The 57671-nt window shown below is 36.3% G+C and carries 50 protein-coding genes, 3 tRNA genes, 1 other RNA gene and 1 pseudogene (2 of these 55 cut by a window edge); 27 read left to right on the forward strand and 28 right to left on the reverse strand.

Annotated features, from left to right (window positions below; all coding sequences use genetic code 11):
- A protein-coding gene (locus ACY2RT_RS00300; RefSeq protein ID WP_490153871.1) for a MiaE family protein crosses the window boundary here: on the reverse strand, positions 1–497 show its 5' portion. It extends 85 nt beyond the left edge of the window; only the first 497 of its 582 coding nucleotides appear in the window; the start codon lies at positions 495–497; its stop codon lies beyond the left edge, outside the window.
- A gap of 15 nt (positions 498–512) precedes the next feature.
- The gene (locus ACY2RT_RS00305; protein WP_490153872.1) at positions 513–2282 is read right to left on the reverse strand and encodes a DNA polymerase III subunit gamma/tau; all 1770 of its coding nucleotides are present in this window, start codon (positions 2280–2282) and stop codon (positions 513–515) included.
- Positions 2283–2374: 92 nt separating this feature from the next.
- Here ACY2RT_RS00305 and rnpB point away from each other — a divergent pair.
- Positions 2375–2692, forward strand: an RNA gene (gene rnpB / locus ACY2RT_RS00310) — RNase P RNA component class A.
- A 13-nt stretch (positions 2693–2705) separates the two neighbouring features.
- Here the strand turns inward: rnpB and ACY2RT_RS00315 are convergent.
- Genes ACY2RT_RS00315 through ACY2RT_RS00325 form a run of 3 tightly spaced genes read right to left on the reverse strand, consistent with a single transcriptional unit; the run spans position 2706 to position 4700 of the window.
- Positions 2706–3239 (reverse strand): RsmD family RNA methyltransferase, encoded by a 534-nt coding sequence (locus ACY2RT_RS00315; RefSeq protein ID WP_490153873.1) that lies wholly within the window; start codon positions 3237–3239, stop codon positions 2706–2708.
- Positions 3239–4060, reverse strand: a complete 822-nt coding sequence (locus ACY2RT_RS00320) for a DUF3822 family protein (RefSeq protein WP_490153874.1) — start codon at positions 4058–4060, stop codon at positions 3239–3241. Before ACY2RT_RS00320 ends, ACY2RT_RS00315 begins: the two co-directional genes overlap by 1 nt.
- Positions 4041–4700, reverse strand: coding sequence for a hypothetical protein (locus tag ACY2RT_RS00325; protein ID WP_490153875.1), 660 nt, complete (start codon positions 4698–4700; stop codon positions 4041–4043). Before ACY2RT_RS00325 ends, ACY2RT_RS00320 begins: the two co-directional genes overlap by 20 nt.
- Positions 4701–4827: 127 nt before the next feature.
- Between ACY2RT_RS00325 and ACY2RT_RS00330 the strand changes: the two genes are divergently transcribed.
- From ACY2RT_RS00330 to ACY2RT_RS00350, 5 genes and pseudogenes are all read left to right on the forward strand, one after another.
- The gene (locus tag ACY2RT_RS00330; protein ID WP_490153876.1) at positions 4828–6255 is read left to right on the forward strand and encodes an ATP-dependent DNA helicase; all 1428 of its coding nucleotides are present in this window, start codon (positions 4828–4830) and stop codon (positions 6253–6255) included.
- Positions 6256–6257: 2 nt separating this feature from the next.
- A complete protein-coding gene (locus ACY2RT_RS00335) occupies positions 6258–6836 on the forward strand; it encodes a DUF4126 domain-containing protein (RefSeq protein ID WP_490153877.1) in 579 nt (192 codons plus the stop codon).
- A gap of 55 nt (positions 6837–6891) precedes the next feature.
- Positions 6892–7602 (forward strand): annotated as a pseudogene (gene kdsB / locus ACY2RT_RS00340) (3-deoxy-manno-octulosonate cytidylyltransferase); the annotation flags it as partial.
- 45 nt (positions 7603–7647) lie between these two features.
- Entirely contained in the window at positions 7648–8706 is a 1059-nt protein-coding gene (locus tag ACY2RT_RS00345) for an iron-containing alcohol dehydrogenase family protein (RefSeq protein WP_490154915.1), read from the forward strand.
- Between the two features lie 19 nt (positions 8707–8725).
- Positions 8726–9262 carry a 1-acyl-sn-glycerol-3-phosphate acyltransferase gene (locus ACY2RT_RS00350; RefSeq protein ID WP_490153878.1) on the forward strand — a complete coding sequence of 179 codons (537 nt, stop codon included), beginning with the start codon at positions 8726–8728 and terminating at the stop codon, positions 9260–9262.
- Between the two features lie 10 nt (positions 9263–9272).
- Here ACY2RT_RS00350 and ACY2RT_RS00355 read toward each other — a convergent pair whose 3' ends face one another.
- The 5 genes from ACY2RT_RS00355 to gcvT are packed head-to-tail and all read right to left on the reverse strand — an operon-like array spanning position 9273 to position 13226.
- A complete protein-coding gene (locus ACY2RT_RS00355) occupies positions 9273–9995 on the reverse strand; it encodes a YebC/PmpR family DNA-binding transcriptional regulator (protein ID WP_490153879.1) in 723 nt (240 codons plus the stop codon).
- Positions 9996–10045: 50 nt separating this feature from the next.
- Positions 10046–10327: a 4a-hydroxytetrahydrobiopterin dehydratase gene (locus tag ACY2RT_RS00360; RefSeq protein WP_490153880.1), complete on the reverse strand. Its 282-nt coding sequence runs from the start codon at positions 10325–10327 to the stop codon at positions 10046–10048.
- Between the two features lie 12 nt (positions 10328–10339).
- Positions 10340–11197 carry a sugar nucleotide-binding protein gene (locus tag ACY2RT_RS00365; protein ID WP_490153881.1) on the reverse strand — a complete coding sequence of 286 codons (858 nt, stop codon included), beginning with the start codon at positions 11195–11197 and terminating at the stop codon, positions 10340–10342.
- Positions 11198–11227: 30 nt separating this feature from the next.
- Positions 11228–12142, reverse strand: a complete 915-nt coding sequence (locus ACY2RT_RS00370) for a glutaminase (protein ID WP_490153882.1) — start codon at positions 12140–12142, stop codon at positions 11228–11230.
- Between the two features lies 1 nt (position 12143).
- Complete coding sequence (gene gcvT / locus ACY2RT_RS00375; RefSeq protein ID WP_490153883.1) at positions 12144–13226, reverse strand: glycine cleavage system aminomethyltransferase GcvT; 1083 nt, start codon at positions 13224–13226, stop codon at positions 12144–12146.
- Between the two features lie 104 nt (positions 13227–13330).
- Here gcvT and ACY2RT_RS00380 point away from each other — a divergent pair, with 104 nt between their 5' ends.
- Positions 13331–14887 carry an NAD(P)H-hydrate dehydratase gene (locus ACY2RT_RS00380; RefSeq protein WP_490153884.1) on the forward strand — a complete coding sequence of 519 codons (1557 nt, stop codon included), beginning with the start codon at positions 13331–13333 and terminating at the stop codon, positions 14885–14887.
- Between the two features lie 34 nt (positions 14888–14921).
- Here the strand turns inward: ACY2RT_RS00380 and ACY2RT_RS00385 are convergent, their stop codons facing one another.
- Positions 14922–16292, reverse strand: a complete 1371-nt coding sequence (locus ACY2RT_RS00385) for a redoxin family protein (protein ID WP_490153885.1) — start codon at positions 16290–16292, stop codon at positions 14922–14924.
- 108 nt (positions 16293–16400) lie between these two features.
- Here ACY2RT_RS00385 and hutH point away from each other — a divergent pair, with 108 nt between their 5' ends.
- Both hutH and ACY2RT_RS00395 read left to right on the forward strand, forming a co-directional pair.
- Positions 16401–17909, forward strand: a complete 1509-nt coding sequence (gene hutH, locus ACY2RT_RS00390; protein ID WP_490153886.1) for a histidine ammonia-lyase — start codon at positions 16401–16403, stop codon at positions 17907–17909.
- Positions 17910–17958: 49 nt separating this feature from the next.
- Positions 17959–18849: a T9SS type A sorting domain-containing protein gene (locus ACY2RT_RS00395; RefSeq protein ID WP_490153887.1), complete on the forward strand. Its 891-nt coding sequence runs from the start codon at positions 17959–17961 to the stop codon at positions 18847–18849.
- A 22-nt stretch (positions 18850–18871) separates the two neighbouring features.
- Here the strand turns inward: ACY2RT_RS00395 and ACY2RT_RS00400 are convergent, their stop codons facing one another.
- Both ACY2RT_RS00400 and ACY2RT_RS00405 read right to left on the reverse strand, forming a co-directional pair.
- Positions 18872–19198: a TraR/DksA family transcriptional regulator gene (locus ACY2RT_RS00400; protein ID WP_490153888.1), complete on the reverse strand. Its 327-nt coding sequence runs from the start codon at positions 19196–19198 to the stop codon at positions 18872–18874.
- A gap of 80 nt (positions 19199–19278) precedes the next feature.
- Positions 19279–21831, reverse strand: coding sequence for an ATP-dependent Clp protease ATP-binding subunit (locus ACY2RT_RS00405; protein ID WP_490153889.1), 2553 nt, complete (start codon positions 21829–21831; stop codon positions 19279–19281).
- Between the two features lie 262 nt (positions 21832–22093).
- On the opposite strand from ACY2RT_RS00405, the gene gyrA reads away from it, so the two are divergent.
- Both gyrA and ACY2RT_RS00415 read left to right on the forward strand, forming a co-directional pair.
- Positions 22094–24652 carry a DNA gyrase subunit A gene (gene gyrA / locus ACY2RT_RS00410; protein WP_490153890.1) on the forward strand — a complete coding sequence of 853 codons (2559 nt, stop codon included), beginning with the start codon at positions 22094–22096 and terminating at the stop codon, positions 24650–24652.
- Between the two features lie 17 nt (positions 24653–24669).
- Positions 24670–25938 (forward strand): tetratricopeptide repeat protein, encoded by a 1269-nt coding sequence (locus ACY2RT_RS00415; RefSeq protein WP_490153891.1) that lies wholly within the window; start codon positions 24670–24672, stop codon positions 25936–25938.
- Between the two features lie 54 nt (positions 25939–25992).
- On the opposite strand, the gene ACY2RT_RS00420 is transcribed toward ACY2RT_RS00415, so the two are convergent.
- Both ACY2RT_RS00420 and ACY2RT_RS00425 read right to left on the reverse strand, forming a co-directional pair.
- The gene (locus tag ACY2RT_RS00420; protein WP_490153892.1) at positions 25993–26742 is read right to left on the reverse strand and encodes a C40 family peptidase; all 750 of its coding nucleotides are present in this window, start codon (positions 26740–26742) and stop codon (positions 25993–25995) included.
- A 24-nt stretch (positions 26743–26766) separates the two neighbouring features.
- Positions 26767–27945, reverse strand: a complete 1179-nt coding sequence (locus tag ACY2RT_RS00425) for an acetyl-CoA C-acyltransferase (RefSeq protein WP_490153893.1) — start codon at positions 27943–27945, stop codon at positions 26767–26769.
- Positions 27946–28114: 169 nt separating this feature from the next.
- Here ACY2RT_RS00425 and ACY2RT_RS00430 point away from each other — a divergent pair, with 169 nt between their 5' ends.
- The 4 genes from ACY2RT_RS00430 (at position 28115) to ACY2RT_RS00445 (ending at position 30579) form a co-directional block, all read left to right on the forward strand.
- Positions 28115–30160 carry an HD family phosphohydrolase gene (locus ACY2RT_RS00430; protein WP_490153894.1) on the forward strand — a complete coding sequence of 682 codons (2046 nt, stop codon included), beginning with the start codon at positions 28115–28117 and terminating at the stop codon, positions 30158–30160.
- Positions 30161–30266: 106 nt separating this feature from the next.
- Positions 30267–30350: transfer RNA gene (locus tag ACY2RT_RS00435), tRNA-Ser, on the forward strand.
- Positions 30351–30385: 35 nt separating this feature from the next.
- Positions 30386–30460 (forward strand) — tRNA-Pro (locus ACY2RT_RS00440).
- Positions 30461–30505: 45 nt separating this feature from the next.
- Positions 30506–30579, forward strand: a tRNA-Arg gene (locus tag ACY2RT_RS00445).
- Between the two features lie 136 nt (positions 30580–30715).
- Here ACY2RT_RS00445 and ACY2RT_RS00450 read toward each other — a convergent pair.
- The 6 genes from ACY2RT_RS00450 to ACY2RT_RS00475 form a co-directional block, all read right to left on the reverse strand.
- Complete coding sequence (locus ACY2RT_RS00450) at positions 30716–31039, reverse strand: hypothetical protein (protein ID WP_490153895.1); 324 nt, start codon at positions 31037–31039, stop codon at positions 30716–30718.
- Between the two features lie 128 nt (positions 31040–31167).
- Positions 31168–32685 carry a tetratricopeptide repeat protein gene (locus ACY2RT_RS00455; protein ID WP_490153896.1) on the reverse strand — a complete coding sequence of 506 codons (1518 nt, stop codon included), beginning with the start codon at positions 32683–32685 and terminating at the stop codon, positions 31168–31170.
- Positions 32686–32835: 150 nt separating this feature from the next.
- Positions 32836–34002, reverse strand: a complete 1167-nt coding sequence (locus ACY2RT_RS00460) for a THUMP-like domain-containing protein (protein WP_490153897.1) — start codon at positions 34000–34002, stop codon at positions 32836–32838.
- A complete protein-coding gene (locus ACY2RT_RS00465) occupies positions 33995–34510 on the reverse strand; it encodes a TrmH family RNA methyltransferase (RefSeq protein WP_490153898.1) in 516 nt (171 codons plus the stop codon). The genes ACY2RT_RS00460 and ACY2RT_RS00465 overlap by 8 nt, the downstream gene beginning before the upstream one ends.
- Positions 34510–35154, reverse strand: coding sequence for a DUF4159 domain-containing protein (locus ACY2RT_RS00470; RefSeq protein ID WP_490154916.1), 645 nt, complete (start codon positions 35152–35154; stop codon positions 34510–34512). Before ACY2RT_RS00470 ends, ACY2RT_RS00465 begins: the two co-directional genes overlap by 1 nt.
- A 49-nt stretch (positions 35155–35203) precedes the next feature.
- Positions 35204–35428 carry a hypothetical protein gene (locus ACY2RT_RS00475; protein ID WP_490153899.1) on the reverse strand — a complete coding sequence of 75 codons (225 nt, stop codon included), beginning with the start codon at positions 35426–35428 and terminating at the stop codon, positions 35204–35206.
- 237 nt (positions 35429–35665) lie between these two features.
- Here ACY2RT_RS00475 and ACY2RT_RS00480 point away from each other — a divergent pair, with 237 nt between their 5' ends.
- Both ACY2RT_RS00480 and ACY2RT_RS00485 read left to right on the forward strand, forming a co-directional pair.
- Positions 35666–36049, forward strand: a complete 384-nt coding sequence (locus tag ACY2RT_RS00480; RefSeq protein WP_490153900.1) for a DUF1223 domain-containing protein — start codon at positions 35666–35668, stop codon at positions 36047–36049.
- Positions 35967–36431 carry a DUF1223 domain-containing protein gene (locus ACY2RT_RS00485; RefSeq protein ID WP_490153901.1) on the forward strand — a complete coding sequence of 155 codons (465 nt, stop codon included), beginning with the start codon at positions 35967–35969 and terminating at the stop codon, positions 36429–36431. The genes ACY2RT_RS00480 and ACY2RT_RS00485 overlap by 83 nt, the downstream gene beginning before the upstream one ends.
- Positions 36432–36433: 2 nt before the next feature.
- Here the strand turns inward: ACY2RT_RS00485 and ACY2RT_RS00490 are convergent, their stop codons facing one another.
- Genes ACY2RT_RS00490 through tsaD form a run of 3 tightly spaced genes read right to left on the reverse strand, consistent with a single transcriptional unit; the run spans position 36434 to position 38520 of the window.
- Complete coding sequence (locus ACY2RT_RS00490; protein WP_490153902.1) at positions 36434–37147, reverse strand: 16S rRNA (uracil(1498)-N(3))-methyltransferase; 714 nt, start codon at positions 37145–37147, stop codon at positions 36434–36436.
- On the reverse strand, positions 37148–37483 hold the full coding sequence (locus ACY2RT_RS00495) for a TfoX/Sxy family protein (RefSeq protein WP_490153903.1): 336 nt from the start codon (positions 37481–37483) through the stop codon (positions 37148–37150).
- A complete protein-coding gene (gene tsaD, locus ACY2RT_RS00500) occupies positions 37483–38520 on the reverse strand; it encodes a tRNA (adenosine(37)-N6)-threonylcarbamoyltransferase complex transferase subunit TsaD (protein ID WP_490153904.1) in 1038 nt (345 codons plus the stop codon). Before tsaD ends, ACY2RT_RS00495 begins: the two co-directional genes overlap by 1 nt.
- 92 nt (positions 38521–38612) lie before the next feature.
- Between tsaD and ACY2RT_RS00505 the strand changes: the two genes are divergently transcribed.
- The gene (locus ACY2RT_RS00505; RefSeq protein WP_490153905.1) at positions 38613–42995 is read left to right on the forward strand and encodes a translocation/assembly module TamB domain-containing protein; all 4383 of its coding nucleotides are present in this window, start codon (positions 38613–38615) and stop codon (positions 42993–42995) included.
- Positions 42996–42999: 4 nt separating this feature from the next.
- Here the strand turns inward: ACY2RT_RS00505 and ACY2RT_RS00510 are convergent, their stop codons facing one another.
- Both ACY2RT_RS00510 and ACY2RT_RS00515 read right to left on the reverse strand, forming a co-directional pair.
- Positions 43000–43380: a RidA family protein gene (locus tag ACY2RT_RS00510; RefSeq protein ID WP_490153906.1), complete on the reverse strand. Its 381-nt coding sequence runs from the start codon at positions 43378–43380 to the stop codon at positions 43000–43002.
- 14 nt (positions 43381–43394) lie between these two features.
- Entirely contained in the window at positions 43395–46037 is a 2643-nt protein-coding gene (locus ACY2RT_RS00515; RefSeq protein WP_490153907.1) for a putative LPS assembly protein LptD, read from the reverse strand.
- Positions 46038–46229: 192 nt separating this feature from the next.
- Here ACY2RT_RS00515 and ACY2RT_RS00520 point away from each other — a divergent pair, with 192 nt between their 5' ends.
- The 9 genes from ACY2RT_RS00520 (at position 46230) to ACY2RT_RS00560 (ending at position 55937) form a co-directional block, all read left to right on the forward strand.
- Complete coding sequence (locus tag ACY2RT_RS00520; RefSeq protein ID WP_490153908.1) at positions 46230–47351, forward strand: N-acetylmuramoyl-L-alanine amidase family protein; 1122 nt, start codon at positions 46230–46232, stop codon at positions 47349–47351.
- Between the two features lie 52 nt (positions 47352–47403).
- Entirely contained in the window at positions 47404–48354 is a 951-nt protein-coding gene (locus ACY2RT_RS00525) for an MlaD family protein (protein WP_490153909.1), read from the forward strand.
- Positions 48355–48357: 3 nt separating this feature from the next.
- Positions 48358–49680, forward strand: a complete 1323-nt coding sequence (locus ACY2RT_RS00530) for a 4Fe-4S dicluster domain-containing protein (protein ID WP_490153910.1) — start codon at positions 48358–48360, stop codon at positions 49678–49680.
- The gene (locus tag ACY2RT_RS00535) at positions 49681–50115 is read left to right on the forward strand and encodes an LNS2 domain-containing protein (protein ID WP_490153911.1); all 435 of its coding nucleotides are present in this window, start codon (positions 49681–49683) and stop codon (positions 50113–50115) included. It abuts the gene before it with no gap.
- A gap of 8 nt (positions 50116–50123) precedes the next feature.
- A complete protein-coding gene (locus tag ACY2RT_RS00540) occupies positions 50124–50915 on the forward strand; it encodes a (Fe-S)-binding protein (RefSeq protein WP_490153912.1) in 792 nt (263 codons plus the stop codon).
- Between the two features lie 2 nt (positions 50916–50917).
- Positions 50918–51403: an ABC transporter ATPase gene (locus ACY2RT_RS00545; protein ID WP_490153913.1), complete on the forward strand. Its 486-nt coding sequence runs from the start codon at positions 50918–50920 to the stop codon at positions 51401–51403.
- Positions 51404–51422: 19 nt separating this feature from the next.
- Positions 51423–54359: a serine hydrolase domain-containing protein gene (locus tag ACY2RT_RS00550; protein WP_490153914.1), complete on the forward strand. Its 2937-nt coding sequence runs from the start codon at positions 51423–51425 to the stop codon at positions 54357–54359.
- On the forward strand, positions 54356–55486 hold the full coding sequence (gene bshA, locus ACY2RT_RS00555) for an N-acetyl-alpha-D-glucosaminyl L-malate synthase BshA (RefSeq protein WP_490153915.1): 1131 nt from the start codon (positions 54356–54358) through the stop codon (positions 55484–55486). Before ACY2RT_RS00550 ends, bshA begins: the two co-directional genes overlap by 4 nt.
- Before the next feature lie 76 nt (positions 55487–55562).
- Positions 55563–55937 (forward strand): protease complex subunit PrcB family protein, encoded by a 375-nt coding sequence (locus ACY2RT_RS00560; RefSeq protein ID WP_490153916.1) that lies wholly within the window; start codon positions 55563–55565, stop codon positions 55935–55937.
- A gap of 27 nt (positions 55938–55964) precedes the next feature.
- On the opposite strand, the gene ACY2RT_RS00565 is transcribed toward ACY2RT_RS00560, so the two are convergent.
- Positions 55965–57581 (reverse strand): FAD-binding oxidoreductase, encoded by a 1617-nt coding sequence (locus ACY2RT_RS00565; RefSeq protein WP_490153917.1) that lies wholly within the window; start codon positions 57579–57581, stop codon positions 55965–55967.
- Positions 57582–57588: 7 nt separating this feature from the next.
- Positions 57589–57671 carry the end of a hypothetical protein gene (locus tag ACY2RT_RS00570; protein ID WP_490153918.1) on the reverse strand. Its footprint extends 253 nt past the window's final position, so only the last 83 of its 336 coding nucleotides appear in the window; its start codon lies off the right edge, out of view; the stop codon is at positions 57589–57591.

The raw sequence follows: 57671 nt of genomic DNA on the forward strand, positions 1-57671 counted from the left end.
ATTGTACGTTCACCATATTGACGGGCAAATCCTAAAAACATAGTATAGTGATTAGCTTCACTCACCATTAGATTTCTATAGAAATCTGCCAGCGTTTTGTCTTCCAGTTCTTCACTTAATAATCTAAAACGCTCACAACTGCGAGCTTCAATTAAAGCGGCGTATAACAAACGATGCACCAATTGCGTGGTACGGCTTCCTCCTTTTGGAAAAAACTGTGTGATTTGTATCACATATTCGTCTTTACGATCACGACCCATCACCCATCCACGTTCCAGGATTTTATCGTGAACCATTTTAAAATGGCTAATCTCTTCCTTGACCAGAGCAATCATTTCTTGCACCAGCTCTGTATATTCTGGAAAAGAAACGATCAGTGAAATAGCTGTAGATGCCGCTTTTTGCTCACAATAAGCATGATCTGTTAGAATTTCTTCAATGTTTTTTTCAACAATATTTACCCAACGTGGGTCGGTAGGAAGTTGTAAACCAAGCATTTTTTTAATTATTCATTAAATATCCAGATCGAATTCTTTTCGGAGTTTTTCGATCATGGGATTTTTTTCTTTTAATTTTTCAAACTTTTCACGAGGTGTATATGCATACCGTTTCTCAATGGTTTCATTCACTTCAATTGAAAGGTCGACATCATAGTTTTGTAATTTTTCACGAAGAAAACCTAACAACTCATATTTAGCACGTTCTACTTCCACTTTGATTGTAGAATTGGGAAATTCCAGATGAATTAAAGTACCTTCCAATTTAGGTACCCCCATGGTTAGATGCGATAGCAGGTTATATTTTCCTTCCTTTTCTACCTGATCTGTATATTCTTTCCAAACACTGATCATTTGTGACTCATCAAAATCTTTTACAGGAAGGTTCTTTTCATCCGGTTGTGAGGCAACCAATTCTTTTTTAAGTTCTTGTTTTTTCTGAATACTTTTTAAAGACAGCGCAGACACTTTTTTAGCATTTCGTTCTGCCAGGATCTGTGGCCGCTCAATAACACGTTCAGGCACTACAGGCTCTTTTGGTTTTTCGGGTTTGGGAAGCTCATTGTCCTTTGAAGGATAATTTTCGGTAGTTTCAGAAACTACATGCTCCAGTGCAGCTGCTTCAGTTTTCTTTGTATGAGGTATTTCTGTTGCTAAAGAAGCAGTATTTTTTTCTTTTACAAAATAGGACGGGGGAATTACGAAGCGATCAAGGTTTTTTTTTTCACTCTTGACAGTAAGAGAAGCCAATTGCAATAAGCATAGCTCTACCAGTAATCGTTGATTGCGGCTTGTTTTATATTTTAAATCACAGCTATTGGCAATTTCAATGGCTTCCAGTAAAAACTCATGCGAAGTATTTTTTGATTGTTCAAAATACATAGTTTTTACTTGTTCGCCCACCTCAAGTAAAGTAATGGTTTCTTCATTTTGGCACACTAAAAGATCTCTAAAGTGTGAAGCTAACCCGGTAATAAAATGATGGCCGTCAAATCCTTTTGCAAGAATATCATTATAGGCGACCAATACTTGCGGAATGTTATTGGCAAGTAGCAAATCTGTAATTGAAAAGTAGTACGTATAGTCAAGTACATTCAAGTTTTCGGTAACAGCTTGCCGTGTTAAATTTTTTCCGGAAAAACTAACAACACGATCAAATATGGAAAGTGCATCACGCAAGGCTCCATCTGCTTTTTGAGCGATGATATGTAGCGCATCATCTTCGGCTTCGATACCTTCAGAACTGGCCACATCTGCCAAATGCCCCTTAATATCATTCACCGTTATTCTTTTAAAATCAAAGATCTGACAACGTGAAAGAATAGTTGGAATGATCTTATGCTTTTCGGTAGTTGCAAGAATAAAAATGGCATGTTTTGGAGGTTCTTCCAGTGTTTTCAGAAAAGCATTAAATGCAGCTGATGACAGCATATGAACTTCATCAATTATATACACTTTATACTTACCAACCTGAGGAGGAATACGTACCTGGTCAATTAAATTTCGGATATCATCTACAGAATTGTTGGAGGCAGCGTCCAATTCAAAAATATTGAAAGCAAAGTCTTCATCTACTTTTTCGGTTCCATCCTGATTGATCTTCTTGGCCAGTATACGGGCACAGGTAGTTTTTCCAACTCCACGGGGTCCGGTAAATAAGAGAGCTTGTGCCAAATGATTGTTTTCTATGGCATTTTCCAACGTATTGGTAATGGCTTGTTGTCCCACTACATTCTTAAAAACGGTAGGTCTGTATTTACGTGCTGATACTATAAAGTGTTCCATAGAAGTAAAACAAATATAAAGATGTCAATTTAGTTTTTAAAAAATAGCCTTTGCTATTTTGCGGTATTTATTAACATTGGATTACTTTTGTAAAAGCAGGCCGCCTTATCGATCTTAAACTTATGTTTAAGGTAGGAAAGTCCGGACACCACAGGGAGGCATAGCGGCTAACAGCCGTCGTCACGTTTAGGCGCGACCGGACAAGTGCAACAGAAAGGATGTACAGGTAATGCTGTAGTGAAACCAGGTAAACTCTATGCGGTGAAATGCCACGTAAACCTGTGCTTGAGGGTACCCGCCCGATGCAGGAGGGTAGGCAGATAGAATGTATTGGTAACAATGCATCCAGATAAATGATAAGGATCCGCCTCAGGTGGATACAGAATCCGGCTTACAGGCCTGCTTTCTTATTTTTGAAGTTGTTTAGGAAAAAAGACTAAAAACAGAACTTCCGTATTTTCTGGCTTCAGTAAAATTTGGGTGTGATGAAAGGTCTGTATGCTTGGAATGTTCAATAATAACCATCCCTTCTTCATTTAACAATTGGTTTTTAAATATAGTATTTACTATTGCTTCAAATTTTTCAACGGGGAAATCATAGGGAGGGTCTGCAAATATGATATCGAATGTAGTTTTTGTTACTCCTAAAAAGGTATAAGCATCTGCTTTAATGGTTTTGATAGGAAAGGAAAGTTCTTCGGCTGTTTTTTGAATATATTTTACACATCCGTAATGTGCATCGATACTGTTAATTTCTTTTGTCCCCCGTGAAGCAAACTCATAACTTATATTTCCGGTACCGGCAAAAAGATCGAGAACAGAAACAGTTTCAAAATCTATTCGGTTATTAAGAATATTAAAAAGGGACTCTTTAGCAAAATCTGTAGTAGGCCTTACCGGCAATGATTTAGGTGCAGTGAGACGTCTTCCTTTATGTAAACCGGAAATGATTCGCACTATAAACTGTTTTTTAATAAAAAGCTGGGAGGGGTATCACTATTTGAAAATCCTTCTCTCTCAACAGATTCCAATGTGGTAAATGCTACACTTCTAATGTATCTGTAAATAATCTCATAAAAAGTATCTTCTTTGGTAATTGAACCGCAAAGGATCATTTCTATAGTATCCGGATTCAGCTTTAATTGTTCCAAGCTAAACAAAATATAATAAATAAAATCTTCGGGTGTTTTATACGAATGTGTATTGCATAGTTGAAGATTTCCATCTTTTATAACAATGAGATCGAAAATGCTATCCTGAACATGCACGTAGGCCTTATCACCCTGAGAATGCTTTTCAGCATTGAGAATCAATTTTAAAAGAACGGTTGTTGCATGATAATATTGAAAACTCCCAAAACGATCAAACAGGTAGTTATTAATATTCACAAAAGGAACATATACTATTACAATATCTTGACTTTGCAATATATCGTGTGCAATAAAATCGTTCCCCAGTATTTTCGAATTAAATTTTAAATAATCACTTGCTTTAGTTTCATCAAACAGAGAGCCAGGAACCAAACTATAGATGTTGGTAGCATAAATTACGGTAACTTCTTTAAAACTGTCCTGCAATTCATTGTTTTCTGAAAGTACATCTTTAACTTCCAGTAATAATTCTTCGGGGGTTCGGTAATTTTTAAATTTTTTTTCTAAAAAAAACAAAACATCTTTAGTATCAAAAACCGACACTAAAAAAGAAAGTCCGGTCAATGAAACTTGAACGGACAGTCTTTTATTTGAATTTGTTAGTATGTTATTGCGCTTTGGAATCATAAATTTTTGGCCAGTTACCACTTGTATTCACTTCGTCCATAGAACCTACACTGATATAAGGGCCATTTACACCATCAACAGAGATCACTTGCTTCTCTTGGGACAACAGGCCTTTATCCAGATCGCCCAAAAGTACGTCTTTAGCTACTCTTGCTTCAAAAACAGAATATATGGCGCCACCTTTTTCAAGCTTGCCAGCTTTTAATTCAAAATCTTCGGTTACACCTTCTATAGGAATTTTCATCATTGTTTTATAACGGTCGGATCCGGCAAAAATAGAATCTCTTACCGGAGTGAATCCTAATGTATCTAATAATGTCTCTTCTATGTAGTAACCTTCATCAAGACCAAATGCCTTATTTTTAGCGACATCTGCATAACTGGTATCGCGTCTTTGTACAATCGCAAATTGAGCAGTATCCAAAAAGCGAACTAAACTATCGAAATCTCCTGTAAAACTACCTGTAATTTCCTGAAATGCTAACTCTGCATTTTTAATGTCTTTTAAATTCTTGATTACTTTGGTGTAACGCGCTTCTTTGACTTTGTTAAATTCAATAGGTCCGCTAATAGAATTATAGAGTTGGTATCCTAAGAAAATGATAACAATCCAAAGAAGTAGCTGTATAACAAGTTTCATTATTTTAAAGGTTTAAATAAGTTGTACAAATGGTCTATCGCAAATCTACAATTTTTTTTTGTTCGTTAAAGTATATTCCGAAAAAATCATAGCTATCTTTAAACCCTCTTAGATTAGTAATGATTTCATGGACGTACCTCAATTTTATAGTCTTTTAAAAAGTGATTTTCCCCACACCACTACACCTAAGCAGGATATTGCCCTGCAACTGCTGGCAAGCTTTGCGTTGAGCAGTAACGCGAAAGAAGTCTTTTTATTGAAAGGGTATGCCGGAACCGGAAAGACAACTATAATAGGAACTCTCGTAAAAAACCTGTGGAAGGCAAAAAATTCTGCGGTATTACTGGCACCTACCGGAAGAGCAGCAAAAGTGATCAGCAACTATTCTAACAAAGAAGCATTTACCATACATAAAAAAATATATTATCCCAAGAGCCAAAAAGGAGGAGGAGTATCTTTTACACTACAAAAGAACAAACACCGAAACGTTATTTTTATAGTAGATGAAGCCTCAATGATCCCAGATATTAACCAGGAGTCTAAACTTTTTGAAAACGGATCTTTACTGGATGACCTGATGCAGTATGTATATAGTGGTCATAATTGTAAACTGCTTTTAATAGGAGATACGGCACAATTACCTCCTGTGAAATTATCCATTAGCCCTGCATTAGATAGACATACCCTGGAAAATTATTACAACAAGGAAGTTATTGAGTTGGAAATGGACGAAGTGGTTAGGCAACAAAAAGATAGTGGCATACTTGTTAATGCCACGAAAATACGTAACCGTATAGAAGACGGTCTTTTTGAAGTCTTTAAATTTTCTGAAAGTCCATTTAAGGAAGTTATTCGTCCGTTGGATGGGCAAGAACTTATGGACGCAATTAGTGATAGTTATTCAACCCTTGGAAATGAGGATACTGTGATTATTGTCCGTTCCAATAAACGTGCAAATTTATACAATCAGAATATCAGGAATCGTATCCTTTTTCAAGAAGAAGAGTTGTCTGCCGGTGATTATTTAATGGTTGTAAAGAACAACTATTTTTGGGTGAAACCGCATACTGAAGCCGGGTTTATAGCTAATGGAGATATTATTGAGGTGTTGGAAATCTTTAGTTTTAAAGATCTATATGGTTTTCGTTTTGCTGAAGTAAAAATACGAATGGTCGATTATCCCGGAATGCAGCCTTTTGAAACAGTCTTGATTTTAGATACACTTACTTCCGAAACCCCTTCACTTTCTTATGAAGATTCCAATAAATTATATCAGGAAGTAATGCAGGACTATGTTTCAGAAAAATCAAATTACAGACGATTTCTTTCTGTAAAGAACAACAAATATTTTAATGCATTACAGGTTAAATTCTCTTATGCGATCACCTGTCATAAATCACAGGGAGGGCAATGGAATACAGTCTTTGTAGAACAGCCTTACTTGCCTAACGGTATTGACAAGGAGTATCTTAGGTGGTTGTATACGGCCGTAACACGTGCCAAAGAAAAACTATACTTGATTGGATTTAAAGATGAGTTTTTTGTAGATTCGTAGCTATGGATTCCATAGAGATTATCATCAGTATTTTTTTAGGTATTGGTTTGGCAGCTGCTGTGGGTTTTCGCATTTTTCTTCCATTACTGGTACTTAGCCTTGCAGGACATTATGAAGTAATTCCTTTAAATGAAAGTTGGCAATGGATAGGCAGTTTAACAGCTATCATTACACTAACCATAGCAACTCTTATTGAAATTTTAGGATATTATATTCCATGGCTGGATAATGCATTGGATACAATTGCTGTTCCTTTGGCTGCTATTGCGGGAACAGTGGTTATGGCAGCTACTCTGGCAGACCTTAATCCTATTGTTACCTGGGCATTGGCTATTATTGCAGGGGGAGGAACCGCAACTGCCATTAAAGGTAACGCTTCAATGTTACGACTTGGATCGTCCACAACAACTGGAGGGATCGCCAATCCTATAGTGACAACGGTCGAGACAGGTACATCAACAGTAATGGCCATTACTTCTATTTTTATTCCTATAATTGCATTTATATTTGTACTGTTAATTTTTTTTGGAATTTATAAGTTTTATAAAAAGCTTAGAAAAAAAGACAAGACAACTATATAATCTTCTTATTTTTGGAACCTAGATAATAAATCATTTCAGTTTGAAAATAATAGCAATGATTCCGGCGCGATATGGCGCTTCTCGTTTTCCGGGAAAACTAATGCAGGATTTGGGAGGTAAACCTGTAATTGTACGTACATATGAAGCCACTAAAGAAACAAAACTCTTTGATGAAGTCTATGTGGTCACCGACAGTGAGATCATATTTAAGGAAATAGAACTCAATGGAGGTAAAGCGATCATGAGTAAAAAAGAACATGATTGTGGGAGTGACCGTATTGCGGAAGCCGTTGAGAATATGGACACTGATATAGTGGTAAATGTTCAGGGAGATGAACCCTTTACGAGTAAGAAAGGTCTGGAACAGGTATTAAATGTTTTTAAGGGCCCCGATGCAGATAGGATCGACCTTGCATCTTTAATGACCGAAATTCAGGACTGGAAAGAGATAAGTGACCCCAATTGTGTAAAAGTCACAGTAGATAAAGATAGTTTTGCTTTATACTTTTCTCGTTCCCCTATACCTTACCCACGGGATAAGAATGCTGCAGTACAGTATTATAAGCATAAAGGCATCTACGCTTTCAGAAAAGATGCATTAATGGATTTTTACAGACTACCAATGCGTTCTATGGAAGCTGCCGAAAAGATAGAATGCATTCGCTATCTGGAATATGGGAAAAATATAAAAATGGCAATTTCGAATACACAGGGAATAGAGATAGACACTCCGGAAGATTTAATAAGAGCAAATAAAGTATTGAAAGAGGAGAGCAAAGAGACCGTCAATAATAAATATAGAAACTTTCCAATGGTGCCCAAAGTAGTATTTGGGGAGGGTAGTTTTGATCAACTTGGCTCCATTTTAGCACCACAGCGCAAAGATAAAGCACCTTTTATCTTTTTAGTGGACGATGTTTTTAAAGACAATGAAGATCTTATCAACAGAATAAACCCCCGGTTTAATGACAAGGTATTATTCGTTTCTGCTGAAGAAGAACCAAAAACGATTCAGGTTGATGAGATAGTAAAAGATATAAAAACTGAATTCACTTACAGGCCATCAGGTATTATCGGGATTGGAGGAGGAAGTATATTGGATCTTTCAAAAGCTGTAGCTATTATGTTATCCAATAAAGGAAGTGCTGCCGACTACCAGGGATGGGACCTTGTAAAAAATAAAGCAGTTTATCACGTTGGGGTACCGACAATTTCTGGTACCGGAGCCGAAGTGTCCAGAACTACAGTGCTCACTGGTCCTGTAAAGAAATTAGGGATAAATAGTGACTATACACCCTTTGACCAGGTGATACTGGATCCGGACTTGACAATTGGAGTCCCTAAAAACCAATGGTTCTTTACCGGAATGGATTGCTTTATTCATTGTGTGGAGTCTTTAAATGGAACATTCTTAAATGCATTTAGCCAAAGTTATGGAGAGAAAGCATATGATCTGTGTAAAGAGATTTTTCTGGATAACTCACTTGCAGGTTCAGAATCCAGAGCTAAGCTAATGATGGCATCATGGCACGGCGGTATGAGTATTGCTTATTCACAAGTTGGGGTTGCTCACGCAATGAGTTATGGACTTTCTTATGTGTTAGGCACAAAACACGGAATAGGAAACTGTATTGTTTTTGATCACCTGGAAGAATTTTATCCGGATGATGTCGCTTTATTTAAGAAAATGATCGAGATTCATGGAGTGGAAATTCCGAAGAATTTATGTTCCAATCTTACGGATCATCAAATGAATACAATGATCGATATTGCATTGAGTCTGGTTCCGCTTTGGGAAAATGCTTTAGGGGATAATTGGGAAACAGTTATGACCCGTGACAAGTTGAAATACTTGTACTTAAAAATGTAGTGCGACGCATTACAAGGCTATGGGCTTTACAAAATTTATTTTTTATAAATTATTGGGTTGGAAGATCAAAGGTGCTTTTGATCCTTCTATAAAAAAAGCCGTAGTTATAGTTGTACCTCACACGAGCTGGCATGACTTTTATGTAGGATCTTTTGCCCGTAGAATACTAAGAACTGAAATTAACTTTGTTGCCAAAAAAGAACTCTTCCGGTGGCCATTTGGTTGGTATTTCAGGTGGATGGGCGGAGCTCCGTTAGATAGGACCGCAGGACAAAATAAAGTGGAAGCAATTGCAGCGGTTTTTAATACTAAAGAAGAGTTTCGTTTAGCTTTAGCACCTGAAGGAACCCGTAAAAAAGTAAATACTTGGAAAACAGGATACTACTATATCGCCAAGGCAGCGAATGTTCCAGTTATTCCTGTATCATTTGATTACAAAACGAAGACAGTTACTGTCAATGCACCGTTTTATATTACCGGAGATATCGAAAAAGATACAGTGAAGCTTCGTTCATTTTATAGAGGAGTAGTAGGAAAGAAGCCGGAGTATACCTAAAATGTAAATCTTATTCTATTGAAGATTCTTCCATGGTATGATATACATTCTGTACATCATCATCATCCTCTAATTTTTCAAGTAGTTTTTCAACGTCAGCAGCTTCTTCAGGGGATAGTTTTTTGGTAACCTGCGGAATACGCTCAAATCCTGAGGAGAGAATCTCTATAGTATTACTTTCCAGATAGGATTGTATAGCACCAAAACTTTCAAAAGGGGCGTAGATCAATACACCGTCATCATCTTCAAAGATTTCTTCCACTCCATGGTCAATTAATTCCAGTTCCAATTCTTCAAGATCTATTCCTTCTCCATTGATACGGAAATTACAGGTATGGTCGAACATAAAAACTACAGATCCGGAAGTACCTAAATTACCATCACATTTATTGAAATAAGAACGCACATTTGCAACGGTACGTGTATTGTTATCGGTTGCGGTTTCTATAAGAACAGCAATACCATGTTGTGCATAGCCTTCAAACAATACTTCTTTAAAGTCTCCTAAACTTTTATCGGTAGCCCGTTTTATTGCTCTCTCAACATTTTCTTTAGGCATATTCACTGCCTTCGCATTTTGTATTACTGCACGTAAACGTGAATTGGAGTCAGGATCCGGGCCACCTTCTTTTACAGCCATTACTATATCTTTGCCAATACGCGTAAAAGCTTTTGACATAGCCGACCATCTCTTCATTTTACGTGCTTTGCGAAATTCAAACGCTCTTCCCATAAATACTAAAATTTGTTACAAAAATATAAAAATAGAGGACACAGCAAAGTCTAACTTACAAGGCTATCGATAATGGCTGCCAATTCAAAATCCTGTTCGGTAACACCTCCGGCATCATGAGTAGAAAGGCTTATACTTAACGAATTGTATACATTAGACCAATCCGGGTGGTGATTCATTTTTTCTGCTTCAAAGGCAATGCGGGTCATCACTGAAAAGGCATCTTTAAAGTCTCTGAATTCTATAGAAGTGTTAATGGAATTTTCGTGATATTCCCAATCTTGAAAATCTATCAGTTTATCTTTTATCTCTTGTTCGGTAAGTGCTTTCATAGGTGATGGAATTTAATTTTTTAATGTGATTATTTCTTCATTAAGCGTACTTTCTTCTAATACTTCTGCTACTGTAATTCTATAAGTTTTCGGAAGCTTGTTCTTTTTGGGCAGAATAGCAAGATAACTCTCTTCATTTCTGCTAAAAACCCTTTTAAATATAGGCATTTCATCACTTAATTTGGTAGTGAGCTCTCTAAACAGGTCTTCATGATGTATCATGTCCTTGCTAGCTAGATGAAAGATGCCTCCCAGGTTTTTGTTTATGATATAGTGTACTTGTTGAGCAACTTTATTTGCCGTTGTCAAACTAATAATTAAATTAGGATATACCTCAAAAGCAGCTTTGTGTTTTATAGCTTGTTTTAATTGAAAGACCCTCGGGGAATTAACACCCAAAACCATAGGTAATCGTAAGATCGCATATTTCTTTAAGGGAAGCTCTTTTAATATTTTTTCTGCAGAGATCTTATACTTTCCGTAATCACTTTCAGATACAGTACTATCATTTTCATACGATGGAAATTCAAATTTTCCATCAAAAACATTCACTGTTGATAAGAAAAGTAGTTTAGAATCTTTATTGGTCAAAACATAATTTGCCAATTGTTGGTGCAATTTTAACAGTGCCGTGAAGTTTCCCCGCAAAGAAGAGATGATAAAGTTGGGGCGTACTTTTTCCAATACATCAAAAATATCGTCCTTCTCCACATTAAATTGAAATAATACCTGATTCTCTTTCAATACCCTATTGTCCGAGGCGTAGGTTCCATAGACATCAAAGTAGGGAAGGAGCTCTTTATATAATGTATTGCCAATAAACCCACTGGCACCAAGTATGAGAATTCTATTTTTTGACGGGCGTTTCATTAGATGCTAATTCTTAACAGAAGTTCATATTTAAAAAATAGATTTTCCGGTTTTGGTTGTAAACTGTTCAAGTGCCTGCATTCCTTTATAAGAATTTCCTTTTATATTTAAACCGGGTGACCAGGTAGTAATGATAAATTGATTAGGTAGCAATGCAACAATTCCACCACCTACACCACTTTTTCCGGGCAGTCCCACCTCAAAAGCAAATTCTCCAGCTTCATCATAAAATCCACATGTTAGCATAATTGCGTTTATTCTTTTTACCTGTGTTAAAGTAAGATATGCATTATTTCTCATGCATTTTCCTCTATTGGCAAATAAATGAAATGCATTGGATAATTGTTTGCAATTCATCTCTATGGAACATTGATGAAAATAAAAATCCAATACGGTTTCCACATCATTATCTAAATTGCCAAATGACTTTAATAGATTTGCCGCGGCATAATTCTTGAATCCGGTTTCTTTCTCAGAAATAGCTACTTTCTCATTATAATCAATTGTTTCGTCATTAGCTAAGTCACGAACATATTGTAAAAAATCTTTTTTAGGATTTTCAAGATGCGATACCAAAATATCGGCAATTACAATTGCTCCCGAATTGATCAATGGGTTTCTGGGAATTCCTTTTTCAAATTCCAGTAACGATAAATGATTAAATGAATTACCGGAAGGTTCCACATCCATTCGTTCCCAAATCCTAGTTCCTTGTAATGAAAAAGCTTTAGCAAGAGTTAATACCTTAGAGATACTTTGAATAGAAAAAGAAGTTTTCCAATCTCCTACATGGTAGTTTTCACCATTAATTAGGTTTAAATAGATTCCAAAATTACTTTTAGTAACATCTGCTAATTCTGGTATGTATGAAGCAACTTCCCCAATATCTTTAGCTTGTTGTAAGTTTTGATGAATTTCTTCTAAAACTGACTGATAATCGATCATGTTACCCTTTATAGAATGGTAATTTAATTATTGTGGCCGACACAGCATTTTTCCTTATCTGAATATGAATTTGAGTGCCTACATCTTTAAAAATTGTGAGTACATAGCCCATACCAATTCCTTTTCCCAGTGATGGAGACATTGTTCCACTGGTCACTACACCAATTTTTTTGCCATTTCCATCGACAATATCATATCCCTGTCTCGGAATTCCTCTTTCATTCAATTCAAAGGCGATCAATCTTCTTTCAGGGCCATGTTCTTTTTGCTTCAATAGGTTTTCAGAATTTATAAAATCCTTAGTGAACTTTGTGATCCAACCCAGTCCTGCTTCTATAGGAGAAGTAGTGTCATCAATGTCATTTCCGTAGAGGCAGTAACCCATTTCCAAACGCAAAGTATCTCGCGCCGCCAACCCTATTGGTTTAATTCCATAACCTGCTCCGGCTTCCATCACTTTTGTCCATACCTGTTCCACTTCACTATTTTTACAATAAATTTCAAATCCGCCGCTACCAGTATAGCCGGTAGCACTAATAATTACATGTTCTATACCTGCAAAATCTGAAACCTTAAAAGTGTAAAACTTGATCTCACTTAGATCTTCACTTGTTAGAGATTGCATTGCTTCCACAGCTTTTGGTCCCTGAATGGCCAGTAAGGAATAATCTTCGGAAAGGTCACGCATTTCTGCACCCATACTATTATGGTCACTGATCCATTTCCAGTCCTTTTCTATATTGGAAGCATTCACTACCAGAAGCCATTTTTCGGACTCCAGACGGTAGAGAATAAGGTCATCTACAATTCCACCTTTATCATTTGGGAAACAACTGTATTGTGCTTGTCCGTCTACCAATTTTGCAGCATCATTGCTCGTTACTTTTTGGATCAGATCCAGTGCGTTTGGGCCTGTAATAAGAAATTCACCCATATGTGAAACATCAAAAACACCCACACTGTTCCGTACGGTTTCATGTTCGGCAACAACGCCTTCATAAGATACAGGCATATTATAACCGGCAAAAGGAACCATTTTGGCCCCTAGTTCTTCGTGAATATGTGAAAGAGCAGTATTTTTCATTGGTAAAGATTTTTCGCAAATGTATTACAATCTGTAAAAGGTAACGAAAGAATTGTTTGATTGTTTTCAACAAGGTTGGTAACTTGCACAAAACATTGGATTCTATGAAAATTTTCTCTTCGGCACAATTATACGAAGCTGATACTATTACAACTCAAAAACAGAATATTTCTTCTGCCGATTTGATGGAAAGGGCAGGGACGCAAATTTTTAACTGGTTACACCAGCATATGCAAGGCGCACCGGTTCCTGTGCATATTTTCTGTGGGATTGGTAACAATGGAGGAGATGGGTTAGTAATTGGAAGATTGCTTATTGAGCATGGCTACAATGTAATTGTGTATGTGGTGAATTGTAGTGATAAACGATCTAAAGATTTTTTGACCAACTATGATCGTATTAAAAATGTTACAAAGGACTGGCCAAAGTTAATGAAGTCTGAAGCAGATTTCCCACAGATCAATTCTGAAGATATTGTGATCGATGCTATTTTCGGAATTGGTTTGAATCGTTGCCCAGATGGGTGGGTTAAGAAACTAATTCAATACTTAAATGACAGTAAAGCGTTTAAATTAGCAATTGATATTCCCAGCGGTTTGTTTGCAAATAAACCTTTAGAAGATGCTGAAGCTGTTTTGAGGGCAAATCACACGCTTACTTTTCAAACCCCAAAATTATCATTTTTCCTTCCGGAAACAGGAAGATTTGTACCGTATTATGAGGTGTTGGATATTGGTTTGGATAAGGATTTCTTGCAAACAGAAGAACCGATGGCCCAATTAATAGAAAAATGGGAAGCCCAGCAATTTTACAAGCAGCGAAATAAGTATGATCACAAAGGAAACTATGGGCATTCCTTACTCATTGCAGGGAGCTACGGAAAAATTGGAGCAGCAGTACTTTCTGCTAAAGCAGCACTAAAGATAGGAGTAGGGCTGGTAACAGTTTTTACACCTAAATGTGGTTATACCATTCTACAAACAGCCTTACCCGAAGCGATGACGGTGACAGATACTGAAAGTGATTTTATTTCTAACATTAAACTTGATTTTGAACCTTCGGCTATTGGGTTGGGAATGGGTATTGGTACTAAAGCCGAAACGGTTTCTGCATTACAGGAATTGTTTTCAGTGACAAGATCTCCTTTGGTTATTGATGCAGATGGTTTAAATTGTATTTCTGAAAATCAAGAATTGTTAAAGTTGCTGCCAGAGCTTTCAATATTAACACCTCATCCAGGTGAATTGAAGCGGTTGATAGGTACATGGAAAAATGATTACGATAAGCTTGAGAAAGCAAAAAAATTTTCCAAAAAACACAACATTATTTTAGTCATAAAAGGAGCACATACCCTAATATTATTTGATAATAAGGTATATATAAATACAACCGGAAATCCGGGAATGGCTACTGCGGGAAGTGGTGATGTGCTTTCCGGAGTGATCACCGGACTACTTTCACAGGGATATGACCCGTTATTGGCCTCGATCTTTGGTGTATACCTTCATGGTAGTTCGGGAAATATTGCTTCACAAATAATGGGTTTTGAAGCTCTTATAGCAAGTGACATTATTGAAAATCTGGGCAATGCCTACCTGGCATTATTTGAGCGAGAAACACCTGCTCCGCAGGAAAATGAAAACAATAAAAAAGCTCCCTAAGAAGCTCTTTTTATTACTAGTGCGATTAAATTAATCAGATCAATTCATCTAACATTTTGCGCAGCTTAGGATCTGAAGGGCGAGGTGCATCTGCTGAAACAATTTTCCCTTCGGGATCAATTAATATAAACCTGGGGATTCCTAAGATCCCATAATCACCAACAAACTTTGAGTCCCAATTATTGTCGGCCATTAATTGAATACCTCCCAACTCTTTTTCAACCACCATTTCTCTCCATTTGTCATAGTCTTTGGTTTCATCAATGGAGATACTTACAAATTCGATTTTTTTTCCGTGGTAATCTTTTTCAACTTCCTTTAAAGAAGGAATTTCCCGAATACAAGGCCCACACCAGGTTGCCCAAACATCTATATACACATATTTTCCTGCCAGATCTGCTAAACTGGTACTTCCTCCTTTATAATTTTCATAGTTAAAAACTGGAGAAACATTTCCGGCAAGTAAGGGTTTAAGTTTGTTATAGCGTTCTGTTATCTTATCCAAATTTTCCTGATTTGTATTACTGTTCTTAAATTTAGTATATGCTTCGTCGAGATTAGCATCCGGCTGTAGACCATATCTTAACTGATCGTACATTAGTTGATCTTTGGCATAGCCATTAGGTAGGTTTTCATCTACGACCGATAGGAAGGTTACAGTCCTGTTAAAATCTTCTGAATTGTCATTTGCTTCTTCAACAAGCCTTCCGTAATGGACACTAAGCATACGTTGGTATCCTTTTGAGTTTCTAAATGCAACAGTATCTGTATAATTAATTTTTGACGTAATATCATAAAAAGCAGGGGATACTTCAAATGAATCCTTTCCTGTAAAATAAGTGTGATATTCAAAATAGTTTTCAAGATTAGCTATATGCTCATATTCCAGTTCTTTATTCTCTAAAGCGATAAAAGATTCAGGGAGCCCCGCTGTTTTTGAGATAAGGTCCTTATACGAAGCATTCATTGTATTGATCTCTTTTACAAAATCTTCTTCAGGCATTGAATACAAATCTTTAAATGATATTCCTTTTTCAGATAAAAGGTATTTAGCTGCCAGATAGTTATTTTCGGCTGCAAGATCGCCGGTATAAGTAATGGTTTCGTCAAATTCTTTCGAATCTACAGATACGGAAAAGTCCTTGCCTTTTTCTAAATAGGTGCTTGTGCGTTCTCTGCCGATAACGAGGTCATAATAACCACTTTTCTTTATATCCAGCGTATCTGTAAATGTTCCGGTTTCAGAAATTGGGATTTCAATATTCAAGTCATGGCCACGTACCTTTACAGTTTCCGAATTATTATTTTGTACTGTTCCGGTAATAATTACATATTCAGGCTTTTTTTCTTCTTCTTTGCAGGAAATAATGGCCAATGCGGCCAAAATAAATATTATTTTTTTCATTGTTTTTAAATTAAATTGCCGGGTGAATTATCGGATAATTAATGAGTTGGCTAAAATTACAAAACCTTTATAAGAAAATGGTATTTTTGCAGCATAAACACCTTACCTATGCCGAAGACCCATTACATAAGTACCGAGATTTTGGATTTACCTACTGTTAAAGATATTTATGAATCCAATAAATTATTAGAACTCTCTGAAGAAGCTACTTTAAATATTAAAAAGTCTAAAAAGTATTTAGATACCAAAACTAAAAATAATGATACTCCTATTTACGGTATCAATACAGGATTTGGTTCACTCTGTAACGTAAAAATATCTTCTGAGAACTTGTCCAGGCTTCAGGAGAATTTGGTCATGTCTCATGCCTGTGGTACCGGAGAATTTGTTCCAAAACCTATAGTTAAACTCATGCTTTTGCTTAAGATCCAGTCTTTAAGTTATGGATTTAGTGGTGTGCAGCTGGAAACAGTTCAACGGTTAATAGATTTGTACAACAATGATATTTTACCGGTTGTTTACACACAGGGAAGCCTTGGAGCTTCAGGTGATTTGGCTCCGTTAGCACATCTGTCACTGCCTCTATTAGGGAAAGGGGAGGTGTATGTTGGAGAAAAGATAATCTCTTCAGAAAAGGTATTGAAAAAAAATAATTGGAAACCTATCACATTACAGGCAAAAGAAGGATTGGCTTTGCTCAATGGCACACAATTTATGAGTGCTTATGGAACCTACATTTTATTACAATCTCATAAACTTTCTTATTTGGCAGATGTTATAGGAGCAATATCAGTAGATGCATTTGATTGCAATATGAGTCCGTTTGATCCGTTGGTACATCTGGTTAGGCCTCACCGTGGTCAGGTAAAAACTGCAGAACGTTTTGTGGAATTTCTATCGGGTAGTGAATTAGGTCTTTCTGAAAAGAAAAATGTGCAGGATCCGTATTCTTTCAGATGTATTCCGCAGGTTCATGGAGCCAGCAAGGACACCATTGTTTTTGCCACAAAAACGTTTAAAACTGAAATTAACTCGGTAACAGATAACCCTAATATCTTTGTAGGGGAAGATAAAATTATTTCAGGAGGGAATTTTCATGGACAACCCCTGGCACTGGCATTGGATTATTTGTCTATTGCCCTGGCTGAGTTGGCAAATATTTCTGAAAGAAGAACTTACCAGTTGGTTTCCGGACTTAGAGAATTGCCTGCTTTTTTGGTGAATAACCCCGGGTTGAATAGCGGTTTTATGATCCCACAGTATACTGCAGCCAGTATTGTGAGTCAAAATAAGCAACTGGCGACCCCTGCCTCCGTAGATTCTATAGTTTCTTCTAATGGCCAGGAAGACCATGTAAGTATGGGTGCCAATGCTGCTACAAAATGTTTACGGATTTTGGAAAACCTGGAAACGGTTTTGGCAATTGAGTTATTGAATGCCTCACAGGCTTTAGAATTCAGAAAGCCTAAGAAAACTTCTCCGTTTTTAGAGTCTTTTTTGGTTTCTTTTAGAAGTACGGTACCTTTTGTAGCCGAAGACAGATTGTTAGCAGACGATATTCATGCAGCTATTGGATTTTTACAGAGTTTTTCCATTGACAATGAATTGTTATTTTAGTGGTTTGAGAAAGCCAAAGAGATAGCAACTTTTTAAAATAAAACAGATTATGATGACACGAAAGTTCTTTTTTATAATTGCTTTTATACTATCTATGAAAGCCTGGAGTCAGGATTATAAACCTTTACTGGATGATTTTAATGAATGGCATTTTACATCTTGTCATTTTGGATGCTTGACCGATGTTTATTATACAGATGGAGATACGATCGTTAATGGTAAAACACATAAAATATTAGATGGATTTCACTATATCTCAAGAACTTTTTTATTGAATGAAGAGGTAGTGGACAAGAAGGTATATCTGACTACAGTAAGTTCGGGTATCGAGGAATACTTATTATACGATTTTTCCTTAGCCGAGGGTGATTCCATTAATATGCGTAACCCAATCACGCCATTTCCTGATGAAGCAGGTTATTTTATTCTGGATTCCATTAGAAGTCGTCTTCTGGCAGATGGTAATGATTACAGGCATTATTATTTTTCACCTACTTCTTCAAATACAGTGAGTACAAATAACGCAGTATGGATTGAAGGAGTAGGGTCATTGTCTATAATTAATGCGCCCAGCGGTGCCCCCGATATAAATGCAGCTGGTCACCTTAGCTGCTTTTTTAAAGAAGGTGAATTGTTTTATTCAAATCTGGATTCTATAAGCGCCTGTGAACCGCTAATTTTAGGATTGAATGATTCTAAACAGGACCTTCAAAATGTTGAGATCTATTCTTCAGAAACTATTTGTTATTTAAAAAATACTACTAACGTCAGGGACTTGGTTGTTTATGACCTACATGGAAGGGTGCAGAAACAAGTGATCAATGAGGATCATTCAAATACACTTTCTTTTGGACTTTCTTCTCTAAAAACAGGAATCTATATAATCGTTATCTATAATCATAGATACCAAAAAAAGACTTTTAAGATTGTAGTTGAATAAAAAAAATGACGACTGTAGGGGATTATCTGGTGCAATTCACACATGTAATTGCCTGAGGCATTAAAAGAATTCTTCCTAATGGAATTGGATTTCTGCAACGAATACAAATTCCAAAATCTTTATCGGCAATTTTCGACAAAGCTACTTGTAGATTTTTCAGTTTAAGCTCAGCCTTACGTAGTGCAGCTTCATTAACAGATTTATTATTGATGGCATCCATTCGAGATACCCGTCCAATTGCATTTTCGGGGGCAATAGGTTTTGTTAGCTCTCGATATTTTTCGACCAGAGTGGTAGTTGTCTCAATTTCTTCCAGTATACGAGTTTTTATTTTCTTTTTTTCTTTCATCTAAACTGTAAATAAAAAAACACCGGCTTTATAATAAAAAAAACAGGTGATTTTTTGATCTTTATATTTCTTTAAATGAATTAAGACTCTGTTTTTTTCTTCAACTTCTTTATCTTAATCGTCAATTCATTTTTCTTTTCATCCAGATCCATAGTAATGGTATCTCCTTCCTGGAGATTGGCATTAATTATCTCTTCTGCCAAAGCATCTTCGATGTATTTCTGAATGGCTCTTTTAAGAGGTCTGGCGCCATAGTCCTTATCAAAACCTTTGTCAGCTATATAATCTTTTGCCTTTTCAGTTAGTTTAAGATTATAACCAAGATCTTTAATTCTTTCAAAGAGCTTGTCAAGCTCAATATCAATGATCTTGTGAATATCATCTCTGTCTAACGAATTGAATACCATTACATCATCTACACGATTTAAAAATTCTGGGGCAAAGGCTTTTTTGAGTGCATTTTCGATAATACTTTTTGAATTTGCATCTACCTGGCTCTCTTTGGCTGCAGTTCCAAAACCTACACCCTGTCCAAAATCTTTCAACTTTCGCGCTCCAATATTGGAAGTCATGATGATAATTGTATTCTTGAAATCTATTTTACGACCTAAACTGTCTGTAAGTTGTCCATCGTCCAATACCTGAAGCAGCATATTGAATACATCCGGATGTGCTTTTTCTATTTCATCCAATAAAACAACAGCGTATGGTTTGCGTCTGATTTTTTCAGTAAGCTGGCCACCTTCTTCATAACCTACATATCCGGGAGGAGCACCTATCAATCTGGAAACAGCAAATTTTTCCATATACTCACTCATGTCTACACGCACCAAAGCATTTTCCGAATCGAAAAGTTCACGAGCCAACACTTTAGCTAACTGCGTTTTTCCCACTCCTGTTTGACCTAAAAATATAAATGATCCAATAGGCTTATTTGGGTCTTTTAGTCCAGCACGATTACGCTGAATTGCTTTTACTACTTTGGCAACTGCTTCATCCTGTCCAATCACCTTGCCTTTAATAAGGTCCGGAAGTTCAGCAAGTTTATTACTTTCGGTCTGGGCAATTCGGTTGACAGGCACTCCTGTCATCATGGAAACCACTTCGGCCACATTTTCTTCATCAACGGTTTCTTTATGAAGCTTCGATTCTTTTTCCCAGGCTTCTTGCTCAGTTGCTAATTCTTTTTCAAGATTTTTTTCATCATCACGGAGCTTTGCAGCTTCTTCGTATTTTTGTTTTTTTACTACTGAATTTTTTAATTCCCGTACTTCTTCAAGTTTTGCTTCAATGTCCAAAATTTTATCAGGTACATGAATATTGGTTATGTGTACACGCGACCCTGCTTCATCTAAAGCATCAATTGCTTTGTCCGGAAGGAATCGCTCCGTCATATAACGGTTTGTCAGTTTCACACAAGCTTCCAGTGCGGCATCTGTATATTGTACGTTGTGATGTGCTTCGTATTTGTCTTTGATGTTTTGAAGTATCTCAATGGTTTCAGCAACAGTAGTAGGCTCTACCAATACTTTCTGGAAACGTCTTTCTAAGGCACCATCCTTTTCTATGTACTGTCTGTATTCATCTAGAGTAGTAGCACCGATGCATTGAATTTCACCACGGGCCAAAGCCGGTTTGAACATATTGGAGGCATCCAGAGAGCCTGTAGCACCTCCTGCACCAACAATAGTATGAATTTCATCAATGAAAAGAATAATATCATCATTCTTCTCCAGTTCGTTCATAACTGCCTTCATACGCTCTTCAAACTGTCCCCGGTATTTTGTACCTGCGACCAGGCTTGCAAGATCCAGAGTTACAACACGCTTATCATATAAAATCCGCGAGACTTTTCGTTGCACAATTCGCAACGCCAGCCCTTCTGCAATGGCAGATTTACCAACTCCGGGTTCACCTATAAGCAGCGGGTTGTTCTTTTTTCTTCGGCTTAAGATCTGCGAAACACGTTGTATCTCACTTTCACGACCTACAACAGGATCCAATTTTCCATCCTCTGCAAGTGATGTTAAATCCCTTCCAAAGTTGTCGAGAACCGGAGTTTTAGATTTTTTATTTCCTTTGGCACTGTTCCCCGTAAACAGATTTTCTTTTGATGTGTCTTCGGGAGCAGCATCGTCGTCATTCGGAAATGATTCGGATGTTGGGCTGTCTATATAGTCTTCGTCGTTAGCAATCATAAGTTTAAATTGGTCTTTAACACCATCATAATCCACTTTCATTTTATTAAGTAATTTTGTTGTGGGATCATTTTCATTTCTAAGAATACAGAGTAGTAAATGTGCTGTATTTATGGAAGAGCTCTGAAATAATTTAGCTTCTAAAAAAGTTGTCTTTAAAGCTCTTTCGGCCTGACGTGTTAAATGAAGGTTCTTTTTATCGTTTTCACTTGCCCCGGCATTAGGGTTAGCTGGGCTTAAAATTTCTACTTTTCGGCGCAGATGGTTTAGATCAACATCCAATGCATTCAATATAGTTACTGCTTTGCCGTTACCATCACGAAGTAACCCCAGCATTAAATGCTCGGTACCAATGAAATCGTGACCTAACCGCAGAGCCTCTTCTTTGCTGTAGGCAATTACATCTTTTACTCTTGGGGAAAAATTATCATCCATACATTTTGATTTCTGGAAACATTAAAAATACTAAAATTACCTATAAAAGGGACAAAAACCATACCCCATTTGCGAGAATAGTAGTAAAAGGACAAAAAAACTTACTAAAATCAAAGTATAACCATTGATAGTTATTAACGATTTACTACTAAAAATTTGTTAATAAAAACGTTAATTTTGAATGCCTAAATCTCTGCTAGAACCTATAAAATAGTGTATCTTGCTCGTTAAGTTTAATTACTAAAAGTTAAAGAAAATATTTATGGCTGAAGGCGAAAAATTAATCCCAATTAACATTGAAGATGAAATGAAGTCGGCCTACATTGATTACTCAATGTCGGTCATTGTGTCGCGTGCACTTCCTGATGTTAGGGATGGTATGAAACCTGTTCACAGACGTGTATTATACGGAATGCATGAACTGGGAGTTAGAGCAACCGGAGCTCATAAAAAATCCGCAAGAATAGTTGGTGAAGTATTGGGTAAATATCACCCACATGGTGATACATCTGTTTATGATGCGATGGTACGTATGGCGCAAGAATGGAGCTTACGATATATGCTGGTAGACGGACAAGGGAACTTTGGGTCTATTGACGGCGATAGTCCCGCAGCAATGCGTTATACTGAAGCACGTATGCAGAAGATTTCTGAAGACATGTTGGCAGATATTGACAAAGAGACCGTTGACCATCAGCTTAATTTTGACGATACACTACAAGAGCCTACAGTATTGCCTACACGAGTGCCCGGTTTATTGATTAACGGAGCTTCTGGTATTGCAGTGGGTATGGCTACCAATATGCCGCCTCATAATCTTTCTGAAGTGATTGATGGTACCGTTGCCTATATTGAAAATAGTGATATAGAGATCGATGAGTTAATGCAGCACATCAAAGCACCCGATTTTCCAACGGGAGGTGTCATCTATGGATACGAAGGCGTAAAAGATGCATTCCATACCGGTAGAGGACGTGTTGTAATGCGCGGGAAAGCTTCTTTTGAAGAAGTGAACGGGAGAGAATGTATCATAATTAATGAAATTCCTTACCAAGTGAATAAGGCAGATATGATTAAGAAAACTGCCGATTTGGTCAACGATAAGAAAATTGAAGGTATCTCAAACATTCGAGATGAGTCTGACAGAAATGGAATGCGTATCGTATACATTTTAAAGCGAGATGCTATCCCGAATATCGTGCTGAATATGTTGTATAAATATACAGCACTTCAATCGAGCTTTAGTGTTAATAATATTGCTCTGGTAAAAGGAAGGCCCCAAATGTTGAATCTGAAACAATTGATTCATTATTTTGTAGAGCACCGTCATGAAGTAGTAGTTCGCAGAACAGAATATTTATTACGTAAAGCAGAAGAGCGCGCACATATTTTAGAAGGATTGATTATTGCTTCAGATAATATAGATGAAGTAATTAGACTGATTCGTGCTTCTTCAAATGCAGATGAGGCACGTGAAAAGTTGATCGAAGCATTTGAACTTTCAGAAATTCAGGCGAAAGCAATTGTCGAAATGCGTCTACGTCAATTAACAGGGCTGGAGCAAGATAAATTACGCTCTGAGTATGAAGAATTGATGAAGACCATTGCCGACTACAAAGACATTCTTGAGAAGAAAGAGCGTAGAATGGATATTATTAAAGAAGAATTAGCAGAAATAAAGGCCAAGTATGGTGATGAACGCCGTTCTGTTATTGAATATGCCGGAGGAGATGTTAGTATTACCGACCTTATTGCTGATGAAAAAGTTGTTATTACAATTTCACATGCAGGCTATATTAAGAGAACCTCTCTTACAGAATATAAAACACAAAACAGAGGAGGCGTTGGTCAAAAAGCTTCAGCAACAAGAAATGAAGACTTTTTAGAACACTTATTTGTAGGAACAAACCACCAATATATGTTGTTCTTCACCCAAAAAGGAAAATGTTTCTGGATGCGAGTTTTTGAAATTCCGGAAGGTAGTCGTACTTCTAAAGGGCGCGCTATACAGAATCTAATTAATATTGAATCGGAGGATAAGGTAAAAGCTTTTATTTGTACTCAGGACCTTAAGGATGAAGACTACATCAACAACCATTATGTGATAATGGCTACTAAAAAAGGACAAGTAAAAAAGACTCCTTTAGAACAGTATTCACGTCCCCGAACCAATGGTATCAACGCAATAACCATTAAAGAAGATGATGAATTACTGGAAGCAAAACTTACCACAGGTGACAGTCAGGTGATGTTAGCAGTTCGTTCCGGGAAAGCCATTCGTTTTGAAGAAGAAAAAACGCGGCCTATGGGTAGAAATGCCTCTGGAGTTAGAGGTATTAAATTAGCAGACAAAGATGACGAAGTAGTAGGGATGATAGCTGTGGAAGACCATGAGTCTGACATTTTGGTAGTTGCCGAGAATGGATATGGAAAGCGTTCCAGTATTGAAGACTATAGAATTACAAATCGTGGTGGAAAAGGGGTCAAAACTATTAATGTTACGGAAAAAACAGGTAAATTAGTGGCGATCAAGAATGTAAGTGATGCAGATGACCTAATGATTATCAACAAATCAGGAATTGCTATCCGGATGGCTGTTGAGGACCTACGGGTAATGGGGCGTGCAACTCAAGGAGTACGCTTAATAAAAGTACGGGAAGATGATGCCATAGCAGCAGTCGCAAAGGTAATGCATGATGAAGATGAAGTTGAGTTAGATGAGAATGGTAATGAAATTAGTTCCGAAACCGAAACAAACCAAGAGGGAGAGAATGGCACCACTATTGATAATAATGAAACACCGACCGATAACAACGAATAAAAATTAAAACCATTACAATGAAAAATAAGTTTTTAATAATAGCAGTAATGCTACTTACTGCTGTTACATTTGGACAAAAAAAAGAAATTAAAAAGGCAGAAAAAGCTGTTAAAGCCGGAGATTATTCTGAAGCAATGGAATTTTTGGGCCAGGCTGAAGCTCTTCTAGGTAGTGCAGATAAAGATCAAAAAGTAAATTTCTATATCACAAGGGCAGAAGCTCATATAAACAATTTGACTTCAGACTTCAGTAAACTATCTATGGCAAGTGAAGACCTTGAAAAAGCTACTGGCATAGACCCCGAAGCTGTAAAAAATAGTCGTTACGAACGAGCTGTTGCTACTTTAAAACAACAAATGGAATCCATTGCAGTTAAAGATTTTAGGTCGGAAAACTATAAATCTGCAGCTGATAAGTATTATGCAATGTATAAGTTAAGTAAAGCAGATACTATTTTTTTAGCAAATGCAGCGATTAGCGCAAAAAATGGAAAAGATTTTGAAACCTCGATAGCTTATTATGAAAAATTGATAGAAATAGGATATACAGATATTAAAAAACAATATGTAGCTACTAGTAAAGAAACAGGAAAAGAGGAGGCTTACGGTACAAAAACGGAAAGAGACCTTCGAGTAAAAGCTGGCACACACATAAAACCGATTACAAGAAATTCGCCTTCAAAACAAGAAGATTTTTTGAATGATCTTACTGTTTTATACGCCGAAACCGGAAATAATGATAGAGCACTTGAACTCTTGAAGGAATTGAGAAGTAAAAATCCAAATGATGCCAGACTATTGCGAGTTGAAGCAGATTTAAATTATCAATTAGGTAATACCGACCGCTATAGCGAATTAATTACCGAATTGATAAGTAAGGATCCTAATAATCCGGAATTGTATTTTAATTTGGGAGTTACCAGTAGCAAGAGCAATAATATAGAAAAAGCAATGGAATACTATACTAAAGCTATAGAAATTGATCCTTCTTATGTTGCTGCTCAGATTAACATTGCTTCCATGATCTTAGATCAACAACCTCCTATTGTTGAAGAAATGAATAATTTAGGAACTTCTAATGCAGATTATAAGCGTTACGATGTTTTGAAAGCAAAACTTACGGAAATTCAGAAAAGCTCCATTCCGTATTTAGAAAAAGCCATAGATTTACGTCCCGAAGATATAGATTTCAAAAGAACACTTATGAACATCTATATACAGGTAGGAGAAGATGCTAAAGCAAATGTATTAAAAGCAAAAATAGCAGAGATGGAAGGAGGGCAATAAAACTTCTTTAGAATCAATTAGTATAAAAAACCTTCAATAATTTGAAGGTTTTTTTTATATGATGCGTTTTATGACTCTCAACTTGTGTGTATGGGAACGTTTTTCATAATTAAAGATACCTGTATGATCCAGACGATCGACACGTACCTTACCATGAGCATGTATAATGTAATTATCTTTCATAATAATACCCACATGAATGATATTACCTTCTGCATTATCAAAAAAAGCTAAATCTCCCGGCTCACTTTCTTCTATAAAACTAAGTGGCTCACCTTGTGTAGCTTGCTGGCTGGAATCTCGTGATAATTTATAACCATTTAATTTATAGACCATTTGCGTAAATCCACTACAATCAATACCAAAAGGAGTTTTTCCTCCCCACAGGTAAGGAACATTTAGATAGAGTAATGAAGTTTCAATAATTTTTTCTTTTGGAGATCTAGCAGAAACAAATTTACCTTCAAAAGTGTGCTTAAGATATACTGAAGCATCTATATTGCTACCCATACAAATGGAAAGTAGCTGTCCATCACTAGTTGTAATAAAATCAACCAGATCTGTAGCATACTTGGGAGTTTGATTCTTTAATTGCTTATAGTCGTCTTCTGCTACAAACAAAAATTGCTTATTATCTATCCAGCCTTCATATGCATCAAAACTCAATCGTATACGGCTCCACTTTTTTCTGCTTTCCAAAACTTTAAAAATTTCACCATATAGTAATTGTGTAACTAGCTCGCTTTGGTCTGAAGCTTCAACTCGTATGGGTACTATGCTTAAATTGCAAATGCCGTATTTCATTCTTAATGATTGAGAAAAAGTAAATTAATTTCTTTCAATCACCATCGCCGAAGCACCACCACCACCATTGCAAATAGCTGCAGCTCCAATTTTTGCATCGTTTTGAATCAATACATTCAATAATGTAATTAGAATCCGTACACCGCTACAACCAAGTGGATGTCCCAGTGATACTGCACCACCATTTACATTTACATTAGAATCGTTTAATCCTAAGATCTTCATATTTGCCAGACCTACTACAGAAAAAGCTTCATTGAATTCAAAATAATCTACGTCATCTTGAGCAATTCCGGCTTTTGCCAATGCTTTTGGTAATGCTTTTGAGGGAGCTGTTGTAAACCATTTTGGTTCATGTGCGGCATCTGCATAGCCCTTTACCGTTGCCAGGGGGGTAATTCCTAACTCATTAGCCTTTTCAGCACTCATCAATACCATTGCACCTGCACCGTCATTAATTGTAGAAGCATTCGCTGCTGTAACAGTTCCTTCTTTTGTAAAAGCGGGACGTAACGCAGGAATTTTTTCCATACGTACATTTTTATATTCTTCGTCTTCAGATACTACTATGGGTTCTCCTCGCCGTTGAGGCACTTCAACAGGAACAACCTCACTTGCAAATTTACCATCACTCCATGCTTTTTCAGATCTGTTATAAGATTGAATGGCAAAAGCATCTTGATCTTCGCGGGAGAACTCATATTCAGCTGCGCATAGATCTGCACACACTCCCATTGCATTTTTGTCATAAGCATCTACCAAACCATCTTTCTGCATTCCGTCTTCCAATGTGGTAGGACCAAATTTATGTCCCCTTCTCATATGCACATAATGAGGAATATTGCTCATGCTTTCCATTCCTCCGGCAACAACAATATCTGTATCACCCAAAGCGATGGTCTGAGCAGCATTCATAACTGCTTTCATTCCGGATGCACATACCTTATTTACAGTTGTACAAGGAACAAAATCCGGAATACCGGCTCCAATTGCAGCTTGACGGGCGGGAGCTTGTCCTACACCGGCCTGAACAACATTGCCCATATATACTTCCTGGACCAATGAAGGGTCAAGATTTATTTTTTCTAAAGCACCTTTAATCGCAATAGATCCAAGTTGGGTTGCGGTTATCGATGATAAGCTTCCCATAAAACTTCCTATTGGTGTTCTTGCCGCAGCTACAATTACAACTTCCTTACTCATTAGACTTATATATTATTTTTTAAATTAAATGGAATATTTCGATTGCTAAAATTACATCCGAATTTGTCGAGCAAATTTACATATTTAAAACTGAAATATCAATCTTTAATAGTCGAGGCTTTGGGATTAGTCGACCGATATTTATACCTTTACTTTTACAATTCCGTATATGAACAACTTCTTTTCATTTTTAACAAAGAATCAATCTACTATTTACAAGATTTTTCTATTTATCATTGCCACGGTTCTGATCATTTATTTGCTGCCTAAAGGAGGCCAGTTCAAATACAATTTTCAGAAGGGAAAACCTTGGCAATACGAAAATTTATATGCTCCTTTTAGCTTTACCATAAAGAAAGATAAAGATGCATTGGAAAAAGAAAAAGAAGTTATAAAAGCTGATGCTACGCCTTATTTTGAATATGATGCCTCCATAGTGGCTGGCAGTAAGCAAAGATTCTTAGAGCTATTTGAACAGGCTTTTATCGATAGTTTGTACAATACTTCCGAAACTTTGGCGAAAGAGTTGGGAAATGCAATACTGGATGAAGTTTATTCTAATGGTGTTACTGATGAAATTCACCCTTATTCTGAAGAAAAATTAATTTATCTGAAAAAAGGAAATGAAGTCGAAGAAATAACATACTCTCAGCTTTTTCGGAAGGATGGTCTTGGCAATAAGGTAAGTTCTAAGGTATCTGAGTTTACTGCACAAGACATAGAAGAATTACTGCAAAAGCTATTAATAAGAGTAGTAAACCCTAATGTTAGCTTAGATATAAAACTTACTGAAGCAACAGTGGCAACTGAAATTAGCGCCATAAATCCCAACCGTGGCATTATAGAAAAAGGGGGGCGAATTATAGCTAAAGGAGAGGTTGTAGAAGGAGACAAGTTTCAAATACTTAACTCACTTAAAGCAGAATACCAATCGCAAGTTTGGAGCAAATCCAATTATGTTTGGTTATTGGTTGGATACTCCATGCTGGTGTCTTTGGTATTTTTGATGCTGTACCTGTTTTTAAATAAATATCGACCGGAAATTTTTAAAAATAATACCAAGGTCACTTTTATATTTTTCAATGTAGTATTGATGGTCTTTCTAACAACGATCGTTGTAAAGTTTGATGCTGTTTATGTTTATGTTGTTCCGCTGTGTATTTTGCCATTAGTGATCAAAGCTTTCTTTGACCCCAGGCTTGGGCTTTTTGTTCATGTATTAACCTTATTGCTTTTAGGGTTTATAGTGCCTAATAGTTTTGAATATTTGTTTCTTCAGATCATTGCAGGGATTGTTACCATATTGACGGTTTCAGAATTATATAAAAGAGCGAACCTCTTTATCTCTGTAGGCCAGATCACCTTTATTTATATCGTAGGGTATTTTGCATTCTTCTTAATTCAGGAAGGAAATATTCAATTACTGAAATGGGAAACTTTTGGGTATTTTGTTCTTTGCGGATTAGCAACCTTATTTGCACACCCTCTTATTTATTTATACGAAAAAATATTTGGATTAGTCTCTGATGTATCATTACTGGAATTAAGTGATACGAATAGTAAATTATTAAAAGAACTCTCCAATAAAGCACCCGGAACGTTCCATCATTCACTTAATGTTGCAAATTTATCTGAAGCTGCAGCCAATGAGATTGGCGCAAATGCGATGCTGGTGAGAGTAGGGGCTTTGTATCATGATATTGGCAAAATGGTCAATCCAACTAATTTTACCGAAAATCAGGTAAATTCATTCAATGCTCACAATGAACTGGCTCCAAAAGAGAGTGCTAAAATAATAATTGATCATGTTATCGATGGAATTGAAATAGCACGTAAAAATAAATTGCCGGATCGTGTAATCGATTTTATCAGGACACATCACGGAACGAGCCTGGTATACTATTTCTATAAAAAAGAAAAAGAGTTGAATAATGATGCAGACCCCAAATACTTTAGATATCCCGGGCCAACTCCATTTTCTAAAGAAACGGCAATTTTAATGATGGCAGATAGTGTGGAGGCGGCAAGTAAAAGTCTAAAAGACCCTACATCGAGCAAAATTGATGACTTTGTGGAAAAGATCATTGATAGTCAGATGGAACAGGGGCAGTTTTTAAATGCCAATGTTACATTTAAAGAGATTCAGATTATAAAAAAGGTGTTAAAAAAGAAACTCAATAATATTTATCATTTACGGGTTGAATATCCTGAATAGAAATTGATGCTTTTTTACCCGCTAAAAAATAGAGTATTTTTTTGCGTTATAACAATTGAAAAGTTACATTTGCATCCGCATTTAAAAACAACGTTCATTACATATTGGAGAGGTGCCAGAGTGGTAATGGAGCAGATTGCTAATCTGTCAACGGGCAACCGTTGCCGGGGTTCGAATCCCCGTCTCTCCGCATTGCTAACAGTGTAGTATTACTACAATTGTTAACGGGGTGTAGCGTAGCCCGGTTATCGCGCCTGCTTTGGGAGCAGGAGGTCGCAGGTTCGAATCCTGCCACCCCGACAAAAAACCGGATGTACTGTTCGGTTTTTTTATTTTTTGTATTCTGGTCGCGTAGCTCAGTTGGATAGAGCATCTGCCTTCTAAGCAGACGGTCACAGGTTCGAATCCTGTCGCGATCACTACAAGCAAAAAATCCACACGGTTGTGTGGATTTTTTTGTTTTTAGAAAAAGTGAACCGGCAGATAAATTCACTGCCTACCTAATTCACTCATTTCATTGATTTTTTAAATTTCAGAAAATAATTACTGCAATATTTATTTTGGCTCAAGACTCATTACATAATCATAACTTTCGTCCAGGTATTTTGCTACAAGATCCAGATCCTTTAACATTTCTTCCGGGATCAAGACATAGCCACGCATTACAGCATTGTAAGATTTATATAAAGTTGTTTTAAACTCTTCAATATATTTTTTCTGAACTTCTTTAGAAAACCGAATGCCTATTTCTCCATCTTTGTTAAGGAGCGAAAACATATATCCATTAGCAGAAGTGTAAGGCATTGTCTTTCCTTTTCTCTTGAAACGGTCACATTTAGCAACCAATTGGTCGTATATTTTTAATTTTTCTTCCCACATAAATAATTTGTTTGTCCTATTTGCCGTCAACACAAATATATAGAATTAAAGCGATGCTTATGTTCTTTAAACTATTGTGTGAAACTACTTTTATGGTATATGTAGCCCTTGGATATTAAAATAGAACGCTAGTCCTCTATCTGTTGAATTACTTTTTTAGCATTCTCATTATCTGGGTTTAGTTCTAAAGACTTTTTATAAGCTTTTAGTCCTTCAGCTTTATTTCCTTTTTTTAATAAAAACTCTCCCAAACTATCATATAAGTTGGCATTGTCAGGAAACGCTTTTAGGGCCATCTGTATTAGTTTTATAGCTCCGGACAAATTATTATTTCCAGCATTTTTGTAAGCAAAGGCATTGATGTAATTAGCATTGAACAACTTATTGTTTGCATATTCCGGATTTATTTTATGTGCTTTTTCATAAATTTCAACGGCACTATCTGCTCCATTAACTTCTAAAGCAAAACCAAAATCTTCGTAATTTGGAAGTAGTACGTCTGATGCCTTCTTGAAATCGAATGTATAATCTCTTGATAGGTCAACAGACCATTTTTTTGTATTGTTCTTATTACGGTTATGTGCGTTTAGAAATTCTCCAACATGTTTTGCATTGGACAGGTAACCATTAATCAGATCGGAAGCGGTTTTGTCATCGATCCCTTTATTCAGCAAGTAATGGTTTAAAAGATAATAACTTGAAAATGCGGTATGCCTCATTTCATTATATTCAACGGTATAAGTATCTGCATATTTAACATCCTGAAAATAATTTTTCCTGTCAATTGGTGTGGCATTTTCACTTCTTTTTTTACCCACAGCCAGAAACAAAGGGATATAAACAAATTCACCTCCCGGATATGGAGAATCTTTCATTAACTCTATAGCATTATAGCTTAGGGTACCATCCAAACTCGTAATTGAATTAGTAACTTCTTTATTTCTTATTGAAAAAACCAACGCGGCAATTGATCCCCAACTTCTACCTATTAGGTTGATTTCTTTTACATTAGCAAACCCTAATGTATTTGCTTCAGCCATTAAAAATTCCATATCTCGTGTTTGAGATTCTACACCGGACCACATTGCATTCATAGTAGGATTTCTAAATCCTCTGGATTTTGATGATATAACTACATACCCGTTACTTGCCAAATATTCAAACAATAAAAAGTTTTCGTAAAAACCGGCTGATGACCCCGGTGCGTATATCACCAATGGAAATGTACCATTAGCCGGTCTTATATCAAGACTGGAAGATAGAGGGATGTTTAGTACTTCTTCTGCTTTTGTCTTGTTAATGTGCGATGCATTTAACAGCTCAGAAATAGCTACTGTTTCTAAAGAATCACTTTGTATTAATGCTTCTGACCTTGATGCAAACTCCAGATAATCTTTTAAATTTAATTTTTGTGCATTATCCTCTATTGATGGATACCAAACTCCAATTTGCATGGGTCTGGTATTTTTCCCGGAAGCTTTATTCAATTGGTAAATTCTACTATCATCAAAAGTTTCAATAAGTTTAAAACCTACATTGTAACTGCCTGCTTCAATTTTTTCAAATAGCTGCTCTATGTTCTGACTAAAACAAAATAGTGGTAGTGCCAGTAGGGAAAGGACTACCGGCATTTTTAAAGCTTTCATATGCTTATGTATTAAGGTTGGTTCAATTATTTTAAAAGGATTATAATATCATATTATCGAATGTATCTACTCATCAATGTATTCTTTCTATAAATGACGGTTTATTTTTGCATTTGTGACAATATCTAAAAAGGGAAGAGGTTTAAAAGATCAACTTTTATTACAGATAAGAAGCACTTTTTGATCATTTTCGATAGTAGTAAAGAACAAATAAGTATTGCCTCCATCCTTTATTTTCCAGTATTTGCGAAGCTTGGCAACAGATTCGGGGAAATTTCTAACAGTGATATTGGCTTTGTCAAAATTCAACGCCTTTCTGATCTCTTTTTTTGAATATGGGATGACATTTTCAATATGAAAACGCCTTCCAGGAAATTCTTGTAAAACTTCACTTGTATATAAATGTGAGTTCTTATGTAATTTATTCAAGTTATTTTTTTCTGAAAGTAAATTAAAAGCACCACTTTTCATAATAGCCGCATTGGGTTCATACAAAAATTGTTTTGGAGAATGGTAAGTCACTAAAGCATCATCATTCCAACTAAAATCAAACGTTTCCGGACTGTTTTTTGTGAAATTTATTGTCTTAACCTGAATAGAAGGATTACTATTCTTTTTAAGTATCCATATCAATTCTTTTACATCGTTTTCAACAGCTACAATATGTATTTCATTAACAAATTTTAATTCTTCTATTCCCAGCGAAATATCCAACATTGGGGAAGTTTTAAGTAATAATGTTTCACAGCGTTCGAGGAGGTATTCTAAATTTTCCGGAATATTGGGCTCACTATCCTTTAAATAGAAAATTTTGCCTTTGGTGTCGTGCCTTCTGGACGGATCTAGGTAGATATTGCTGTATTTCTTATTTTTTATAGCATCCAGCCCGTTTTTGGAAATACAAATTATATTATTAGCAGTAAGCATTCTAAAATTATGCGCAGCTATATTCGATACTGTTTCGCTGACCTCAAAGTGATGAACTGTTTTATGATTCTTTGAAAAATAATAGCTGTCCACGCCAAAACCACCGGTAAGGTCGGCTAAACTTTCTCCATAAATCAATGATGCTTTATATTTTGCTGTAACCTCAGACGAGGTTTGCTCCAAATTCAGTTTGGGAGGGTAGAAGACTCCGGAAAGCTTATACCAGGTTGGTAGTTTCTTTTCAATTTTTCTACGGCCTTCAATTTGTTGCAATAATTCTTTAACTGTGATTTCTTCAAATGGACTTCCTGCAAAAGCCAATTTCGGTATGTCTCCGGTATAGCTTCTTATAAACTCTTGTACTTCTTTATGTAAGATATTTTTATTCAATACTTAACTTATTGGTTATTGCATACAAAGCAATAGCTGTAGCCTGAACCACATTCATACTGCTATTTTTGCCATACATAGTGATATGAACCGTTTGATCTGTTTGCTGTAAAGTGGTGTCAGAGATACCATATCGCTCATTACCAATTACTAATGCAATCTTTTTTGATACAAAAACCTTAAGCATTTCTAAAGGGATACTGTCCTCAGTAATTTCTAAGGCCAGTACCTGATATTCATTTTCTTTTAGTTTTTGAATTTCTGAAATAATATCTTCACAAACACGGTAATTTACTTTTTTATGGGTCTCTCTGGAAGTACGTTGCAGCCGGGTAGAAGTAAAACTGATTTCTGCATTGTTAAAAATGATCTCTGAAACTCCAAAAGCATCGCATATTCTGAATAAAGCCCCTACATTAGCCGGGCTTTGTAATTGGTCGCAAATAACAGTAACAGGAAAACTTTTAGCAGAAAATGGAGTCGTAGTATGCGAATGTTGCTGTGCCATTAATTTTCAAATGCGTACTTCACAATATTTGCTCCCATACGTAGCGCCTTTAAACGAACTTCTGCCGGGTCATTGTGAATCTCAGGACTTTCCCATCCATCTCCCAGATCACTCTCATATGTGTATAGCAACACCAATCTGCCTTCATGTACAATACCAAATGCTTGCGGACGCGCTTTGTCATGTTCATGAATTTTTGGCAATCCGTTGGGAAAAGCATACTGATAACTAAAAATGGGATGGTTAGCAGGTAATTCTTTTAATTCTTTATCAGGAAAAATCTTAACCAATTCTTTTCGCAGATATTGGTCCATTCCATAATTATCATCAATATGTAAAAATCCACCACTTAGCATATAACTACGTAGGTTTTCAGCTTCTTCGGAAGTAAAGAAAACATTTCCATGTCCCGTCATGTGTACAAAAGGATAATCAAACAAATCTACACTACCCGGATCTACTGTTTGTGGTTTAGCATGGATTGTGGTATTGATTTGTTCATTACAAAAAGTGATTAGATTAGGAAGGGCAGTAGGGTTACTATACCAATCACCGCCACCGCCATATTGTAATACTGCAATTTCTTGTGCAGATAAGTTAGTAATAGAAAATAGTAATAATAAAAAAAATCCTTTTAATTGCATCATAGCAATCAAAAGTACAAAAACTTCGATTTAGAAATAAGAATAGTTCTTAGGAAATTTTTGCAAGAATGCCATCGCCCAGTACATCGGTGAATCTCATCCAGTCCTTCATTAAACCGAAAGAGGTTTTAGCACTATGCGCTATGGTTAATCTTTCAAGTGGAAGATGGTTATTGACCATTTTTTCTGTAACCAAATTTCCCATTACTTGATGAACAGAAGCAATTACAGGTAGGTTTAAAGTATGTTCAAATTTTCTTGCTGCGGGTGACATTATTGAAAATTTTATTGATTCGGGACTGGAAAACTAAGTATTAATTTTCATATAACCTACAAAAAAACAGTCTTTTTTTCGATTATATGTAATATTTATGCGATTAAACGCATTGTTTTATGTGCATATTTTAGTCAAATTTTTGAAAAATTGCCTCTTAAAAAGTTACATTTTTAGACTATTTATTGTTTCCGTAAGGTTATTTTATAACAGCGACTTAATTATTAAATTTTTGTAATGAAAACATTTATTTTCTATAGTTTACTTCCCATATTATTGCTTACCATACATGAGAAACCCCTTGTGAAACTTGAAGAAAGCAACTCTATAGCAACTGCTCCTCCCTTTGCGTTAGTACAATTATTCACATCTCAAGGATGTAGTAGCTGCCCTGGTGCGGATCTGTTACTGGATCAGATAAAAATGGATCATGCCTATGAAAATGTATTTGTATTGTCTTATCATGTAGATTATTGGGATAGATTGGGTTGGAAGGACCCTTTCAGCAGCCCCGATTTTACAGTTTTACAGCAAGCCTATGGCTTTAAGTTCAATACAAGAAGTGTTTGTTTATACTCCGCAGGCAATTGTAAACGGCCTATATCAATTTGTGGGTTCTAACGAAGGGAAAATGAATAAATACCTTTTAAAATCATTAAAAACCAAGGCAGAGAACACCATAACATTTTCAGAAATAGAGAAAAAAAATGACGCAATTTCCTTTAGTTATGTTGTAAATGGTAAGATTCAGGATAAAAGCTTGAAAGTTGCATTAGTAGTGGACTATCGCAAAACATATGTGAAACGTGGTGAAAATGGAGGCCGTACTCTTTTAAATAGCAATATAGTAGTTGAAGAAATTGAAGTTACCCTATCTAAAAAGGCCGGCAAAACCGAAATAGCAATACCATCCATTGTAACCGAAAATGATGCACTTAACTTGATAGCCTATATTCAAACAAATAATTTATCTATTACCGGTGCCGGGATGCTGGAACTATAAATTTAGCCTTCATTGATAAAAGCAATACTATGACAGGCTGCTATTGCCGCTGTTTCTGTTCTCAGGCGACTATTGCCCAAACTTACAGGAAGAAACCCGTTTTTTTTAGCTTTGTCAATCTCTTCTGAAGAAAAATCGCCCTCAGGTCCAATTAAGATCAAAACCGAACTTTTAGGTTGTGCAATTGATTTAAAAGATTGTTTGGGAGTGTTTTCACAATGCGCAATGCATTTATACTCTTCTGAACGGGCTTCCGAGGTTATAAATTCTTTAAATGAAACAGCGGGGTTTAATCTTGGAAGATATGCTTTCAAAGATTGTTTCATAGCACTTTGAATAATTTTCTGGTAGCGGGGAGCTTTTATTACCTTACGTTCGCTATGGTCACAAATTATGGGTGTAATTTCTGAAACACCTATTTCTGTGGCTTTCTCTAAGAACCACTCATAGCGTTCATTTAATTTAGTGGGAGCAACCGCCAAATGCAATTGATAGGGTAGCGGTACTTGTTTTTCGGCTTTAATAATAGCAGCAATACACCTTTTGGACTCAGTGCTAAGTAATTTTACTTCAAAGAAAAATCCATTACCATTTGTTAACTGTAATACATCACCTTCAATTTTACGTAGCACTTTAGCAATGTGGCGGCTTTCTTCTTTGTCGAAGATCACTTCTTTATCGTTTTCGGTAATATCAGGGTGATAGAATAATTGCATTTATGAATTGCTTTTTAGCTTGGCGTGTTCTATTCCCAATTCTATCCATTCCTGTAATTTTTCTTCGGTATCGAATCCTTTTTCAGAAACAAAAATAAACTCCTTCATGGGTTTTCCGGTAAAATCCATTGGCTTTACGTGTGGGGTCTTGAGTGCTTTATCCATTTTTTCTGAAACTACACGCACCATTAAACGCTCTTTTGTTTCACCCACGCACATTTTGCCTTTGTATAAAAAGCAAAAACCACCAAACATTCGTTTTTCAGTAATGTGATATGCCCACGGCTGAACAGCAGAACGGATACGGAGGACAATTTCTTCAGATTTGTTTTCCATTACAATTTTAATCTGGCTTTTGCTACTACATCGTTTTCAGCAAAAAGCTTGTTCTTATATTTTAATTCACCAACAATAGCAATCATTGCTGCATTGTCAGTACAAAATTCAAATTTTGGAATATGTGTTTTCCAGCCATATGTAGTTTCGGCTTCTGTCAAAGCCTTTCTAATTCCGCTATTTGCTGAAACTCCACCACCAATAGCAATTTCTTTGATCCCTGTCTGCTTTACAGCATTTCTCAACTTATCCATCAGATAATCTACAATCGTAAATTGTAAACTGGCACAAATGTCTTCTAAATTTTCGGAAATAAAATGAGGGTTTTTATTTACTTCTTTTTCTACAAAGTATAACACAGCAGTTTTCAGGCCACTAAAACTGAAATCCAAAGGTTTTACTTTTGGCTTTGTAAATTTAAAACGTTTCGGATCTCCTTTTTGTGCGTATCTATCTATCAAAGGGCCTCCGGGGTAACTAAGCCCTAATATTTTTCCTGCCTTATCGAAAGCTTCCCCTACAGCATCGTCTATAGTTTCGCCTATAACTTCCATTTCAAAATAGTTGGTCACATTTACAATTTGTGTATGGCCTCCGCTTATTGTTAATGCTAAAAATGGAAAATTAGGAGCTGTCTGTCCTTCGGCTTTGATAAAATGTGCCAAAATATGCGCTTGCATATGGTTTACATCTATCAACGGAATGTCTAAACCTACGGCTAAAGACTTTGAGAATGAGGTACCTACCAGTAAAGACCCCATCAATCCCGGACCACTTGTAAAAGCTATGGCACTTAACTGTTTTTTGTCGATATTTGCTTTGTGTATAGCCTGATGCACTACAGGGACGATGTTTTGTTGGTGCGCACGCGAAGCAAGTTCGGGAACAACACCGCCATATTCCTCGTGAATTTTTTGAGTGGCAACAACATTGGATAAGATAACTCCGTTATTTATCACAGCAGCAGCCGTGTCATCACAAGAAGATTCAATACCGAGGATATAACAATTTTTTTGTCTCAAAATAAAATCAGGCATATTTATTGGAGTCAAAATTAAAACTTTAAAAGCGTATCAAAAAATTAAGAAAAATAATACTTCGCACATTTGCAATTATTGTGTTGCTTTTGGTGCTTTTGATAATTATTTTGTCTATTCCTTCGGTACAATCTTATATTGCAAAAAAAGTAACAGATAGTCTTAATGAAACCTACGGAACCGATATTCATATTGATCGCCTGGGGCTTAACTGGAAAGGAGAAGTAGACATCAGGGAGGTCTATATAGCAGACCATCACAAAGACACACTTATCTATGCCAAAACACTAAATACAAACGTTCTTAGTTTCCCTAACCTAATTAGAGGAAATCTCGAATTTGGGCATATAGATCTAACATATGCAAAACTATATATTACTACTTATAAAGGAGAGGATAATGATAACCTTTCTATTTTTGCCGATAAATTTGATACCGGTAAAAAAAGTGAAGAGATATTTTCATTTTTTAATAATAATGTAAGCTTAACTAACAGTAGAGTTAAAATTACAGATTACAATATTGAAAGCCCTGAAATTTTTAATTTGAGCAACTTGAATCTTGCAGCAAAGAATTTTAGGATCACCGGCCCCGATATTGAAGCAGAGATCAATGAACTTTCAGTGATAGCCAAACGAGGTTTTATTATTAAGAACCTGGAAACGGATTTTACATATACCCCACAGGAAATGCAATTAAAGAATCTGATTCTTGAAAGTGAAAATTCAAAAATCAGAGGGGATATTATTTTACGTTATGGAGAAAAGGGAATGATCAATTTTGAAAATAATGTTACTATTGATGCCAATTTAAAAGATACTCAAGTTGCTACAAATGATCTTAATAGCTTTTATAATGAGTTTGGGCCTAACAAGACCATTTCTGTCGATGGAAATTTTGAGGGAACCTTAAACAATTTTGCGTTCACCAATACAAAGTTAGCAACAACAGATACACAAGTGTCCGGTAATTTTACGATTAAAAACATTTTAAAAGAGGGTGATAGTTATTCGATCAAAGCCCAAAATCATTCTATAAGAACCAATTATTATGAGCTACGCAGATTAATGCCACGTGTATTAGGAGATGTGGTGCCAAAAGAGCTAAAAGATATTGGCAGGTTTATATTTAATGGCAACACGACACTTACGGCAACGGAGTTATTTACAGATGGTACCATACGGACAGATATAGGGGACGCAGATGTTGACTTCAGTATGGGGAATATCAATAATTTTGAAAACGCTTTTTATAAAGGTAATGTGATTCTCAACCAACTTGATCTAAGTAAAATTGCCGGGACCACATCGCTAGGAGAAATAACCGGAAACCTCAATTTTGATGGTAGTGGCTTTACGCAACAAACAGTAAATACTAAAATTTCAGGTACTATCTCTTCATTGAATTTTGAAGGGTATGATTACCAGAAGATTAACGTTACAGGGAATCTGAAAAACCCATTATTTAATGGTGAACTCAGTATAGAAGACCCAAATCTTCAACTTGATTTTAAAGGATTGGTAGATGTATCCAAGGACTTCAACCAATATGATTTTGAAGCAGATGTTGAATTTGCGGAGCTCAATAAACTCAATCTAATGAAGAGGGATAGTGTATCTGTTTTTGCAGGAAAGGTGATTATGGATATGGACGGTACTACGGTAGATGATGCTAAAGGGACAATTACATTTAAAGAAACTTTTTATCAAAATGAAGATGATGATTTCTATTTTGATGATTTTAAAATTACTTCTTCTTTTGAAGGCGACCTGAGAACTATCGAGATTAATTCTCCAGATATTATTGACGGTAAGATCTCGGGAAACTTTTTAGTAGAGGACATCCCTGATCTTTTCCGAAATGGGGTAGGCAGTATATACGCCAACTATATTCCGCAGGAAGTAACGACCAATCAATATATAGATTACGAATTTGATATCTTCAATAAAATTGTTGAAGTATTTGTACCACAACTTCAGTTAGGAGAGAATACGCGGGTAAAGGGTTCGGTATCTTCAGATGAATCAAAATTTAAACTGGATTTTCGTTCCCCCGAAATATTAATCTTAGATAACTATTTGGGTAAAGTGAATATCCAGGTGGATAACGACAACCCTATTTATAATACATACATTACCGTAGATTCAGTATATACGGGGGTATATAACTTAACAGATGTAAACCTTATCAACAAGACCATTAACGATACGTTATACATCCGTTCTGAATTTAAGGGAGGAAAGAAAAAAGAAGATCTCTTTAACCTCTCGTTGTATCATACGATAAACCCTTTGGGGAAATCTGTCGTAGGAGTTAAAAAATCTGATATAACTTATAAGAACAATGTTTGGTATGTTAATAAGAACAACAATAATTTAAACAAAGTTGTTTTTGATGATAACTTTAAAAACATTCAAATCGATTCTTTAGTTTTCAGGCATAATAGAGAATTAATCAAACTTGCCGGATCCGTTAGAGATTCTACCTATAAGAATATCAAACTTCAGTTTACAGATGTAAATATTGGTAATATTGTTCCCGAAGTGGACAGCCTTCGATTAGAGGGAAATGTAAATGGAAAACTACATTTTGTACAGAAAAATAAATCGTATTACCCAAATTCAACAGTTACTGTTGATGGTGTTGTTGTTAATGATATCCCGTTTGGAAATCTGGATATTCAAATTAACGGAAATGAAGACCTTACAAAATATAACATCAACACTTCGCTAACCAAAGAAGGTGTAAAATCTATCAGTGCTGTAGGTGATATAGATGTCTCTACAAACAAACCACAAATACAAATGGATGTAGATATTAACGATTTTAATCTACAGGCTTTTAGTCCGTTTGGTGGTGACGTAATTACCAATATAAGGGGAGAGGCATCGGGGAATGTTCGTGTGGTTGGAAATTATAAATCACCAGATATTTTTGGAAAAATACAGCTCGAAAATAGTGGATTAAGAATTCCTTACCTCAATACCGATTTTAATTTGGACAGGTCTACAGAAGTTTTAGTCACTAAGAATAAGTTTGATATTGGTACTACCGAAATAACCGATACAAAATACGGATCTAAAGGAGTTCTTTCCGGAAATGCAACACATTCTAATTTTAATAACTGGGAACTGAATTTAAAAATAGATGCTCCTGAAAGATTATTAGTACTTGATACACCTCCGGACGAAGATGCATTATATTATGGAACAGCTTTTATTAGTGGTACAGCAGATATTCGCGGGCCTGTAGATGAATTGGTTATTGGTGTTGTAGCTACTACTGAGGAAGATACCAGTTTTAAAATACCTTTGAGCGATACTGAATCTATCGGAGATGACTCATTTATAAAATTTTTATCTCCCGCAGAAAAGGAAGCACGAATAAGTGGAGAAACTGTCGTCTCTCAGGAAGTCAAAGGACTTACTCTTAATTTTGAATTGGATATCAATGAAAAAGCCGAAGTGGAGGTGGTTGTAGATCAGGTAAATAATTCTACTCTAAAAGGGCGGGGAGCCGGAATATTACTAATAGAAATCAATACACTTGGAAAGTTTAGAATGTGGGGAGATTTCCTGGTAATTGAAGGAGAATATGATTTTAGATATGGTGGAATTATCCAAAAGAACATTGAAGTGGTTTCCGGAGGAAGTATTACCTGGGATGGAAGCCCGGAACGTGCTCGTTTAGATTTAAGTGCATTATATAAAACCGAAGCCAACCCATCAATTCTATTGGATAACCCGGCGATAAACCGAAAAATTCCCGTGAATGTCCTGGTCGACCTAACAGGAGAGTTAATACAACCCGACATTAATTTCAGAATTGAATTTCCACGTGTAAGTTCTATTGTTAGAAGCGAGTTGGAATACAAATTGCAAAATGAAGAACAGCGTGAAAGACAGGCACTATTCCTGGTTGCTTCGGGTTCTTTTGTAAATGATAATTATCAAGGTTCTAATGCTTTTACCGGAACTCTGGTTGAAAGAGTTTCGGGATTGGTAAACGAGCTATTTGCAGATCAGGACGGGAAGTTTAAAGTAGGACTTGACTATTCACAAGGATCGCGAACCCCCAACCAAGAAACGGCAGACCGCTTTGGGATCACACTATCCACACAAATCAATGAGCGTATTTTAATAAATGGTAAAGTTGGTGTTCCCGTTGGTGGAGTCAATGAATCTGCTGTTGCAGGTGATATCGAAGTACAGTGGTTGGTGAATGAGGATGGTAGCTTGCGTATCAATTTCTTTAACCGTCAGGCTGATGTTCAATTTATTGGAGAGGACCAAATTTTTGAACAAGGGGCAGGTGTGTCCTACTCGGTGGATTTTGATACATTCAGTGAATTAGTTAACAAGCTATTCAACAGAAAGATTACACTTGAGTCTGATGAAGAACCTTCGGAAACGCCAAATGATAATCCGCTACCGGTTGATTTTAATTCTGAAGGAACCAAAGAAAATAATGATTAAGGCTTTATAAAGAAGCGATCATTGAAATTTCTACGTTAACATATTTAGGTAAATTAGCAACTTCTACTGTTTCACGTGCAGGAGCGGTAGCTTCATCGAAATACCTCGCATAAACTTCGTTTATTATACTGAAATTTTCCATATCACTTATAAAAATGGAAGTCTTCAGTACATTTTCGAAGGTCATTCCGGCTTCCGTTAAAACAGCCTTCATGTTTTCCATTACAAGTTGGGTTTCGGCTTTAATGTCACCTATAGCCAGCTCGCCGGTCTTCGGGTCTATTGCTATCTGCCCCGAAGTAAATAACATATTTCCTTTTAAAATAGCCTGATTGTAAGGCCCTATTGGAGCAGGAGCATTTAGGGTATTGATTACTTTTTTCATACACTTTCTAAGAACTAAAGTTGTTTGTCTGATTCTCTTCGTTTGTCGTACTTGATATCACTTAGTACGGAAGATTTTATACCAATAAAGAAGTACCAGGCCGTATTAATACTGCCTATGGGTGTCCAGTTGAAGCTCATTTGCCAGCTTTCCAGGTCTCTCTGAAACCTAAACTGAGTTAATGTAACTCCTTTATTTTTAAAATCATACCCTGAAGATACACCTACTTTCCAGCGAGGTGATAATTCAAGATTTGAACTTATCATTAATGACTGGGATGATATTTCGTTTTGCCGTTGTCCATTGGAATAGGTCATTGTATACGCCAGCCTGAAATCCCATGGTATTTTATAATTATACCAAGTTATGTTCTTATCCTTTTCAGAATCTGAATCATCGTCATAAATGTTTCCATCATAAATATCTGTGGTGTCTCCAAACAAATCATCCTTTCTACCACCATTTCTAAAGGTTTCATTATTTGGGTCATCTTCATTTTTTCCTTCCAGATCACTACTGGAAAAGGAATAGTTAATACTTACATTGGCATTGGTCAATCTAAATAAACTTCCGCCGTTATCAATATTAAAAACATCTATTCGCTGGTTGTTACTATTAAGTGCGTAGGGATCTAATGACCCGCTGAAATTCATATCCAGTTTCTCTACTATTGGAATACTCCCTGTAAAGTTCACAGGACTCCATCGCAACGAATCTCCGGCAAGGTTGTACCCTGTAGAAAAATTTAAATTATTCAGTAAGGCAACCTTTTTAGGTTCGGTAAGCGTTGTGTCCTTGCTTTTAACTTTAGCTTCAATGGTATTACTTAAAGACATGCCAATATTGCTGGAATACGTCCTTCCCGGGGCTCCATATAAAGTATTTTCAAAACGGGAATAGGCTACTACGTCTGCTGCAACATCAGGATCTGCAGTTGGTACTTGGTATTCTTCATAATATTGGTCAAATCCCGGATTAATACTATAGCTTACGGAAGGACGGAGAACATGTCGGATCGCCTGAATTTTTTTATCTTTTCCAAAATTGAACAAACCATACAAAGTAGTCCCTAAGCTGGTAGAAAAATTATAAGTTAAATACCTGTCGAATCCTGAAATAGTATCTTCAACAACTCCGCCAACACCATCATTCAGAGTAGCATCATAAGAGCGGTTAATTGTTTTAAGAACCCAGGTCTCGTTTAAACTTGTACTCGCAGAAGCACTCAAGTAATTAAGTATTTTAAAATTAGTACTAATAGGAATACTATGTCTCGCCCCCGTTTGGGCATTTTCAAACATTTCAGACTTAAAGAAAAGAGAATCGACCGTACTAAAACGATTTTCCGCAGTTACATCATATTGAAAATTTATATTCTGTAAGATCCCTTTTTTGGTTCCTATTTTGGGTGCAAACGGAAAGATACGGGATACATTGGCATTCACATTAGGTAATGACATATTGATCTCTTCGGTATTGGTGTTCTGTGAATGTGTACCCGCAATTGTCAGGTTAACCTGTGGCTCTCCATCAAATGTTTTGGAATATGAGACAGAGGAACTCAAAGTATTGACCAAAGCACTTGCATTGTTAGTTTGGTTAATAGATTCTTGAAAGTATCTGCTGCTTCCCAGATTTACCGAAGCAGAAAACCGGGATGAAGGATTAGATTTAGCATCCTGATTATGGCTCCACCGGATATTGTATACCGAGCTTTCACTGAAGTCTGGAAATCCTCTTTCACTATTAATCAGATTCTCATAACGAACACTTACATTTCCCCTGAATTTATACCGTACTACATATGAAGATTCCCCTCTAAGCCCATAACTGCCATTTGTATAATAATCACCCAGAACCGTTAAATCCAGATAATCATTGATTGCAAAATAATAACCTCCATTTTGAAAGAAGAATCCACGATTGTTATTCTCTCCAATAGTAGGAATAATAAATCCGGAAGTCCGGTCTTCGGTAAGGGGGAAGTAAGCAAATGGAAGCCCAACCGGTGTAGGAACATCAGCTATGTACATATTAGTCAATCCGGTGACTATCTTTTTTTTAGGGACGAATTTTGCTTTACGGGTATAAAAGTAATATTCGGGGTCATCAATATTCTTTGAAGTTGTAAACTTTACATTTCGAAGAAAGTATACAGAGTCATTTTCTTTTTTAGTTTCCTGGGCTAAAACATGAAAACCGTTTTGCTCGGTACGCGTATTGTAAACAATAGCCTTTTTGGTTTTGGTATTAAAACGAAGTGAGTCTGGCTCTGCTTTATTGCCTCCCTGGACGAAAACCGGTCGTTGTGAGTATACCCCGGCACTGTCAATTCCTTTGGCAGTTACTTCATTTTTGCTGTAATCTAAAATAATAAGCCCGGCATCTATACGCATATCACCATAAACTATATACGCTTTATTGTACATATAGACCTTATTATTTTTCCTGTCTAAGTAGACATAATCTTCACCATAATAATCAACAATACCATCTAAAAATTCTTTTTTAGGCTTTATGGTATCTGTCTTTACAGTATCGGCAATAGCTTCGTTAAGTTCTGTTATAATAGGCTTTACTGAAACTGAGATTGTGTCATTTTCATTTTCAGAAGGAATATTAACATCATTCTTAGGAGGAATATCTTGCGAATACATTGCAGTGCTGCAAAAAAGCAGAAAAAAAAGAAAAACCTGAATAAATTGCCTCTGTGTTTGCAATGCTACGATACTATTATTTTGTAGTTTTGGCCTAGTTTTTGAAAGCTCAAAATTAAGCATATTTTTTGGGCTGTGTTTTTTAAAATCGAATTTTTAAAATATCAACTTTCATCACACGTTACTAACTATATGAAAACGAACCCTCTTAGCATATTCGTACTTGCGCTTGGATTATTCATTTCATCGTCTTTTACATTGCACAATAACAGTACCACAAAACCATTTGTAGTGGTTTTGGATGCGGGACATGGCGGGAAGGATCCAGGTAACCGGGGTAATGGTTATAAAGAAGCAGATATTGCACTTAGTATAGTACTTGAAATAGGCAAAGAACTGGAAAAGCTACCCGATATAAAAGTGATCTACACTCGTAAAACAGATGTTTTTATAGACCTCTGGGAACGCGCTTCTATTGCAAATAAGGCAGATGCAAACCTTTTTGTTTCGGTGCATTGTGATGCTTTTACCAACAATGCCTACGGAGCTGGTACTTTTGTTTTAGGATTGCACGCTAACAAGCGTAATATGGAGGTTGCAAAAAAAGAAAATGAAGTAATTTTCCTTGAAGAGAATTACGAAGAAAGGTACTCGGGCTACGACCCAAATTCCCCGGAATCATTTATTGGGTTAACCTTGATGCAGGAAGAATATCTGGACCAAAGTATAATGCTGGCAAGCTTGATACAAAGTAATTTTACGAATAAACTAAAACGAAAAGACAGAAGTGTTAAACAAGCGGGATTCATTGTTTTGCACCAAAGCTATATGCCAAGTGTACTTGTGGAAACAGGGTTTTTAACAAATAAAAAAGAAGGAGCATATCTAAACTCAAAAAAAGGACAAAAGGAAATGGCAAAAGCTATTGCTGAGGCTATAAAATCATATAAAGACAATATTCAGTTGGCTACACTTGATAGTCAAAACCCTGTAATAACGCAGGAAGAGATTGACAATGCCATTGAAGCAACGGAAGAAAAAATCTATAAAGGCATTACATTTAAAGTGCAATTAGCTGCAAGTAGCAAAAAACTGGATACAAAACCCTATAACTTCAAGGGGTTGAAACAAATTAGCAGAAGAAAAGAAGACGGTTTCTACAAATACTATTATGGCGAGACCTCAGATTATAATGAAATTCATTTAATGAAAAAGTTCGCCCGGGAAAAAGGCTATTCTACCTGCTATATCGTTGCCTTCAAAGAAGGTAAAAAGGTTAAACTTTCGGAAGTCTTAAAATCCGAAGACAAATAGCCGGTTTTTCTATATTTATTTTTAAATTTGTTTGAAACATAAATAAGACCTTTTGAGATTATCTAGAGAAGTAAAAACCGGAATATTAGCCATTGGTGCCATTCTATTATTTATTTTTGGTTACAGCTTTTTAAAGGGTACAAATCTTCTGGAAGACCACCGTACATTTTATGTAAAATACCAAAACGTTGAAGGACTTGCAAAATCAGCACCTGTAACTATTAATGGCCTCCCCGTGGGGAAGGTTCAAAATATAAGTTTTGCAAACAAAACCGGGGGACTTGTTGTGGAATTTACAGTAGAAGAAGACTTCGATTTTTCAAAAAATAGTTTAGTAAGAATTTATAGTAGTGGTTTGATAGGAGGGAAGTCGTTAGGAATATTTCCAACCTATGACCCATCAAATATTGCAAAAGCCGGAGACACGTTAAAAGGCGAAATTGAAAAAGGAATGCTAGATGCAGTTAGTGACCGTTTAGGACCACTTGAAGAAAAAGTGAACAACACTTTGGCTGGATTGGATACTTTATTTTTAGGTATTAATGATGTGTTGGATGAACAAACCAGGAATAATTTAAAAATTACAATTGCCAATTTAAGTGAAACAGCAGTAGCATTTAAAGGTGCTTCAAGAAATATTAATGCACTTTTGGAGGAGAATAAAGAAAAGTTAAGTAGCACACTTACAAATTTTGACACTGTTTCTAAAAATTTTGCAAGCTTGTCTGATTCGCTTGCTCAAATTGAAACCGGGAAAATGGTTAGAGAAATGGAAGATGTAATATCCCGGTTAGATGCAATTGTGGCAAAAATTGACAACGGAGAGGGCAGTATAGGCAAACTTTTAAAGGATGAAAAGCTATACGACAATTTGGAAGGCGCTTCTTTACAGCTGGAAAAACTCCTGGAAGACATGAAGCTAAACCCTAAACGCTATGTACATTTTTCGCTCTTTGGAAAGCGGCCAAAAGAATATAGTGACCCCAAAGAATCCAACAAATAATATATGGAGTACATTCCTAATATACTATTTCTCATAGCACTAATACTAGGTATTGGTTACTTTACAAGGAACATTCGTAAAGTAATTCGCAATATTAAATTAGGGTTGGAAGTAGATGCTTCAGACCATAAGAAAGAACGTTGGGGGAATGTGTTTCGAATTGCTTTAGGGCAATCGAAAATGGCGGTACGCCCTGTTTCAGGTCTTTTACACCTCTTTGTTTATATAGGATTCATTGTTATAAATATTGAAGTCCTCGAAATTATTATCGACGGAGTGTTTGGTACACACCGAATTTTTGCAAGTTTAGGAGTATTTTATGACTACCTTATTGCTTCTTTTGAAATATTAGCACTTTTAGTACTATTAGGAGTTATCCTTTTCTGGACGCGTAGAAATATTCAGAAAATAAAACGCTTTTGGTCAAGAGAGATGAAAGGCTGGCCTAAGAACGATGCCAACTACATTCTATATTTTGAAATGGTACTAATGGCACTGTTTCTAACAATGAATGCTTCAGACCTTCAGTTACAACGTCTAGGAGCAGCCCATTATGCAGAAGCAGGAATTTTTCCGGTGAGCCAATATATTGTTCCTTTAATTGAAGGGCTTTCAGAAAGTACATTAATACTTATAGAAAGAACAGCATGGTGGCTCCATATTTTAGGAATATTGGTCTTTTTAAATTACCTGTACTTTTCAAAGCATTTGCACATCATTTTAGCATTTCCTAATGTATACTTCGGAAAAATAGTACCCAAAGGAAAATTCAAAAACTTAGAGTCTGTTACCAATGAAGTAAAACTGATGATGGATCCAAATGCAGACCCGTTTGCAGCTCCGGCTGAAGGAGCTTCAGCTCCTGCAAAGTTTGGTGCCAGTGATGTGATGGACCTTAGTCGTATCCAGTTACTGAATGCCTATACGTGTACCGAATGTGGTCGGTGTACCAGTGAATGCCCTGCCAACCAAACAGGTAAGAAACTGTCTCCTCGTAAAATTATGATGGATACACGTGACCGTCTACAGGAAGTAAGTAAAAATATAGATGCGAATGGCGAATTTAAGCCAGATGGTAAACAGCTTTTAGATGATTATATTTTACGTGAAGAATTATGGGCGTGTACTACCTGCAATGCTTGTGTAGAAGCTTGCCCTGTAAGTATCGATCCACTTTCCATCATTATGGACATGCGACAATATCTGGTCATGGAACAATCTGCCGCCCCTACAGAACTGAATGTAGCAATGACAAATATCGAAAACAACGGAGCCCCTTGGCCCTATAACCAAATGGATAGACTAAACTGGAAAAACGAAGAATAAATGAAGAAGGAAGAAATAGAAAAAATGTTACGCGATAAAAAGGACGGAGATGCAAAAGTAAGTCCCGTTTTACCTGATGGAGTAAAAAACTATCTTATAGATATTGACGGCACTGTAGGGGAAGATATTCCTAATGAAGAACCCGAACGTATGCTTACAGCAGAAGTATACCCGGATGCATTGGTAACGGTAAATAAATGGTACGATGAAGGGCACATTATTTGTTTTTTTACTTCACGCACCGAAACACATAGAGAATATACAGAGATCTGGCTGAAAAAACACGGATTTAAATACCATTCACTTTTAATGGGAAAACCCAGAGGAGGCAATTATCATTGGATCGATAATCACATTGTAAAAGCTACTCAATATAAAGGTAAGTTTACAGACCTGGTAGAAAAAGAAGTAACTATAGAGGTTTTTAAAGAATAAATATCACCATGAGTGAAACAATAAAAGTACCTACAATGGCCGAGTATATGGCACAAGGCAAACAACCTGAAGTTTTGTTTTGGGTGGGATGTGCCGGAAGTTTTGACGATCGTGCCAAGAAGATCACCAAGGCCTTTGTAAAATTACTCAACAATGCAAATGTAGATTTTGCTGTTCTGGGAACCGAGGAAAGCTGTACAGGAGATCCGGCAAAGCGTGCAGGAAATGAGTTTTTGTTTCAGATGCAGGCGATGGGAAATATTGAAGTACTTAATGGATATGAAATAAAAAAAATTGTAACTGCTTGTCCCCATTGTTTCAATACCATTAAAAATGAATATCCCGAATTGGGCGGAACCTATGAAGTCATGCATCACACGCAGTTTTTAAAATCTCTGTTGAATGAAGGCAGGTTGAAAGTAGAAGGAGGAAAATTTAAAGGAAAACGAATTACATTTCATGACCCTTGCTACTTAGGTAGAGCGAATGACGAATATGAAGCTCCGCGTGAACTGCTTCAGAAACTGGAAGTGGAATTAGTAGAAATGAAGCGTTGTAAATCTAGAGGATTGTGCTGTGGTGCGGGTGGTGCACAAATGTTTAAAGATGCTGAGCCGGGAAATAAAGAGGTCAATACAGAACGAACCGAAGAAGCAATCGAAACAAAACCCAATATCATAGCAGCTGCCTGCCCGTTTTGCAATACTATGATGACAGACGGGGTAAAAGGAAAAGAAAAAGAAGGAGACATACAAGTGATGGATGTAGCCGAAATGATCGCAAATGCAGAAGAAATATAATTATGTTGACAGATTTTAAAAATCTTCCAGATAACTCAAGAGTTTGGATATATCAGGCCAATCGAAAACTAACTGATGATGAAGTGGCTACAATCAATGAAAAGGCCCAACTCTTTTTAGAACAATGGACCGCTCATGGTACAGATCTCGAAGCAGGTTTTGAAATAAAATACAATCGTTTTATTGTCATAGGGCTGAATCAGGAAAATGCTTCAGCTTCCGGATGTAGTATTGACGCATCCGTACATTTTATTCAGTCGTTAGAAAAAGAAATGGATGTTGATTTACTTGATAAAATGAATGTGACATTCTATTCGGGAAAATATATTGCCTATAAACCTTTGGCAGAATTCAGAAAAATGGCAAAAGCTCGTTCTGTGTCTGCAAACACAGTGGTTTTCAATAATTTAATAAATAGTAAAGCAGAATATATTGAAAACTGGGAGGTGCCTGCAAAAGATAGTTGGCACAGCAGATTTTTAGCATAGTTTTTGTATCTTTCCGTATATGAAAAAACTGATTGCGACCTCACTATTAGCATTCGTATTTTTGCCTGTACTTTCACAGCAAATAAATCCACTAATCGTAAAAGATGACCTGTCAAACCAACAAATATGGGTAGATAGCATCTATGGTAATATGTCGCTTCAGGAAAAAGTAGGACAGTTATTCATGGCAGCTACTTTCTCAAGCGACCCCAAATCGAAAACCGATGAAATTAAAGACCTGATCAATAATCAATACATTGGCGGAGTTATTTTTTCAAAAGGGGGACCACAACGGCAGGCCAAACTTAACAATGAATTTCAGGAGCTTTCTAAAATACCATTGTTAATTGGAATGGATGCAGAATGGGGCCTTGCCATGCGGCTGGATTCAACCTATGCATACCCATGGAATATGACACTTGGTGCAATTAAAGACAATAGTATTGTTGAAGAAGTAGGAAAACGAATAGGGGAGCATGCTAAACGTCTTGGAGTACATATTAATTTTGCTCCTGTGGTTGATATTAATACCAATCCTAAAAACCCAATTATTGGAAATAGGTCCTTTGGTGAAGATAAAGATAACGTTACAGAAAAGTCATTAGCATTTATGAAAGGGATGCAACAAGCAGGAACCCTGGCCAATGCCAAACATTTTCCCGGACATGGAGATACAGATACAGATTCGCATAAGACCTTACCCACTATAAACTTTTCAAAAGAGCGAATAGACAGTGTAGAACTATATCCTTATCGAAGGCTCATCAATGATGGACTAAGTAGTGTGATGGTAGCTCACTTAAATGTACCTTCTTTAGAAACAAGAACAAACTACCCTTCATCCATTTCAAAAACAATTGTGACTGATATTCTTAAAGGGCAATTGGGGTTTAATGGATTAATTTTTACGGATGCTTTGAATATGAAGGGAGCTGCCGATTTTAAGTTACCGGGTGAAATTGATCTTGCAGCATTTTTGGCTGGAAATGATATATTACTTATATCAGATGACATTCCCAAAGCACATCAATTATTAGTAAATGCCTATAGAGAGAAAGTTATTACAGAGGAGCGTCTGGCGCATTCTGTTAAAAAGATTCTTTATGCAAAATACAAAGTGGGTCTGCATGATTACAAACCTGTTGTTACAGATTCACTGGTTGAAGACCTGAATTCGGTTGTAGACAATGTGTTATATGAAAAGGCCATGGAGCAGGCGCTCACAATACTTAAGAATGATGAAGATATCCTCCCTATAAAAGACCTTCAGAAAAAGAAAATTGCTTATGTAAATTTTGGAGACGGAGATGGAAAAGCTTTTTTGGATCAGCTAAGAAAATACACAAAGATTGATTGGGTAAAGGCAAGTAATTTAGATAGTTATGTAAAAAAACTTAAAAAATACGATTACACAATTATTGGATTTCATAAATCAAATGCCAACCCTTGGAAAGATTATAAATTTACCGAAAAAGAATTGGTCTGGATATATGAAATTGCCAGAACCAATAAAGTGATCTTAGATGTATTTGCAAGACCCTACACATTGTTGGATCTGCGAAGTTCTACGAACTTTGAAGGAATACTGCTATCGTACCAGAACAGTAAAGTTTCTCAGGAGCTATCTGCTCAACTCATTTTTGGTGCACGTGAGGCAAGCGGAAGGCTACCTGTATCGTTAGGAGAAGATTTCCCTGTAAATACTTCAATAGAAACTACACCACTTCGTCGATTACAATACGGAACACCCGAAAGTGTTGGTGTGAATAGTATAATACTAAACAAAAAGGTAGATTCCTTAGCCCGAATAGGAATATATGGAGGGATGACCCCCGGCATGCAAATATTGATTGCCCGTAGCGGAAAAGTGATCTACAATAAGAATTTTGGTTATCATACACAGGATAGAAAGAATAAGGTAAAAAATGATGACCTCTATGATGTAGCCTCCCTGACAAAGATATTGGCAACATTACCGGTAGTGATGGAACTTGTTGACAGGGGCGTGATTTCTATGGATTCTAAACTTTCGGAAATGCTGCCGGAATATAAAAATTCTAATAAGGCAGACATTACGCTTAAGAACATGCTTTCTCATTATGCACGCCTTAGAGCCTGGATTCCTTTCTATATAAAAACCTTAGATACCATAACGAACCGTCCTGATACTAAATACTATGCGAAAGCTGCTTCAAAGGAGTTTAGTATTAAAGTAGCAGATGAGATGTACCTGAGGGAGGATTATAAGGACAGTATTTTTGAAGAAATTAAGGATAGTGACCTGCGTAAAAAACTTAGCTATAAATACAGTGATCTACCTTACTATATTCTAAAAAAATATTTAGAGGACTTCTATGGAACTCCTTTGGAAAGGATCGTAGAACGCAGTTTATATGGCTCATTGGGAGCAAATTATACTACCTATCTACCACTTGAAAAGTTTTCAAAAGATGATATTGTTCCTACCGAAGATGATACTTATTTCCGAATGCAGAAAGTTCATGGATATGTTCACGACCAAGGAGCTGCAATGTTAGGTGGTGTAAGTGGCCACGCCGGATTGTTTAGTAATGCAAATGATATTGCCAAGATCATGCAATTGTACCTCTGGAAAGGATTTTATGGTGGGAAGCGTTATTTTAAACCGGAAACATTGGATATATTTAATACCTGTTATTATTGCGAGGATGATGTACGAAGAGGCGTTGGCTTTGACAAACCACAGCTGGGAGACGTAGGACCTACTTGCGGTTGTGTGTCTATGACAAGTTTTGGACACAGTGGATTTACAGGAACATTTACCTGGGCAGATCCCGAAGAAGATATAGTCTATGTTTTTCTGTCAAACCGAACCTACCCAAATGCCGATAACCGTAAGCTTATAGGTAGTAATTTACGTAGCAATATTCAGGAAGTGATTTACGAAGCGATTGACAATAAAAATATTGATTTATGAAGATAGCTATAGTTTGTTATCCAACCTTTGGAGGTAGTGGCGTTGTTGCGACCGAGTTGGGTATTGCCTTAGCCAATAGAGGCCACGAAGTACATTTTATTACCTATAAACAACCTGTTAGACTGGAACTTATATCACATAATGTTCATTTTCATGAAGTTTCAGTTCCGGATTATCCTTTATTTCATTACCAGCCTTATGAATTGGCGCTGTCAAGTAAATTGGTGGATATGGTAAAATTGTATAAAATAGATCTGTTGCATGTACATTATGCCATTCCCCATGCTTATGCAGGGTATATGGCAAAAAAAATGCTTGCTGAAGAAAATATATACATTCCTATGGTAACTACACTACATGGTACCGATATCACTTTAGTAGGGAATCATCCGTTTTATAAGCCGGCAGTTACTTTTAGTATCAACCAAAGTGAAGTTGTAACTTCCGTTTCAGAAAGTTTAAAGGAAGATACACTTAGATTGTTCGATATAAAAAAAGAAATAAATGTCGTTCCCAATTTTATTGATGTAGCAAAGCATAACAATACATATACCGAGTGTCAACGTGACCTGATGGCTGAAAAACATGAACGAATCATCACCCACATAAGTAACCTGAGGCCCGTAAAACGTGTTGTGGATGTGATCGAGATATTTGACCGTATTCAGGAAAATATACCTTCAAAATTAATTATTGTTGGAGAAGGCCCGGAAAAAGAACGTTGTGAGGCATTATGCTTAAAGAAAGGAATAGAAAACAAGGTATTATTTTTGGGTAATAGCAGTGAGATAGATAAAATTCTCTGCTTTACCGACCTTTTCTTGCTGCCTTCTGAAAAAGAAAGCTTTGGATTAGCGGCATTAGAGGCTATGGCGAGTGGAGTTCCTGTAATATCAAGCAATACAGGAGGATTATCTGAAGTGAATGTGCAAGGAATAAGTGGGTACTTAAGTGATGCAGGTGATGTGGAAGATATGGCAAAAAATGCATTATTGATACTAAAAGATAACGAAACACTCTTAAGATTTAAACATCAGGCGAAAGAAGCCTCTAAAAAATTTGATACTAAAAATATTGTTCCTTTATATGAAGAAGTGTATGAAAAAGCTACCAACAAAGTTTTATAGCTCAGCTATATTTTTAATACTAATAACCATTACTCTCGGAAGCTGTAAAAACACTTCCGCAGTTCAGGAGAATTCTATGAAAAATACAATTGATTTTGAAATAGTGCTGGAAAATTCGCAGGGTAATTTTAGTACAGAAAAAAAAATAATAATTAAAGATCAAGAACAGTTGCAATATATTTTTGATAAGGTAAACAGTACCCGGGAACCAGGTTTCCCGGTACCTGAGATAGATTTTTCGAAATACCAGGTGGGTTTTGCTACCATGGGAGAGTTATCCTCAGGAGGATATACAATTTCAGTGAATAGTATTGAGAAAACGGCAGAAAATATTATAATTCATCTGGCAAGTACATCACCTAAACCCGGTGATAATGTAACAACAGTGATGACATCCCCCTTTGTTCTTTTTAAGTTTGAAAAAAGGGCTCTTCCGGTCATCTTTAAATAGTCATTGATATAACTATTTTTTATGAGATCATGTAATTGTGGCGATCAGGTCTTCTGAAGCGTTTTCTTTATAATGATCCAAACCTACCGTTTTTAGAAAATTATTTGAAAATACTTTTGCCATTTCTTTGGAAAGTAAAGCAGACCTGTGTTCCATCCATTTTTTAGCATTATCCTGAAACATATGCTCTGCCAATTTCGGGAAACCCCAATCTGCATTCTTACCCCAATGAATTGTAAACGGAATACTATTTTCCTGTAAGACCTCGATCATACGTTTTGTATATTCTTCCAGACTCATTAATTCCTTAGACTTTTTCCATTGAATACCATCTATCTCTATCATACAAGTGAATGGAAATTTTGAAAAAGCTAATAAAGCATCCGACTTTTTTATAAACCGCATCGCAAAAATACCGGGAATAGGCCCTTCATTTTTGGTCAATTCAGTTAATACTTTAAGTGTTTTTGAAGCATCTTTATGATCTACTCCAAACGAGCAGGCAAAGGCACGCCCCTGATATCCTGCGTCCCAAAAAATTTCAGAAAGTCTTCCAACAATTTTTTCATCTTCTTTTGGTAAAATGGTATTATTCAAAGCCTTAACAAATTTTGGAATTGCTTTCGGAAATCTTTCAGAGATCTTTATAAACAAATAGATCAGGTCCCTGTACACAAATTCTTTCATAAAAGGTATAGGGTCTCCATGTTTCTCCTTATATAAAGGATCAAATTTCTTTTTGTATATAGCTTCTACAACATATTTGTCTTCATTACCGTAGGGATTAATGAAAACCTTGTAATGATAAGGGCGCAATGCATCTCCATTCGCATCTACTTCAGAAGGTATTTTAAAAGTAGTGTTTTTGAAGTCCAGCGTTGTTGCTAATTCCAGAGCCGTATCTTTATTGATCTTTTTTACGTATCGGGATAATAAAAATTGATCTTCAGCTTCAATAAGGATACCGTGAATAAAGCCAAATGATCCTAAACCCACCAAGGCTGCATTAAAAAGAGCATCATTTCTTATGATCTTTGCATTTATCTTGCCTGGTAAGACATCACTAAGGACAGGTTTTGTGTGACGTTCTAAGTAAAGAATATCTTCCGGGTTTGGACCAATAATCAAATTGAGCCCCACAACATAATCCTGAACAGATCCTACATCTATTGCAGAGCCATGAACTCCTGTCGAGATACAACCGGCAATAGTTTGCCCGTTACTCGCTCCGGTTGTTTTAAGAGATTTTCCAAGATCTTGGAGATACAATGATATTTCCTTGATCTGATTGCCACATTGAAAGAAAAAAAGATTTTCCTGCAAATAGTTGGAATCAGGATGCATTTCTGAAGCTAAAACAGGAAATTTCATATTCATAAATGAATTGAAATGCATTCTCTCTTCATGATGTGCGATAGAAGACATAGACCATTTTGATCCAATGGCTCTAAAACCCTCATTTTTATCTAAGGCTTCTTTTAAAAGTTTTCTGATTTCAGATGCCGCATCATTATATCTGTCTATACTGGACGGCATATTTCCTTTTTTTTCAAGCCTCGTGGATAGAAAAAGCTTTAGGTCAAAAGGGCCATTTTTATGAAGCGTATCCCATCGTTGTCTTTCTGTAATTTTAGTTGTTGCCATAGAAATATCAGTTAGATTCTTTTATACAAACATATTTTACCTTAACGGTACGTTTTCTGCCAAATGTCACTAAATAGAGGAGGATACCGC

The organism is Ulvibacter sp. 2210JD10-4 (genome assembly GCF_058148525.1).

Coding starts and splice junctions, on each gene's coding strand:
- ACY2RT_RS00305 (WP_490153872.1), bottom strand. CDS start 2,282: ATGGAACACTTTATAGTATCAGCACGTAAATACAGACCTACCGTTTTT.
- ACY2RT_RS00320 (WP_490153874.1), bottom strand. CDS start 4,060: ATGATTCCAAAGCGCAATAACATACTAACAAATTCAAATAAAAGACTG.
- ACY2RT_RS00325 (WP_490153875.1), bottom strand. CDS start 4,700: ATGAAACTTGTTATACAGCTACTTCTTTGGATTGTTATCATTTTCTTA.
- ACY2RT_RS00330 (WP_490153876.1), top strand. CDS start 4,828: ATGGACGTACCTCAATTTTATAGTCTTTTAAAAAGTGATTTTCCCCAC.
- ACY2RT_RS00335 (WP_490153877.1), top strand. CDS start 6,258: ATGGATTCCATAGAGATTATCATCAGTATTTTTTTAGGTATTGGTTTG.
- ACY2RT_RS00345 (WP_490154915.1), top strand. CDS start 7,648: ATGGTGCCCAAAGTAGTATTTGGGGAGGGTAGTTTTGATCAACTTGGC.
- ACY2RT_RS00350 (WP_490153878.1), top strand. CDS start 8,726: ATGGGCTTTACAAAATTTATTTTTTATAAATTATTGGGTTGGAAGATC.
- ACY2RT_RS00355 (WP_490153879.1), bottom strand. CDS start 9,995: ATGGGAAGAGCGTTTGAATTTCGCAAAGCACGTAAAATGAAGAGATGG.
- ACY2RT_RS00360 (WP_490153880.1), bottom strand. CDS start 10,327: ATGAAAGCACTTACCGAACAAGAGATAAAAGATAAACTGATAGATTTT.
- ACY2RT_RS00365 (WP_490153881.1), bottom strand. CDS start 11,197: ATGAAACGCCCGTCAAAAAATAGAATTCTCATACTTGGTGCCAGTGGG.
- ACY2RT_RS00370 (WP_490153882.1), bottom strand. CDS start 12,142: ATGATCGATTATCAGTCAGTTTTAGAAGAAATTCATCAAAACTTACAA.
- gcvT (WP_490153883.1), bottom strand. CDS start 13,226: ATGAAAAATACTGCTCTTTCACATATTCACGAAGAACTAGGGGCCAAA.
- ACY2RT_RS00380 (WP_490153884.1), top strand. CDS start 13,331: ATGAAAATTTTCTCTTCGGCACAATTATACGAAGCTGATACTATTACA.
- ACY2RT_RS00385 (WP_490153885.1), bottom strand. CDS start 16,292: ATGAAAAAAATAATATTTATTTTGGCCGCATTGGCCATTATTTCCTGC.
- hutH (WP_490153886.1), top strand. CDS start 16,401: ATGCCGAAGACCCATTACATAAGTACCGAGATTTTGGATTTACCTACT.
- ACY2RT_RS00395 (WP_490153887.1), top strand. CDS start 17,959: ATGATGACACGAAAGTTCTTTTTTATAATTGCTTTTATACTATCTATG.
- ACY2RT_RS00400 (WP_490153888.1), bottom strand. CDS start 19,198: ATGAAAGAAAAAAAGAAAATAAAAACTCGTATACTGGAAGAAATTGAG.
- ACY2RT_RS00405 (WP_490153889.1), bottom strand. CDS start 21,831: ATGGATGATAATTTTTCCCCAAGAGTAAAAGATGTAATTGCCTACAGC.
- gyrA (WP_490153890.1), top strand. CDS start 22,094: ATGGCTGAAGGCGAAAAATTAATCCCAATTAACATTGAAGATGAAATG.
- ACY2RT_RS00415 (WP_490153891.1), top strand. CDS start 24,670: ATGAAAAATAAGTTTTTAATAATAGCAGTAATGCTACTTACTGCTGTT.
- ACY2RT_RS00420 (WP_490153892.1), bottom strand. CDS start 26,742: ATGAAATACGGCATTTGCAATTTAAGCATAGTACCCATACGAGTTGAA.
- ACY2RT_RS00425 (WP_490153893.1), bottom strand. CDS start 27,945: ATGAGTAAGGAAGTTGTAATTGTAGCTGCGGCAAGAACACCAATAGGA.
- ACY2RT_RS00430 (WP_490153894.1), top strand. CDS start 28,115: ATGAACAACTTCTTTTCATTTTTAACAAAGAATCAATCTACTATTTAC.
- ACY2RT_RS00450 (WP_490153895.1), bottom strand. CDS start 31,039: ATGTGGGAAGAAAAATTAAAAATATACGACCAATTGGTTGCTAAATGT.
- ACY2RT_RS00455 (WP_490153896.1), bottom strand. CDS start 32,685: ATGAAAGCTTTAAAAATGCCGGTAGTCCTTTCCCTACTGGCACTACCA.
- ACY2RT_RS00465 (WP_490153898.1), bottom strand. CDS start 34,510: ATGGCACAGCAACATTCGCATACTACGACTCCATTTTCTGCTAAAAGT.
- ACY2RT_RS00470 (WP_490154916.1), bottom strand. CDS start 35,154: ATGCAATTAAAAGGATTTTTTTTATTATTACTATTTTCTATTACTAAC.
- ACY2RT_RS00475 (WP_490153899.1), bottom strand. CDS start 35,428: ATGTCACCCGCAGCAAGAAAATTTGAACATACTTTAAACCTACCTGTA.
- ACY2RT_RS00480 (WP_490153900.1), top strand. CDS start 35,666: ATGAAAACATTTATTTTCTATAGTTTACTTCCCATATTATTGCTTACC.
- ACY2RT_RS00485 (WP_490153901.1), top strand. CDS start 35,967: ATGGCTTTAAGTTCAATACAAGAAGTGTTTGTTTATACTCCGCAGGCA.
- ACY2RT_RS00490 (WP_490153902.1), bottom strand. CDS start 37,147: ATGCAATTATTCTATCACCCTGATATTACCGAAAACGATAAAGAAGTG.
- ACY2RT_RS00495 (WP_490153903.1), bottom strand. CDS start 37,483: ATGGAAAACAAATCTGAAGAAATTGTCCTCCGTATCCGTTCTGCTGTT.
- tsaD (WP_490153904.1), bottom strand. CDS start 38,520: ATGCCTGATTTTATTTTGAGACAAAAAAATTGTTATATCCTCGGTATT.
- ACY2RT_RS00510 (WP_490153906.1), bottom strand. CDS start 43,380: ATGAAAAAAGTAATCAATACCCTAAATGCTCCTGCTCCAATAGGGCCT.
- ACY2RT_RS00515 (WP_490153907.1), bottom strand. CDS start 46,037: ATGTATTCGCAAGATATTCCTCCTAAGAATGATGTTAATATTCCTTCT.
- ACY2RT_RS00520 (WP_490153908.1), top strand. CDS start 46,230: ATGAAAACGAACCCTCTTAGCATATTCGTACTTGCGCTTGGATTATTC.
- ACY2RT_RS00530 (WP_490153910.1), top strand. CDS start 48,358: ATGGAGTACATTCCTAATATACTATTTCTCATAGCACTAATACTAGGT.
- ACY2RT_RS00535 (WP_490153911.1), top strand. CDS start 49,681: ATGAAGAAGGAAGAAATAGAAAAAATGTTACGCGATAAAAAGGACGGA.
- ACY2RT_RS00540 (WP_490153912.1), top strand. CDS start 50,124: ATGAGTGAAACAATAAAAGTACCTACAATGGCCGAGTATATGGCACAA.
- ACY2RT_RS00545 (WP_490153913.1), top strand. CDS start 50,918: ATGTTGACAGATTTTAAAAATCTTCCAGATAACTCAAGAGTTTGGATA.
- ACY2RT_RS00550 (WP_490153914.1), top strand. CDS start 51,423: ATGAAAAAACTGATTGCGACCTCACTATTAGCATTCGTATTTTTGCCT.
- bshA (WP_490153915.1), top strand. CDS start 54,356: ATGAAGATAGCTATAGTTTGTTATCCAACCTTTGGAGGTAGTGGCGTT.
- ACY2RT_RS00560 (WP_490153916.1), top strand. CDS start 55,563: ATGAAAAATACAATTGATTTTGAAATAGTGCTGGAAAATTCGCAGGGT.
- ACY2RT_RS00565 (WP_490153917.1), bottom strand. CDS start 57,581: ATGGCAACAACTAAAATTACAGAAAGACAACGATGGGATACGCTTCAT.